This window comes from Pseudomonas sp. PH1b (assembly GCF_000633395.1).
Classification (GTDB): domain Bacteria; phylum Pseudomonadota; class Gammaproteobacteria; order Pseudomonadales; family Pseudomonadaceae; genus Aquipseudomonas.
In genome coordinates this window covers 283,719-338,945 of sequence record NZ_AYMU01000009.1, presented here as the reverse complement: position 1 = coordinate 338,945, position 55,227 = coordinate 283,719, and the positions used below count along the sequence as shown (strand labels likewise).

Genomic DNA, 55,227 nt, shown 5'->3' with positions numbered 1-55,227 from the left:
GCGCCTCGCGCATGCGTAACCGCTGCCGCCTGACTGGTCGTCCGCACGGCGTTTACCGCAAGTTCGGCCTTGGCCGTAACAAGCTGCGTGAAGCTGCCATGCGTGGTGACGTACCAGGTCTGGTTAAAGCCAGCTGGTAATAGCTATCAAAGTCGCGGTTGTCGGGTTCGCAAGAAGCCGATAACCGGTGGCCTTGAACGTGAATCAAGCCCCTTTTGGGGCTTGATTCATTTCTGGGGTGTGTCTAGAATGACCGGCTCGCCTGAGCCCGTGTTTTTTGCCCGGAATTTCTCGGCGACAGTTGTAGCCGCAAGGCTAATTCTTTTTGTATCAGGAGCATCTAGCCCATGAGTATGCAGGACCCGTTAGCGGACATGCTAACTCGAATCCGTAATGCCCAGATGGCTGAAAAGTCCGTCGTAAGCATGCCGTCTTCCACGTTGAAGGTGGCTGTAGCAAAAGTCCTGAAGGACGAAGGTTACATCGCGGGTTATCAGATCAGCAGCGAAATCAAACCTCTGCTGTCCATCGAGCTGAAGTACTTCGAAGGCCGTCCGGTCATCGAAGAAGTGAAGCGCGTTAGCCGTCCAGGCCTGCGTCAGTACAAGTCCGTTGAAGAACTGCCGAAAGTACGTGGCGGTCTTGGCGTGTCTATCGTCTCCACCAACAAAGGTGTGATGACTGATCGTGCTGCGCGCGCTGCCGGTGTCGGCGGCGAAGTTCTTTGCACTGTGTTCTAAGGGGGGATAAGCATGTCTCGCGTCGCTAAGAACCCCGTTAAGCTGCCAGCTGGTGTCGAAGTTAAATTCGCCGGCCAACAGCTTTCGGTGAAGGGTGCCAAGGGCACTCTCGAACTGAACGTTCACTCGTCCGTTGAAATCGTTGAGGAAGCTGGTGAGCTGCGTTTTGCTGCTCGCAATGGCGACCAACAAACGCGTGCAATGGCCGGTACCACTCGTGCTCTGGTAAACAACATGGTCCAAGGCGTAAGCCAAGGCTTCGAGCGCAAGCTCCAGCTGGTCGGTGTTGGTTACAAGGCACAAGCAAAAGGCACAGTGCTGAACCTGGCCCTCGGCTTCTCGCATCCAGTGGATTACGAACTGCCGGAAGGCATCACCGCTGAGACTCCTAGCCAGACCGATATCCTGATCAAGGGCATCGATAAGCAGCTGGTAGGTCAAGTGGCCGCTGAGATCCGCGACTTCCGTCCACCAGAGCCTTACAAAGGTAAAGGTGTGCGCTACGCGGACGAAGTCGTCCGTCGTAAAGAAGCCAAGAAGAAGTAGGGCATAGCAAATGACCGACAAAAAAGTTACTCGACTGCGTCGCGCTCGCAAAGCACGCCTGAAAATGCACGAACTCGAAGTCGTGCGTCTCTGCGTGTTCCGCTCTTCGCAGCACATCTACGCCCAGGTCATTTCGGCCGACGGCAACAAAGTCCTGGCAAGTGCCTCGACTTTGGATAAAGAACTGCGTGATGGCGCCACTGGCAACATCGACGCGGCCACTAAGGTTGGCCAGCTGGTCGCTACGCGTGCTAAAGCCGCTGGCGTCTCGCAGGTGGCTTTCGACCGCTCTGGCTTCAAGTACCACGGCCGCGTCAAGGCGCTGGCTGATGCTGCTCGTGAAGCTGGGCTGGAGTTCTAAGTTATGTCAAATAACGACCAAAAGCGCGACGAAGGCTACATTGAGAAGCTGGTTCAAGTTAACCGCGTAGCCAAAACCGTTAAAGGCGGCCGTATCTTCACTTTCACCGCGTTGACCGTGGTTGGTGATGGTAAGGGCCGTGTTGGCTTCGGCCGTGGCAAGTCGCGTGAAGTGCCTGCTGCGATCCAGAAGGCAATGGAAGCTGCTCGTCGCAACATGATCCAAGTTGATCTGAACGGCACCACTCTGCAGTACGCCATGAAGTCCGCCCACGGCGCTTCCAAGGTTTACATGCAGCCTGCTTCTGAAGGTACCGGTATCATCGCTGGCGGCGCTATGCGTGCTGTCCTCGAAGTTGCTGGCGTTCAGAACGTTCTGGCCAAGTGCTACGGCTCGACTAACCCAGTAAACGTGGTTCACGCCACTTTCAAGGGTTTGAAGGCAATGCAGTCCCCTGAATCCATTGCCGCCAAGCGTGGCAAAAGCGTCCAGGAGATTATCTGATCATGGCTACCGTTAAAGTAACGCTGATCAAAAGCATGACCGGCCGCATCCCTAACCACAAACTGTGCGTTAAGGGTCTGGGTCTGCGTCGCATCGGTCACACTGTAGAAGTCCAGGATACTCCCGAGAATCGCGGGATGATCAACAAGGCTTACTACATGCTGCGTGTCGAGGGTTAATCGATGAAACTCAATGATCTGAGTCCAGCGCCGGGTTCCCGTCGCGAAAAGCATCGTCCGGGCCGTGGTATCGGTAGTGGTTTGGGTAAGACTGGTGGCCGTGGTCACAAAGGTCAGACTTCCCGCTCCGGTGGCACCATTGCTCCAGGCTTTGAAGGCGGTCAACAGCCGCTGCATCGTCGTCTGCCGAAGTTCGGTTTCGTTTCCCTGAAAGCCATGGACCGCGCAGAAGTGCGTCTGTCCGAGCTGGCTAAAGTGGAAGGCGACATCGTTACCGTGCAGTCCCTGAAAGATGCCAACGTGATCAACGTCAACGTTCAGCGTGTGAAAATCATGCTGTCCGGCGAAGTTACTCGCGCTGTGACCATCAAGGGTATCGCCGCCACCAAAGGTGCGCGTGCGGCTATCGAAGCAGCTGGCGGCAAGTTCGAGGAATAAATGGCTAAGCAAGGTGCTCTCTCTGCGCTCGGCAAAGGCGGTATGTCTGAACTCTGGGCTCGTCTGCGTTTTCTGTTCCTGGCGATTATCGTCTACCGAATAGGCGCACACATCCCGGTTCCAGGTATCAACCCGGACCGACTCGCAGACCTGTTTCGACAGAATGAGGGGACCATTCTTAGCTTGTTCAACATGTTTTCCGGCGGCGCGCTGGAGCGGATGAGCATTTTTGCACTGGGGATCATGCCGTACATTTCGGCATCGATCATCATGCAGCTGATGACCGCCGTCAGCCCGCAGCTGGAGCAGTTGAAGAAGGAAGGTGAAGCTGGCCGTCGCAAGATCAGCCAGTACACCCGCTACGGCACTGTCGTCCTCGCTCTGGTTCAGGCTATCGGCATGTCCGTTGGTCTGGCCGGGCAGGGCGTTGCGTTCACTGGTGACTTTGGCTTCCATTTCGTCGCGGTATCCACTTTTGTGGCTGGTGCGATGTTCATGATGTGGCTGGGTGAGCAGATTACTGAGCGTGGTGTTGGCAACGGTATCTCGATGTTGATTTTCGCAGGTATCGTCGCCGGTCTTCCGAGAGCGATCGGGCAGTCTTTCGAGTCTGCACGTCAGGGTGATATCAATATTTTCGCCTTGGTTGCGATCGGTTTGCTGGCAGTAGCGATTATCGGTTTTGTGGTGTTCATTGAGCGTGGTCAGCGTCGTATTGCTGTTCACTACGCCAAGCGTCAGCAGGGCCGTAAGGTGTTTGCTGCGCAGACCAGCCACTTGCCGCTGAAAGTGAATATGGCCGGTGTTATTCCTGCTATTTTCGCGAGCAGCATTTTGCTGTTTCCGGCTTCGTTGGGTGCCTGGTTCGGTCAGTCTGAAGGTATGGGCTGGTTGCAGGACATCTCGCAGTCGATCGCTCCTGGTCAGCCGTTGAATATTCTGCTGTTTAGTGCAGGGATTATTTTCTTCTGCTTCTTCTATACGGCGTTGATGTTCAATCCGAAAGACGTAGCGGAAAACCTGAAGAAGTCCGGTGCCTTTATTCCGGGCATCCGTCCAGGTGAGCAGTCTGCGCGCTACATTGATGGCGTTCTGACCCGCTTGACCATGTTCGGTGCTCTATATATGACGGCCGTCTGTCTGTTGCCCCAGTTCCTGGTGGTTGCTGCAAACGTTCCGTTCTACCTTGGCGGGACCTCGTTGCTGATCGTGGTCGTGGTTGTTATGGACTTCATGTCCCAAGTACAATCGCACCTCGTTTCCCACCAGTACGAATCCCTGATGAAGAAAGCCAACCTGAAGGGTTACGGCAGCGGCATGCTGCGCTAATCCATAAGGTTCGAGGAGTTGGTGATGAAAGTTCGTGCATCGGTGAAAAAGCTGTGCCGTAACTGCAAGATTATTCGCCGCGAAGGTGTTGTTCGAGTAATTTGCAGCGCGGAACCGCGTCACAAACAGCGCCAAGGCTGAGTGTGATTGTGCTTCAAGCCCGGCAGCTAGTGCGCTGCCGGGTTGATTATTTGTTATTACAGCGATATTATCTCGCGCCCTATTTCTTGGCTTCCGGGGCGTAGGTAGCTGTCAATTGGAGTCCCACTGAATGGCCCGTATTGCAGGCGTTAACATTCCAGATAACAAGCATACTGTTATCTCGCTGACCTACATCTATGGTGTTGGTCGCACTACTGCGCAGAAAATCTGCGCGGTGACTGGGGTCAACCCAGCTGCGAAGATCAAGGATCTGAGCGACGAGCAAATTGAACAGCTGCGTGGCGAAGTGGCGAAGTTCACCACTGAAGGTGACCTGCGTCGCGAAATCAACATGAAAATCAAACGCTTGATGGATCTGGGCTGCTACCGCGGTCTGCGCCATCGTCGTGGTCTTCCAGTGCGCGGTCAGCGTACCAAGACCAACGCGCGTACTCGCAAAGGTCCGCGTAAGCCGATCCGCAAGTAATCGCACCAGCGAATCGACAGGAATTTAGTCATGGCAAAACCTGCTGCTCGTCCTCGTAAAAAGATTAAAAAGACAGTGGTTGATGGCATCGCCCACATCCACGCGTCTTTCAACAACACCATCGTGACCATCACCGACCGTCAAGGTAACGCTCTTTCCTGGGCAACCTCCGGTGGTTCGGGTTTCCGCGGTTCTCGCAAGTCCACCCCGTTCGCTGCTCAAGTAGCTGCTGAGCGTGCTGGTCAAGCTGCGCTGGAATATGGCCTGAAAAACCTCGACGTTAACGTCAAGGGCCCAGGTCCAGGTCGTGAATCCGCAGTCCGCGCTTTGAACGGCTGTGGCTACAAGATCGCCAGCATCACCGACGTGACGCCAATCCCGCACAACGGGTGCCGTCCGCCGAAGAAGCGCCGCGTGTAATCCAGGAGATTGTAAAGAATGGCTCGTTACATTGGTCCAAAATGCAAACTGGCTCGTCGCGAAGGCACCGATCTCTTCCTGAAGAGCGGCGTGCGCGCTATCGAATCCAAGTGCAACATCGAAGCAGCTCCTGGCATCCATGGCCAGCGTCGTGGTCGTCAATCCGACTACGGTACCCAGCTGCGTGAAAAGCAAAAAGTTCGTCGTATCTACGGCGTACTCGAGCGTCAATTCAGCGGTTACTACAAACAAGCAGCTGGCAAGAAGGGCGCAACCGGTGAAAACCTGCTGCAACTGCTCGAATGCCGTCTGGACAACGTTGTATACCGCATGGGCTTCGGTTCGACTCGTGCCGAATCCCGTCAGCTGGTATCGCACAAGTCGATCAGCGTAAACGGTCAGACCGTTAACGTTCCGTCCTTCCAGGTTCGTGCTGGTGACGTGGTTGCTGTTCGCGAGAAAGCAAAAAACCAACTTCGCATTGTCCAAGCTCTCGATCTGTGTGCTCAACGTGGCCGCGTAGAATGGGTAGAAGTAGACACTGAGAAGAAGTCGGGCGTTTTCAAGAACGTTCCAGCTCGCAGTGATCTGTCCGCCGACATCAACGAAAGCCTGATTGTCGAGCTCTACTCCAAGTAAGGGCTAGAAAATAGGTGCATCCATGCAGATTTCGGTAAATGAGTTCCTGACACCCCGCCATATTGATGTGCAGGTTGTCAGTCCAACCCGCGCCAAGATCACCCTCGAGCCTCTCGAGCGTGGTTTTGGCCACACCCTGGGCAACGCGCTGCGCCGCATCCTGTTGTCCTCAATGCCCGGCTGTGCAGTAGTCGAGGCCGAGATTGACGGTGTGCTCCACGAGTACAGCGCCATCGAAGGTGTACAGGAAGACGTAATTGAAATCCTGTTGAACCTTAAAGGTCTGGCTATCAAGCTGCACGGCCGTGACGAAGTTACGCTGACCTTGTCGAAGAAGGGTTCGGGGGTGGTTACCGCTGCCGATATTCAGCTGGATCATGATGTCGAGATCGTTAACCCCGATCACGTAATCGCTAACCTGGCGTCTAACGGCGCCCTGAACATGAAGCTCGTAGTAGCTCGTGGTCGTGGTTATGAACCGGCCGACTCGCGTCAGAGCGATGAAGACGAAAGCCGCAGCATTGGTCGCTTGCAGCTTGACTCTTCGTTCAGCCCGGTTCGCCGTATCGCATACGTGGTGGAAAACGCCCGTGTCGAGCAGCGTACTAACCTGGACAAGCTGGTTATTGATCTGGAAACCAACGGTACCCTGGATCCTGAAGAGGCTATCCGCCGTGCTGCAACCATCCTGCAACAGCAGTTGGCTGCGTTCGTCGACCTCAAAGGTGACAGTGAGCCAGTGGTAGTCGAGCAAGAAGACGAGATCGATCCGATCCTGCTTCGCCCGGTTGACGATCTGGAACTGACTGTACGTTCGGCTAACTGCCTTAAGGCGGAAAACATTTACTACATCGGCGACCTGATTCAGCGTACCGAAGTAGAACTGTTGAAGACTCCGAACCTGGGCAAGAAATCCTTGACTGAAATCAAGGACGTTCTGGCCTCCCGCGGTCTGTCCCTCGGCATGCGCCTCGACAACTGGCCGCCTGCAAGTCTTAAGAAGGACGACAAGGCGACTGCCTGATCGTCGTAATCACCGAACGTTGTGTTTGGTAAGGAATGAACCATGCGTCATCGTAAAAGTGGGCGTCACCTGAGCCGCACCAGCTCGCACCGCAAGGCCATGTTCCAAAACATGGCGGTGTCGCTGTTCGAGCACGAGCTGATCAAAACTACACTGCCGAAAGCTAAAGAACTGCGCCGCGTTGCCGAGCCGCTGATCACTTTGGCCAAGACAGACAGCCTGGCTAACCGCCGTCTGGCTTTCGACCGTACTCGTTCGAAAGCCATCGTTGGTAAGCTCTTCAACGACCTGGGCAAGCGTTACGCTACCCGTGAGGGTGGCTACCTGCGCATCCTCAAGTGCGGTTTCCGCGCTGGCGACAACGCTCCTATGGCGTACGTTGAACTGGTTGATCGTGCTGTCGGCGGTGAAGCTGTATCCGCTGAGTAAGACGTCAGTCTGAAACAAGAAACCGGGCCTAGTGCCCGGTTTTTTGTTGCTGTATGTATTAGATATTTCTATCGTTAGCGAATATGTAATGCATTGGATCTTGTAACACTGTTGGTCAATACTCTTCCTCGGCCGATTAGCCGGCAGTTTCACGGACTGACAGAGGAAGATTGAGCATGAGCCAAACCAAAACTCTTACTACCGCTAGTGGCGCTCCTGTCGCTGATAACCAGAACTCCCGTTCTGCCGGCCCTCGGGGCCCTTTGCTTCTCGAAGATTTTCACCTGATCGAAAAGCTTGCCCATTTCAACCGCGAGAATATTCCTGAGCGCCGTGTACACGCCAAGGGATCGGGCGCCTACGGCACCTTCACTGTTTCTCGCGATATTTCTCAATACACCAGCGCGAAGCTGTTTGAATCAGTCGGCAAGCAGACGCCGACCTTCCTGCGCTTCTCCACAGTGGGCGGTGAGCGTGGCTCGGCAGATACCGAGCGCGACCCACGGGGTTTCGCCCTCAAGTTCTACACCGAAGAAGGCAACTGGGACATCGTTGGCAACAACACCCCGGTGTTCTTCATCCGCGATCCGTTGAAGTTTCCCGATTTCATCCACACCCAGAAGCGTCTGCCCCAGAGCAACCTGAAAAGTGCGCAGATGATGTGGGATTTCTGGTCGCATTCGCCCGAGGCGCTGCACCAGGTAACCATTCTCTTCTCTGATCGGGGGATTCCGGATGGCTATCGTCATATGCACGGCTTTGGCAGTCACACGTACAGCCTGATCAACGCCAAGGGTGAGCGGCACTGGGTCAAGTGGCACTACAAAACCAAGCAGGGGATCAAAAACCTGGCTCCGGCAGACGCTGCCCGTCTGGCAGGTACTGATCCGGATTACGCCCAGCGCGACCTGTTCGATGCAATCGAGCGCGGCGAGTTTCCGAAGTGGCGTGTCTGCATCCAGATCATGACCGAAGCTCAAGCAGCGGCTCATTACGAGAACCCCTTCGACGTGACCAAGACCTGGTCGCAGAAAGAGTTCCCGCTGATCGAAGTGGGTGAGTTGGAGCTCAATCGCAACCCGCAGAATTACTTTGCTGAAGTCGAGCAGGCCGCCTTTGGTCCAAGCAACATGGTGCCGGGTGTAGGTCTGTCACCGGACCGCATGCTTCAGGGCCGGGTATTCGCTTACGCAGATGCTCACCGCTATCGCGTGGGGACCAACCACCAGCAACTGCCGGTGAACGCTCCTTTGAGCCCGGTGAACAGCTATCAGCGCGATGGCTCAATGGCGTTCGGTCCTAACGGCGGCGCTGCCCCGAACTACGAGCCCAACAGCTACGCTGATGCACCAAAACAGGCTCCACGCTATGCCGAGCCGGCTCTGGCTCTCAGCGGCGCAGCAGATCGCTACGACCACCGTGAGGACACGGACTACTACAGCCATGCGGGTGCTCTTTTCCGCCTCATGAACGATGAGCAGAAGGCCTTGCTGATCAGCAATATCTCCGGAGCAATGGCCGGTGTGAGTGGGGATGTTGTTGAGCGTCAGTTGCAACACTTCTTCAAGGCCGACCCAGCCTTTGGGGAAGGTATCGCCAAGGCATTGGGCGTATCGCTCAAGTAAGTCTAAATAAGAAGCAGAACCGCCCTCATTTGGGCGGTTTTTGCGTTATTTATACTGCTTTTCTCGGATATTCTTCACTTTTTCAGTTATTTCTAAGTGACCTGCAAGTCAGCTTGGTTCAAACTATCCACTTTCAAGCAGGGAGATGTAGGGCGATGCAAGGTCACCCGGACGTAATCGATTATCTCAACACGTTGCTGACGGGCGAACTGGCAGCACGTGACCAATATTTCATCCACTCACGTATGTACGAAGACTGGGGCTTCACCAAGCTCTACGAGCGTATCAATCATGAAATGGAAGAAGAGGCGCAACACGCTGATGCCCTGATGCGTCGCATCCTGATGCTCGAAGGCACGCCGCGCATGCGTCCCGACGATCTCGACACCGGTACCACCGTGCCGGATATGCTGGCCAGCGATCTGCGGCTGGAATACAAGGTCCGCGCGGCGTTGTGCAAAGGCATCGAACTGTGTGAGCTGCACAAGGACTACGTCAGCCGCGATATCCTGCGCATTCAATTGGCGGATACCGAAGAAGATCACACCTACTGGCTGGAAAAGCAGTTGGGCCTGATCAAGTCCATCGGCCTGGAGAACTACCTGCAGTCGCAATTCTGACGGCTGCCGGCGTTGCCGCCGGATAACGAGATGTCTCGTTCCTAGAGATGGCGCGAATATTCTTAGATGTTAAAAAGCCCCTGTCACCGAAAGGTGACAGGGGCTTTTTTCATGGGCCTCAGGCGCGATCGCGGGTCAGCAGCGGCTTGAGGTAGTGCCCGGTGTGGGACTGGGGCATCTCTGCCACCTGCTCCGGAGTGCCGACAGCGATGATTTGCCCGCCTTTGGAGCCACCCTCTGGCCCCAGATCCACCATCCAGTCAGCCGTCTTGATCACGTCCAGGTTGTGCTCGATCACCACCACAGTGTTGCCGTGGTCGCGCAGGCGGTGCAGAACGTCCAGCAGCTGCTGGATATCCGCGAAATGCAGGCCTGTGGTTGGCTCATCGAGGATATACAGGGTCTTTCCGGTGTCACGCTTGGACAGCTCGCGGGACAGCTTGACCCGTTGGGCCTCGCCGCCAGACAGGGTGGTGGCCGATTGGCCGAGCTTGATGTAGGACAGGCCTACGTCCATCAGCGTCTGCAGTTTGCGCGCAAGTGCCGGTACCGGATCGAAGAACTCACGAGCTTCTTCGATGGTCATTTCCAGGACTTCGTGGATGTTCTTGCCCTTGTACTTGATCTCAAGGGTTTCGCGGTTGTAGCGCTTGCTCTTGCACACATCGCAGGGCACGTAGATGTCTGGCAGGAAGTGCATCTCTACCTTGATCAGGCCATCGCCCTGGCAGGCTTCGCAGCGCCCGCCCTTGACGTTGAAGGAGAAGCGCCCAGGTCCATAACCCCGTGAGCGGGACTCCGGAACGCCGGAGAACAGTTCGCGGATTGGCGTGAACAGCCCGGTGTAGGTTGCCGGATTGGAGCGCGGCGTACGACCGATGGGGCTCTGGTCGATGTCCACTACCTTGTCCAGGTGCTGCAGGCCATTGATGCTGTCGTGAGGCGCTGCTTCGAGGGTTGTTGCACCATTCAGAGCGGTAGCGCTGAGAGGAAACAGGGTGTTGTTGATCAAAGTCGATTTGCCTGAGCCGGAGACGCCGGTCACGCAGGTCAACAGGCCAATGGGGATCTCCAGGTCAACGTTGCGCAGGTTGTTGCCGCGAGCACCCTTGAGGGTCAGGGAAAGCTTTTTGTTGCGCGGGGTACGTTTGGCCGGCACCACAATTTTCACCCGGCCAGACAAATATTTGCCGGTCAGGGAGTCGGGGTGCGCCATGACCTCCGCCGCAGTGCCTTCGGCGACGATCCGCCCGCCGTGCACGCCGGCTCCCGGCCCGATATCCACCACATAGTCGGCTAGGCGGATGGCATCTTCATCGTGCTCGACCACGATCACCGTATTGCCGATGTCCCGCAGGTGCTTCAAGGTCCCCAGCAGGCGATCGTTGTCTCGCTGGTGCAGGCCAATGGACGGCTCGTCGAGAATGTACATCACGCCGACCAAGCCGGCGCCGATCTGGCTGGCCAGGCGAATACGCTGGGCCTCGCCACCAGACAAGGTATCGGCGCTGCGGTCCAGGGTCAGGTAGTCGAGCCCGACATTGACCAGAAACTGCAGGCGTTCACGGATTTCCTTGAGGATCTTGTCGGCGATCTCTCCACGGCGACCGGTGAGGGTCAAGGTAGCGAAATAATCCGTGGCATCGCCGATGGGCAGGCTGGTGACCGCCGGCAGGGTTTTCTCGCCTACCCAGACGTGCCGTGCCTCGCGGCGCAGACGGGTGCCCCGGCAATCCGGGCAGGGCTGGGTGCTGAGGAACTTGGCCAACTCCTCGCGCACGGTGGCCGATTCGGTTTCCCGGTAGCGGCGCTCCAGATTCGGCACTATCCCTTCGAACGGGTGGGAGCGCTTGACGATGTCGCCCCGGTCGTTGAGGTACTTGAAGTCGACATTCTGGGTGCCGCTGCCGTGCAGGATGACCTTCTGCTGATCCGCCGGAAGTTGGTTGAACGGTACTTCGAGGCTGAAGCCGTAGTGGGCGGCCAGCGAGCCGAGCATCTGGAAGTAATAGACGTTGCGCCGGTCCCAACCGCGTATGGCACCTTCGGCCAGGGTCAGCTCGCCATTGACCAGGCGCTTGATGTCGAAGAATTGCTTGACCCCCAGGCCGTCGCAGGTCGGGCAAGCGCCGGCCGGGTTGTTGAAGGAGAACAGCTTGGGTTCCAGCTCGCTGATGGCGTGGCCACAGATCGGGCAGGCAAAGCGCGCCGAGAAGATCATCTCTTCGCCCGGCTCGTCATCCATTGGGGCCACCAGGGCAATACCGTCCGCCAGCTTCAAGGCGGTTTCAAAGGATTCCGCGAGGCGCTGCTGCAGGTCGCTGCGGACTTTGAAGCGGTCGACCACTACATCGATCGAATGCTTTTTCTGTTTGTCCAGTTTCGGCAGCTCGTCAAGCTCGAACAGCTTGCCGTTGACCCGCGCGCGAACGAAGCCCTGGGCCCGCAGTTCTTCGAAGACCGAGAGGTGCTCGCCCTTGCGCTCGCGAATCACCGGCGCCAGCAACATCAGCTTGCTACCTTCGGGCTGGGCCAGCACCAGGTCGACCATCTGGCTGACGGTCTGGGCTTCCAGCGGGATGTCGTGATCCGGGCAGCGTGGGGTGCCGACGCGAGCGTAGAGCAGGCGCAGGTAGTCGTAGATCTCGGTGATGGTGCCGACGGTGGAACGCGGGTTGTGCGAAGTGGATTTCTGCTCGATGGAAATCGCCGGCGACAGCCCTTCGATGGTGTCGACATCGGGCTTTTCCATCATCGACAGAAATTGTCGGGCATAGGCCGACAGCGACTCGACATAACGACGCTGGCCTTCGGCATAAAGCGTGTCGAACGCCAGGGACGACTTGCCGGACCCAGACAGCCCGGTGATGACGATCAACTTGTCCCGTGGCAGGGTCAGGTCGATGTTCTTCAGGTTGTGGGTACGGGCCCCACGAATCAGAATCTTGTCCAAAAGTGGCCTCGATCGGCGGGCGTAAAGGCAGGAGTATAAAACTAAACACTGGATGGATGCACACTATCCAGCGGTGCTTTTTCGAACGCTGGCGAGGGCTGCGCGGCAAAGCGTCGCCATATACCCCCTCAATCGATCGGACTGGTAGAATCGCCGCCGGTTCACATGAGGTTTATCCATGCACGATCCCCACAGCGAACGCATGAGTGGCAGCGAGACCCGCGCGGCAAGCGGTCTGGCCCTGGTGTTCGCCTTCCGTATGCTTGGCATGTTTATGGTACTGCCGGTCCTGGCGACCTATGGAATGGATCTGGCGGGGGCGACCCCGGCCCTGATCGGGTTGGCGATTGGTGCCTATGGCCTGACCCAGGCGGTTTTTCAGATTCCCTTCGGCATCATTTCCGACCGCATCGGTCGCCGTCCAGTGATTTATCTGGGGCTGATCGTATTTGCTCTGGGCAGCGTGCTGGCCGCCAATGCCGACTCGATCTGGGGCGTGATCGCCGGGCGTATCCTGCAGGGCGCCGGGGCGATTTCCGCCGCAGTGATGGCGCTCTTGTCGGACCTGACCCGCGAGCAGCACCGGACCAAGGCCATGGCCATGATCGGCATGACCATCGGCCTGTCGTTCGCAGTGGCCATGGTGGTGGGGCCGCTGCTGACTCGTAGCTTCGGGCTCTCCGGGTTGTTCCTGGCAACCGGGGCGATGGCCCTGGTAGGCATTCTTATCGTCGCCTTCATGGTGCCGCGCTCCACCGGACCGCTGCAGCACCGTGAGTCCGGGGTGGCGCGCCAGGCATTGCTCCCGACCCTCAAGCATCCCGATCTGCTGCGCCTGGATCTGGGCATCTTCGTGTTGCATGCGATGCTGATGTCGAGCTTCGTCGCCTTGCCCCTGGCTCTGGTGGAAAAAGCCGGCCTGCCCAAGGAGCAGCATTGGTGGGTGTACCTCACCGCGTTGCTGATTTCCTTCTTCGCCATGATCCCGTTCATCATCTATGGCGAGAAAAAACGCAAGATGAAACGAGTTCTGCTCGGCGCGGTCAGTACGCTGCTGCTCACCGAGCTATTCTTCTGGAAGTTCGGCGACAGCTTGCGTGCGCTGGTGATCGGCACCGTGGTGTTCTTCACCGCCTTCAACCTGCTGGAGGCGTCCTTGCCGTCGCTGATCAGCAAGGTTTCACCGGCAGGAGGCAAGGGCACGGCGATGGGGGTGTATTCCACCAGCCAGTTCCTTGGTTCGGCACTGGGTGGCATTCTCGGCGGCTGGTTGTTCCAGCATGGCGGTTTGTCGGTTGTGTTCCTGGGATGCGCAGGTCTGGCTGCACTCTGGCTGGCCTTTGCTGTTACCATGCGCGAGCCTCCATATGTGACGAGCCTGCGCTTGCCGTTATCGCCCGAAGCGATCCGCGAAGCCGGTCTGGTCGAGCGCCTGAAAGCCGTCGCTGGAGTAACAGATGCCGTGGTGGTGGCCGAAGAGGCTGCCATTTACATCAAATTGGACACCGAATTATTGGATCGCGCGACGCTCGAGCAGTTGGTCAACTCAGCGCCGTCGCCGCGCGAAGCCTAGGAGAACGTTATGGCCCGTGGGGTTAACAAAGTCATATTGGTCGGTACTTGCGGCCAGGATCCCGAAGTTCGCTACCTGCCTAACGGTAACGCCGTGACCAACCTGAGTCTGGCCACCAGTGAGCAGTGGACCGACAAGCAGACCGGTCAGAAGGTCGAGCGCACCGAGTGGCACCGTGTGTCGATGTTCGGCAAGGTCGCGGAGATTGCTGGCGAGTACCTGCGCAAGGGTTCGCAGGTCTACATCGAGGGCAAACTGCAGACCCGCGAGTGGGAAAAAGACGGTATCAAGCGTTACACCACCGAAATCATCGTCGACATGCAGGGCACCATGCAGCTGCTGGGTGGCCGTCCACAGGGCGACCAGCAAGGCCAGGGCGGCATGTCCAACTCGGCACCACGCCCTCAGCAGTCCCGTCCTGCTCCGCAGCCACAGCGTGAGTCGCGTCCAGCGCCACAGCAGGCCGCTCCGCAGCCGGCCCCGGACTTCGACAGCTTTGATGACGATATTCCGTTCTGATCGCATACCTTCGCGTTCAGCATCGATAAAAACGGGGCCATGCCAATGGCCCCGTTTTTTTATGCCGCTTTTTACTGGCCGCTGCCAAAGCCTTCGCCGTCCAGGCTGGGCCAACCCTGGGGCGGACTGTGGCGTGTCGGGGTCTGTTGCTGGTGGTAGTGGGGACCATGGGCCTCGGAGCTCATGGTGGGGCGATCGGCGAGGATGGTTTCGGTCTGCAGGCTGTGTTCGCCGTCGGTGAACCAGCAGGCCAGTGCCGAATTGCGGTTGCCGTGCAAGTCCACGACCCTGGGAGGGCCTGCGCTTTGCGAGGCGCTTTTCTCGGGCATGCGCTGCGGTGGCAGCACCAGGGCATCTCCCGGCTTCAGCCACAAGTCTGCCATGTGGATCTGGCTCCTATCAGGCAGCCAGCGGGCAACGCTGATGACCAGCGGCAAGCGCCCATGGCGAGCCAGGAACACGTGGGCGAAATCGTGGAATTCCAGGTCCGTGGGATTGTAGGTCAGCAGTTCGCGCTGGCGTGCCGGGCCAAGGTAGGGGGACTGGTGACCCGCCCACTTGCCATAGGTGAACTGGCCCAGGACCAGGTTTTGATATTCAAAGCCAATGCTCTCGCCACTTTGCAGCAGGGTCATGCCAAAGGCCCGCGCCGTTTCGGCCGTGGCCCAGAGGGGCTGGTACACAACTTCTTCGGGGTGGCTGCCAAACACCAACTCGGTGATGGCATAGGACCCGGTGTGGGTCGCAATCTTTTTGGCATGGCTGCTGACGTTGTCGTATCGGGTGCCCAGTAGCTGGTGCGGGTCTTTTTCCACCAGGCTGATGCAACGTCCTCGTGGATTTGAGTAAAAGCGCGCCAGCCCGTGGTCGTTGTAGAGAAAAGGTGTTGAGCCTGGATCCAGGGGGCGCTCCTGGCCCTCTTCGATAAAGGCAACAGCATCGAACGATTGCATCATGTGATTGCGTCTCCAAAAGGGCTTGGCTCGTCGTCATGCCGGGGCAGCAGGTTGACCGGACCTGATGTTTCAAAGGGTTACCCGGCGCAGACGTCCGCTCAACGCAACCACTTGATGATCCGCTGCAGGAATCAGTCGCCCACTCAGCCCCATCCCTTCACTCACCAACACCGCCCCTTCGATGCAACACAGGTTGGAGGGCGTATCCAGGCCTGTGGCAAGCACCTGCACATTGCGCTGCTGCAGGTCGCAGCGCAGCAGCCGTCCGCTGAAACGGGCGAATCCGCCGTGCAGGGGCTCGCCTGCCCACTCGGGAGGCAAAGGCTGCAGCAGCCGGTCGCACAGCTCCAGCACCAGGATCTGGCCCTGCGCAGTAAGTGCCAGCCCGGTGGGCAGTTGCAGGCCGCGAATCAACACCTCGATCCTGCCGCTGGCAGGCCACACCCGGATCACCTGGCCGGCCTTGTCAGCGAAATCGATACCCAGGCGCGCCGGGTCGCGGCGCAGCTCGCCAGAGAACAGGCTGATCAGCACTGCATCGGTCTGCAGCTCGTGTACCAGGGTCACCGGGACCGCTTCCTGGCCCTGGTCCAGGTCGGGCAACTGGGCCAGGACCTGCTCGCCGTCCTGGGTGAACTCCACCAGCTGGTTGCTATCGGGCTTGACCGCCATCCAGCTTTGGCGTGAGGGGTGATAGCACAGCGAGTTGAGGTTGCCGCGGCTGTGGAACAGTGGCTCGGGCGGGCTGTATTGCAGGTCCAGAAGCTTCGAGCCGGCCACGTAGTCGGTCTGGCTGGCCAGGTAGCGCCCGGCACCGAAGGCGATGTCCGACAGCCCCATGATCTCGTCGCGCAGCATGCGCGCCTGCATGTTCATCGAACGAAAGCCCTGGGCCAGGATCTGCGGCGGCAGATAGGCACCCGGCTGCTCCGGGTCCGGGCACAGGCGACTGATGCGCCCGCTGAACGGCTGGTCTGCAAGGCCCGAGCCGGCTTCCGCCAGCAGCAGGCTGCCATCGGCTTGCAGGCAGAGGCCACGGGGATTCAGCAGCCCCTCGGCGATGACCTTGTTGGGACGCAGGTCTTCCTGCGGTTGGCCGGGGATAAAGAATGCAATTGGCATAGGGGTTTTTCCTCGCAATTGGAACGGTCCCGTCACTGCAGTGGCTGCCAGGGTTCACTGGTGAGCCAGCACTTGAGCAGAGCTCGCTGGCTGGCGGACATCGAGCGCACCACCGGCATGTACAAGGTCGTGCCGAGGTACTGCGGTGAGGTGCGTGCGAGGATCATCCGGCCTGCTCCCCAGACGGCATCCTGCTGATTGAGCGCGATGTAGCGGGACATGGCGGGGAAGGCCAGGTAGTGAAAACGCAGCACGTGCTTGTACACCTGGTCCCAGGTGACGGCGCTGCCCGGTGCAATGCCGAAATCGGTGATGGCGGATTTGCGCAGGTTGATGAAAAAACCGTTGTCCTTACTGTTTTCGACCGCGCAGGTCAGGGTGACAAACCCGGCCTGAGCTGCGGAGCCGGGCTTGAGGCTGACCTTGAAACTCACGCTGGACTGGCCAGCCTTGACCGTTTGCTTGGGCTCGAACAGCAGAAAGTCCCAGAACTCAGGGGCTATGTAGGGGGCATCCGAACCGCTGTTTGAGGGGCCGGGGCTGATTGTGATCACGGTGTCCTTGGTCACGGGTTGGCCCCGTTGGCTCAGGTTCAAGGTGATCTCGAGTCCCTTGGGGTAATCCTCAAGATACAGATTGCGTTGGTTGGAACTCAGGCGATAGGTCTGCTCAAGGGCGTTGACACGGATCTCCCGCGGCTTGGGTTGGGAGGGAAAGTTGTGCGTCAGTGGTGCCTTGATGGCAATCGCCTCTTGGCTGGCCAACTGGCGTTGTTCAGGCGTCAGCGGCAAGTCAACAATGCCGCCATACAGGTAGTAGTCAGACAGCGGAGTTTGCAACGGGTCCAGGGTTGTGAGCGTTTTGGTGCCGAGGTTGATTGAGACAATACCGAAGTTCGCATTGGGGCCAATGGGCGAGGTGTTATCGGTTCGAACACTGCGAAATGCCTGCTTGGGGATGATGTTGAGCATGTCGATGCTCAACAGGTTGTTTTCGAGCACGCTCGCGTAGCCTGCACTACCTGTGGTTGGATTGATCAGCTGGCGCCCGGCAGTGACGATCAGGGGTTCGTTGGCAAAGGCGGGAGCCAGGGTGCCGACCACGCGGCCAATGCTCGGGTTGGAGGTGTACTGGTGAGCGGCGTAGTCGGCGTCCAGTTGCGCCGTGGTCATTCGCGGGCACATCTCGAACATGACGAAGCGCACGACGATACCGGTGGCGCCGGGGGCCTCGATGATGGCGCGCAAGAGCGGGTTGTCCTGGTTGTAACTGACGATCTGCTCGCGAGAGAAAGTGACCTGGAAGCTGCCGCTGATACGGTTGGAGCCCGGTGCATCCGGTTCCGGGTCGAGAATCCGGATTGCCACGTCATAGCTGCTGCACACCGTATTGCCCTTGATCAGCAATTGCGGGGGCGTGCTGTTGCCGATCTGCAGGCCGCCGAGGAAAATCTGCGAACTGATGGTGCCGGTCGGGTCCAGGTCGACCATCATCGGGCCGGTCACCGGTGCCGCGCCGGTGACTGGGTCCACCGACCCCAGCAGGTAGAACGGTTCGCCGACAAGATCCCCCTGGGTGCTGATGTTGCCCGGCGTTCCCTGGGAGCTGATGGCAACCTTGTCCAGGGTGACGACATGCTGGCCATAGTGGTTCCATCCCCCTGCGGTGTAGTAAACGCCGGTCGGCGCATTGATCATCTGGGTCAACTCGTCATCGCTGTACACCTCTGCCTGGGGGTACAGGGTCGAGGTGGTCAAGTCGAAGAGTGAAAGTGTCTCCTCGCTGTCGGGATTGCTGGGATCGCTGGGAATGGTGGGCGAGTTGTTGGGCAGGCTGACGTTGGCCTCGATCCCGCCCCAGAAATTCAGCCGTGGGCCGTTGAGAATACTCATGATTCACTCCTTGCTCTGGGTGCTGGGGCTATTGGGCGACTTGGCGAACTTGAACAGGTAGGAAAAGTCGGCCTTTTGCAGGCTGTCGACCGGTGTCGCCATGGAATGGCAGTTGGTGCAGCTGCTGTTGGGCTGGATGTAGCTTTCCATGGTCACGTTGGCCGAGAGTTCAGGTGTCGTCTGGCCTGTGGGCGCGCCTGGATTGGGCGTGGTACTCCACTGGGTGGTGATCAGCTGGTAGTACTTGAAGACCGACGCCTGGACCTGTGGCTGCGACTGGTACTGGCTGTTGAGCCTGGTCGTGGCCTCGGTCAAGGGGGTGAAGCGGTCCAGGGGATTGGGGGTGGTGAAACTCATTCCCGGCTTCGGCGTGCAGGTCATGTGGCCATTTTGCAGGGTCCAGTTGCAGGGCGTCTGGTTGAGCTGGTCGGCGGGCGCCTTGGCATCGAAATAGGAGTATGCAATCCCTTGCTGTGGCTGATTGACCCACTGGTTCCCCTGCTTGACCTTGGGCGGCACATTGTCGACCTGCTCGAAGGTCGACCAGATCCACTGTGGAAAACCCTCGACCTTGTTGATGATATGCAACCCCACCAGGCCCAGCGTCGCTGAAGCCGTACCGTTGGCCACGCCTTGCGCGTCGAACGTGGTGATCTGGGCCTGCATGTGCAGGTAGCGGTTGAGGTCATCCTTTGAGGTGAGTATCCGCCAGCTGGACTTGACCTCGTTGGTCGCATTGGGGAACTGAATGTTGCGGGCCTTGGCCACGACATCGGCGTTGTAGAACTGGTGGTTGACGATGTAGTCGTAGGACACCTGGTTGGCGGCAATCTGGTAGTAGGTGGGATTGCCGCTCTGGTCGATAAGCCAACCGCCAACGGCCTGGTTGTCGTTGGCCGTTGCGGTGTTCTTGCGCCCGGCGATATTGATCAGCTTGAGGACCTTGGCCATCGGTGCCGAATTCCAGGGGCCGGGGTCCTGCCCTTGTGGCAGGAAGATCTCATTCACGCCCTTGTAGCTCTGCCACACGGTATCGCCCGGGCTGCCCAGGGGTTTGCTGCAATCGGCGACCCCGCGTTCCCCGACCTTGGCCGGCCAGTTCAGGTTGATGAACACCTGCCAGCTGTACTGATCGAAAGCCTGCTGCGATGCATCGGCAGCAGGCACCACGGCATTGGGCGGACAAGTGGTCTGCGGCCCCGGCGCGCTGGGCTGCAAGGCGCTGGCCTGCTGGCAGCCCAGGCCAAGTAACAGCAGGGCGGTGAAACGGCTCCAAGAATTCATGAGGCGGCTCCTGTCACTGTGCGGGGGGCGAGAGTTGGTTCCACTGCGGCCGCGCACCGTTCTTCAACGACGGCGGTGGGGTGAAGAGCTGGCAGTCCGGCGGGTTGGTCGGGCACATCTTCGCCACCTGGTCCCAGGTCTTTGCCGGGTCCGGCTTGGCGTTGCTCCAGTTGCGATAGTTCTGGCTGACGATGGGCGCGTCAGCGACGCTGGCATCGCCGGAGAAGTAGAACGACTGCGGATGCTGATAGGCCGGCTGGCCCGGGCCGTCGCTGCTGGCCTTCTTGTAGAAGGCATAGCCAAACAGGATCGGGCTCGGCTTGACCGGGATCTCCAGCGCATAGGCTTGCACACTGCCGTCCAGGTGCTGGCTGCGGGCGGCGCTATAGGGCAGGTGCTTGATGAAGTCCTGGCGGGGTGGGTGATTCATCGGCGAGAACAGGCAGCAGGCCGGCATGTCCTTGGGCCGGTCCTCGGGGTAGGTGAGGAAGTAGGCCTTGTTGCCCAGGGAGACGAAGGAGCAGGTGTAGTTGTTGTCCTTGATCGGGAAGATCGGCAGGCAGTACTTCTCGTAGTGCTCCATCATCGCCCCGGTGCCGTCCTTGTCGGCGGGTACATAGTCGTTGTCGTAGTAGCTGGTGCCTTGGGACACGGTGTAGTCGGAAGGCTTCAGGGTGCTGGGCGGGCTGCTGTAGGGCGGTGGGTTCTTCGCGTAGTTGGCGGTGACCCGATACATGGTCCAGTCACTGACCCAGGTCGCAGGAAACTGAGGATCGGCCGGCTCGCCAGGCTGGCGCTTGATGACGCAGTTGTTGTTCTTGGCGTCGCAGCCCTTGGTGTTGTGCACGCCCATGTTGAAGTAGACGTTGTCGGGATAGTCCTGGGCCCACAGCACCTGGCTGCTGCACAGCAGGAAGGCGGCCAGCAGCAGGCGCCTGAAGGTACGGATATTCATCTGACTCTCCTTTGCAAAGCCGGGCGCCACGGGGCGCCCGGGGTTCCATTGCCTGGCGGTTGCGGCTCAGCCGTTCTGGTAGTTGCCCAGGTTCAGCGGACGCGGTGGATAACCCGTGCTCACCAGGTCCTTGGCCCAGATCTCCAGCACCTGCCGACGGCTCTGGGGCAGGTCCCGGGTGATGGGCATGGCCAGGGTGCTGGCCTCCTGATACTCCTTGCTGATCAGTCTGATGAACTGCTCGATCGCGCCCTCGATGCGTTGCAGGGAGTTGAGGGGCATGAACTTGTTCATGATCGGGTAGAGGTAATAGAAGGGCTGGAGGATTCGCGGGTAGATGAACTCGTTCCAGATCCGCACGTTGGCGTTGTCGGCCGTGCACATCCGGTTCCAGCTGTCGATGAAGTCCTTGAGCATCTGCGGCTCTTGCGGCAGCACCCGCAGCGGCGACAGGAAGTCGGTGAAGGCGTCGGTGTAGGAGAAGCTGAACGGAATACCCGTCGGATCGTCCTGGATGAAAAAGCGCAGGGTGGGGAACCCCGGCGCCTTGGCATGCACCGTCACCTGGGCAATGCCGTCGGCATTGGTCTGGATGCGGGCCAGGCTGTAGTCCACGGTGGCGCCCAGGCCGACGGTGTCATCCAGTTTCCCACTCATTGATTGTGGTTGGTCGAATTTCAGGCACGGTCCCAGATCGACAGCGGCCGGGGTCTTCAGATAGTCCTGATAGTTGATGGGGGTGCTTGGCGGGTCTTCGTCCTTGGCTGTCCTGATGAGCATGGCGCTCAGGCGCCTGCCGCTGCCCTCCCTGGGCAGGCTGGGATGCTGCGAGGCATCGGCGAACTGGGGCATTCCCGGCTTATTGTTTTTTCGATCTTCCGGAAAGTCGTTGATCAGCACGAAATCCGCCGGGTTGCTGAACGCCAGGTAGTAGTTGCTGGTGGTCAGCATGAAGGCGTTGTTGTATTCGGCGACCCACAAGGTGGTTCCGGGCGGTGCGGGCTTGCCGTTGTACTGCACCATGATGTTCAGCGTGCGGCAGTCACCGACGTCGATGAAGCTGCCGCTCTCGATGACTTCCGCGGTCCACATCTGCTGTTGGGCGGCGATGGTGTCGGTGCCCTTGAGCCGCAACGCCAGGTTGCCGTTTTTCAGCAGGGCCTGGGCACTGGCGTCGAGGGGCAGGTCCAACAGGCCGGAGCGCTTGTCAAAGGCCGATTGCTGATACTGGTCGAAGCCGATGCTGGTCAGGGGTTCGAAGTTGTTGCCCTGCTGGACCCCCAGCTCATAGTCGCCGACGTGGAACTTGGCGGCGACCGGAATCCCGTTGTTGCGGCCATCGAGATTGGGGGCGGCCGGGCCGGTATGGACGGCTGGGTAGAGTGGGAAGGTATTGCCCAGATCCAGCGACAGCGTGGAGTCGTGGAGCTCGGCGCTGAGCACGCCGAGGTTGACCACTTGTTTCTTGGCATGGATCTGCGCATCTCCCGGCACCGTCTTGTAGAAAGGCACCGGGTCCTTGGGCGCCAGGCGCTGGCCGGCGGGGGCGGTGGGGAACTCATTGTTGAGCCACAGGCCCAGGGTGCCGGCGGTGCGGCTGTAGGCCGGGTTGAAGAAGAGTTCGGTCGGGTTGTCCAGGCCTATCTGATAGAGCATCTGCACCCTGGACATGTCCCAGGGGGCCTGGGAGTGGGTGTTGACGATCTTGAAGTCGTTGAACAGGCCGTTCTTGTCATAGACGGTCAGGTAGGTGGTGAACCTGAGCATCAGGCCCTGGGCGTCACTGTTGCGCTCCATTTCGTCCTTCAGGTTCTGCAGCAGTTGCGAACCGCCGATGACCCAGTCCACCTGATCCTTGGTAAAGCAGGTCTGCCAGGTGCAGGTCACGTAGACCAGGCCGCCGAACGCCCCCCAGTTGAAATCGAGGAAGCGGTTGAGCATGCGGCAGCCCTTGTTCAGGGTCACCCCGCAGGTGGTGTCGCCCAGCATTATCTTTTCGAAGTACAGCGCGGTGAAGGTGTTCTGCCAGGGGCTGACGTCGACAAAGCGTGCCGCGGTGGGGGTCGGGTTGCCGAACGAGTTGCCCAGCAGTTGGTACGACTTGTTGATCAGCGGGTCGTTGTCGATGTAGCTGTCGACCTTGGATTCCCCACCGATGATCACCGAGCGCAATTGCTGGTAGTCCACGGTGCCGCAGGCGTTGTCACCGAACAGGTCCCACTCGGCGGGAATCATCGGGTAGTTGTCGGCATCGCCATTGGTGGGCACCTGCAACACGTAGTCCGGTACGTTGTTGTAGGGCAGCGGGGCGATGGCCCAGGGCATCAGCGTTTGTGGCGCATTCTTGTCGTTGATCTCGTACTTGTTCAGGAAGCGCCAGTTCATCTGCATCTTCACCGCGTCGTACAGCGGTAGCACATCGTTGTTGTTGAAGGTCGGCGGGTTCCAGAACATGAAACCGTTGAGGTAGATCCGGGGAAAATTCAAGACGCTCATGAGCTGCTCTCCTTAGCGTTTCCACTGGGCGCGTTTGAGCGACCAGACATAGTCCAGTTTTTGATAACCGATGAAGTCTTTGTCCGGCAGCACGCTGGTGGGGTAGAGGATTCCGCCGCTGTTATCGAGGTTGAACGAGAAGAAGTTGTTCTTCTGCGTCGAATAGGCCGCGGTGCTGTGGCAGGCCAGGCACGAAGAGGTGCCCTGGAAGGCCGATTCCAGCTGGGAGTTGGCCAGCAGTTTGGGATCGGGCAGGGTGTGGTCGTACTGCACGCCGATCAATTCGTACTGGGCCAGTTCCGGGTACTGCTGCTGGTAGCTGCTGTTCACCGGCTTGGCCGCCTCGGTGGGGCCGGTGGTGTTGGTCATGGCCTTGGGTGGCGAGTCGTTGGTGACGGTGTACTTGGGGTTGTTGCGGTTTTCGAAGGTGGTCCAGACCCAGTCCGGGGTCAGCTTGTTGATCACGTGCATGCCGCTCAGGGCGGCATAGCCCACCTGATACTGGCCGGTGCTGTTCACGTAATAGGCTTGGGAGATGTAATACCCGTCCTTGGCCAGTTGGGACTTGAAGCCCTGATTGGTGCCGATCCAGAACCAGGAGGTCTTCAGTTCCCAGGCGGTGGCCGGAAAGTCCAGGTTGCTGGTCAGTTTGGCCAGGCCATCGCGGTTGTAGATCTTGTTTGTGACGATGTAGTTGAAGGTGTCCTCGCCCATCATCAAGTGAAAGCGCACCAGTTGTTCCTTGTCCGAGGGCGGAACCGGCGGGTTGGGGTTCATCTTCAAGGCCAGGCCATCGACCTGCTGGATACCGTTCTGTGGGCTGCCGGGGGTGTCATTGCCCAGAAACTGGAACAGCCCCTGGGGATCCATGCCCTGCTGTTGCGCCAGTTGTGTCACCTGGCTCGGCAAGTTCTCCCGAGAGCTGTAGGGCAGTGGTTCGGCGCCTTTCAACAGGTAGACCTGATCGTCTGGCTTGAAGGTCTCCCAGACCCGATAGCTGCCTTGCCTGGCATCCTGCCGGTTGAGGCAGACGAACCAGTTCCAGGCCATGGCCTCCGGGTTCTGCTTGAAGGTGGCCAGGGTGCCGCTGGGGTCGTTCGCGAAGCTGAGGAAATTGTTGCACTCAACGTTGTTCGAGCCCTGTGCCTGAGCAAGTCCGCTCAACACACTCAGCACGACTATAGGGATGGTTCGCCGCATGGAATCTCCTTGGCCTGAGCCGTATCGTCATAGGGGCGCCCTAGGAAATGCTCTAGGAGCAGGTGCTTTACCGCCGTGACCGGCAGGGTGGCCGGCAGTGGTAAATCGCAATCGGTGATCAGCAGGGGGCCGACCTGCTCGTTGCTCGGCAAGCGTCCATGGCTGCCGCGAATCAGTCGGGTGTCCAGGGGGATCAGGTCCATGTAGTAGCGAAAGCCGAGCTTCTTCTGCAGCAGGCGGCGGGCGACCCGCAGCTTGGGAAAACGGATCGCCGGGTCGATGAACAACTCCAGCGGGTCGTAGCCTGGCTTGCGATGGATATCCACGGTGCGGGCGAAGTCCGGGGCCAGTCGGTCGTCGAACCAGTAGTAGTAATCGAACCAGAAGCCCGCGGCCGCCACGGCCACCAGCTCGCCGCTGCGCGGGTGATCGAGCTGCCAGGCGCGCTGTTCGCTCTTGTCCAGTACCTGCTCGATGCCGGGCTGGCGCTGCAACAGCGCCTTGACCTGGGCAATGTCCTCGGGGCGGCGCACGTAGATGTGGGCGATCTGGTGGTCGGCCACGGCAAAGGCCGCGCCGGCACCGGGGTCGAGCAATTCCCAGCTCAGGGAGCGGCGTACCTGCAGCAGGCCTTGCTCGCGCAGCAAGCGGTTGATGGAGATCGATTGCTGCACGGCTTCGATGCCGTATTCGGAGACCAGCATCACCGCCGCGCCTTGCTGTTGGGCAAAGTCCAGCAGGCGCCCGACCTGGTGATCGATGGCCCGCACTTCGTCGCTGATGGACGGGTGCTCAGGCCCCAGGCGCTGCAGGCTGTAGTCCAGGTGCGGGAGGTAGATCAATTGCAGGTCGGGCCGGTTGATCTGGAACTCGGCGATGGCGCAGTCGACGATCCAGCGGCTGGAGGCAATACCTGCCGCCGGTCCCCAGAAACTCGGAAAGGGGAATTCGCCGATCTGTTGCTCGATGCGCTGGTGCAGGTCCTTCGGGGACGAGTACAGGCCGAACATCTTGCGCCCATCGGCCGGGTAGTGAGGCCGGGGGGTAATGGCCGCCTGCACCTCGGCGTACATGTTGAACCACCAGAACAGCTGGCTGCAGCGCAGGCCGGGGATTTCCCGCTGCAAGGTCTGCCAGACCTTTTCCCCCTGGATCAGGGCATTGGGCTGCAGCCAGAAGCGCACTTCGGCCTGATCGCGAAAATACCAGCCGTTGCCGACGACGCCGTGCCCCGAAGGCGGCAGGCCGGTGAGGATCGAGGCCTGCACCGTCGAGGTCACGGCGGGAAATACCGGGCGCAGACTGGCCATGCGGGCGCGCTGCAGCAGGGCGTTGATCCGTGGCGTGGCCGGCCCCAGCAGGCTTGGGGTCAGCCCGACCACATTGATCAGCAGCAAGGGTTGGCGCAGGGGCTCAGAGAGCATGGGCGGACGCCTCCAGGGAGGAGTGCAGGGTGCGCAGCAGATGCCGCTGGTGCAGTTGCGCCTCGACCCATTGCAACTCGGCCGCGATGCCGCGCAGCAGCGCCTGTTCGGTGTCCGGGCGCAGGGCGCCGGGCAGTACGTTCCAGCTGTAGGTCTCCACCTCCAGCACCGGCTGGAAGTGCGGGTGTCGGGCCAGAAAGTCGAAGGTGCGCAGCAGGGCCTGCTGGCTGCCGCTGAGCTCGGCCAGCAGGAACTGCTCACTGAACAACGGCACATGGAAGTGAATCCGCAGTTCGGGGCATTGTCCCTGTGCCGGCTCGATCGCCTGCAGCGCGGCGGGCAGGTCGGCCCAGGCCAGCAGTTGTCCGCGGGTATCCCGGGCTTTCACCTGATGCAGGTAGGTGGCCTCGGCAAACTTGCCCAGGGCCTGCAGCACCTGTTCGCGGCGCTGGCGGTCGGCAAGGGGCAACTGGCAGATCAGGGCGTTGGACAGCTGGATCTTGCCCACCGGCACCCGCGCTTCCAGCAGCCGTTGCAGGGACTGATAGCAGTCCTCGAAAACCACCGCCTGGTGGCAGACATCGAAACACAGCGCCAGGTAGGCGTGATGGGGATCACTGGCCTGCCAGCGCTTGAAAAAGGCGAGGGCCTGGTCGGTGTTTTCCAGTACGCAGTCAGGCTCCATTTCCAGGCACAGGAGGATCTTCTTGCCGCTGTGCCGGTGCAGGCTGGCAAGCTCGGCGGTCAGTTGCCGCAACTGCTCTTCGGCCCTTTGCTGCTGGGCCTCGTCCCAGGTCGCGGCATAGCCCAAAGGCACGCTGGAGATCACCCCTTGCTGGCAGTCCAGGGGCAGCGCGAGGGCCAGAAAGTGCGCCAGCTGCAAGCTGTACTCCAGGCGCTGCGGCTCGGCCCAGGTCGGCTGGTAGACCTCGGCCTTCACCGCGCCCTGGTGGAACTGGCCATAGGGAAAACCGTTGAGGGAGGTCAGGCGCACTCCGCAGTCGTGCAGCGTCCCGAGGAGGGCTTCGCGCACTTGCGGTTGCTGCAGTTCGGCAGCCGCCTGGGCGCTGATCCACAACCCACTGTCCTGGACCGCCAGCCCACGCTGGCGCCGTACGCCCTGGAAGTGTTCCTGGATCGATGCCTGCAGGCCGGCCACGTCACGGGCCGGGTGCACGTTGCTGCAATAGCCGATCTGCGCGGCGCTCCAACCGCCCCGGGCACTCATTTGATCACCGGTTCCTGGCCCCGCAGGGCAGAGTTGTCCTGCCACTGGCGGCGCTGGTCGATGGGCAGCGGGGAGCTTACCAACTGCTTGTCCAACTGCCCGCTCTGGGCGAAGAAGTCCACCGGATTGTGGAACAGCACCTGTTCCACCTGGGCCTCGCTGAAGCCGGCGGCGAGCATCGCCTGGCCGGTCTTGGGCACCTTCAATGGATCGCTGATGCCCCAGTCGGCGGCGCTGTTGACCACCATCTTCTCGGTGCCGTACTCCTGGAGCAGGGCCACCATGCGTTGCTCGGACATCTTGGTGTTGGGGTAGATGGAGTGGCCGCGCCAGCAGTCGCTGTCGAGTACCAGCGGCAAGGTCAGTTCGTTGAGGTGGTCGATGATCACCAGGTGCTCGGCGATGCCCACCTCGCGAATCACTGCCAGGGTGCGTTTGGTGCCGCCGATCTTGTCCCGGTGCGGGGTGTGCACCAGCACCGGCAGGTTGAACTGCCTGGCCAGCTCCAGTTGCGCGGCGAGAAAGCGATCTTCCTCCGGGGTGATGTCGTCGTAGCCAATCTCGCCCACGGCGACGACACCGTCCTTGATCAGGTAGCGCGGCAGGATCTCCAGCACCTCGTTGGCCACCGACAGGTCGTTGGCTTCCTTGGGGTTCAGGCCGATGGTGCAGAAATGGTGGATGCCGAACATGCTGGCGCGAAAGCGTTCCCAGCCCAGCAGGGTATCGAAGTAGTCGATGAAGCTGCCGACGCTGGTACGCGCCTGGCCTTGCCAGAATGCCGGCTCGATCACCCCGGTGATGCCGGCGGCGGCCATGTTCTGATAGTCGTCGGTGGTGCGGCTGACCATATGAATGTGCGGGTCGAAGTACTTCAGCATGATGAGTTCCTGATGGGGTAGTGGATACGACTGGGCCCGGCCCGGGGTTTTTCAGGCCTCGGGCGGGAAGTGTTGGAGCCAGTGCGACGCCAGGCGCTGCTGCTGGCACAGGCCGCGCAGGCGCTGGCGCTGGGCCTGGCTCAGTAGCTCGAAGGCAATGACCCGGGGCAGGCTGTCGCTGACGCTGCGGTCCGCCGCCAATTGCTCCTCCATGTGTTCCAGGGCCAGTTGGTTGAGGTCGACGCTCCGGCGCTGGGCCAGACCGCTGATGCGCCTGCTGTCCAGGCCCATGCCCAGGGTCTTGAGCACCAGTTGGTGGAAGGCCCGGTCCTGGTAGTGGCGAGCGGGGAAGGGGTTGTCCAGGGCGATGGCGGCGAACACCTCGCGGTTGTTGGTGCGCCCTGCCTGGAGTGCCAGGTCGAGGCTGGCCCCTTGTGTGTCCAGGTCGTCCAGGACCTTGAGCAGGACGCTTTTTTCCTGGTCGTCGCCCCAGAGAAACAACTGCCGCAGCAGGGGCAGTTGTTCGGCGCCGGCCTGTTGTTCGAGCAGCCCTGCCAGCAACAGCGCCCGCGCCAGCTGGGTGCGGTTCCACCCCTGGGCCTCGGCCAGCGGCGTGTCACCGAGGCGGCGCTTGCACTGGCTGCTGAGCAGCATCAGGGTGTTGGCGCTAGGCTGCTGGGCCAGTTGTTCGAGGCGCTCTTGCCACCAGCGGCGAGTGTCGTCGTCCAACTGCCGGTCGAGCAGGCGCTGGCGCTCGACAAAGGCCTGGTGGCGCAGGGTCAGTGAAGGCGCGGCGGTAGAGGCGAGGTCCATGCTCATGTCGGCTTGATCCAGCGTTGAAGGTGGGGAAGCAGGAAGAACACCAGCACGCACAGCAGGCTGCCCAGGGGCTGGTGGGCCAGGGCCAGCACCAGGGCGTCGAACAGTGGCAGGGCGGCCAGTCCGGCGCCGATGAAGGCGCGGATCTGTCGCTGCTGCGGGTTGGCCAGGTGGCGCCAGTAATGCCAGCCGAGCCAGCCCAGCCACAGCAGCAGTACCAGCCAGAACACGCTGTTGTCGGCATAGGCGGCCAGGAGCAGGGGGCTGAGCATCAGCAGCAGCGGCAGGCGGCTGAGCAACTGGTTGCGGTGTTCCAGGCGGGCCAGATAGGTCAGGCCGGCGATGTACACGCCCAGCAGTGCGGCGCACAGCCACAAGGGCTGTGGCGGCATGGCCAGGCTGGCGGCGGCGGTCAGGTACAGGGCCGAGCGACAGCCGCCCATGAGCCAGACGCTGTGGGGATATTTCTTGTGCAGCAGGTTGTAGGCCAGGATGAACAGCAGCAGTAACCCGGCACTGGCCAGCAGCCAGTGTGGCTGGGCGATCAGGTGGCTGAGGCCCAGCACCGAGAGCGTCGCCAACAGCAGCAGAGCGGCGGTGGCCAGGCTCACCTGAGTGCGGCTGACCAGCCCCAGGACAATGGGCCGCGGGTTGTGATGTTGCTGGTCCCAGTCGGCATCCAGCAGGTCGTTGAGCAGCATGCCTGCCAGGTACAACGCCGAGAGCGCCAGCAGTAGCAAGGTCCAGACCAGCGGCGAGGGCGGAGCCAGGGTGGTGGCGCTGCTGGCCAGCAGGGCGGCCGCCAGGGCGTTGGTCCAGACCGTCGGCAGGTTGGAGACCCGACCCAGGGTCAGCCAGGTGTTCAGGGCAGAGGGGCTCATTGTGTGCAGCCCTCGCCCCAGACGAAGTCCGGTCCGCCAAAGCTGGCCAGTCGCAGCAATGCCTGCTCCATCATCGGCGTGTCGATGTGGTGCACATCGATGGACTGGCCCAGGCGATTGAGCATCGGGATCGACAGCTGGCCTCCCAGGTGCTGGCGAAACTCTTCCAGCCCGAGCAGAAGCAGGGAGCGGCCCTGGCTGTCCTTGAGCGCCAGTTCCGGCGGGCACAGGTTGAAGCCGAGCTTGTCCAGCAGTTGCAGCAGGCGCTGGGTCTGTGCGTTGCACAGCAAGCCGGTGGCGTTGGCGTAGAGCGCATCCAGGGCCATGCCCACCGCCACGGCCTCGCCATGGCGCAAGCGGTGCTGGCTGAGGTTTTCCAGTTTGTGCGCGGCCCAGTGGCCGTAGTCCAGGGGCCGGCCATTGCCGCGCTCGAAGGGGTCGCCGGCGCCGGTGATATGGCCCAGGTGCAGCTCGGCGCAACGGCGGATGGCGTAGCGGCTGGCGTTGTGTTCGAACGACGCCAGGGCCTCGGCCTGCTGTTCCATCCACTGGAAGAACGCACCGTCCTTGATCACGGCGACCTTCACCGCCTCGGCCAGGCCGGCGATCTGGTCCCGGGGGGACAGGCTGAGCAGCAACTGGAAGTCATTGATCACTGCCGTGGCCGGATAGAAGGCCCCCAGCAGGTTTTTCTGGGCGAAGGCGTTGATGCCGTTCTTCACGCCGATGCCGGCATCGTTCTGGGCCAGTACCGTGGTCGGGATGCGGACCAGGCGCATCCCCCGGTGGAAGGTCGCGCAGGCGTAGCCCACGGCGTCCAGCACCGCGCCGCCGCCCAGGGCCAGGACGTAGCAGTGTCGATCCAGGCCGTGTTCCAGCATGTGGGCGTACAGCTGCTGGAGCACATCCGGAGTCTTGCTCAGCTCCCCCGCCGGTACCGGGATCGGTGCGGCTTGCAGGTGCAGGTCGCTGGCATGGGCGCTGAAGTAGGCGCTTATCTGGTGCGGCAAACCTGGGGAGCACAGCAGCAGTTGTTCATCGGCAAACACCAGCACGGTGGTGCGCCCCGGGTGCTGCTGGGTGAGTTGCTGGTGCAGGCAGGGGTTGGCCACCTGGAACAGGTGATCGGTGAACAGCACCGGGTAGTGGTAGCTCACCTCGAAGCGGCCCTCCAGAGGGCGGGCGTGATCAAGCTCGGGCTGCACGATGCGAGGTTTGAACAGGCTCCGGGCCCCCAGCAGCAGGCCCGGCAGGACCATGCTGGCGAGCAGGGTCGCCAGCAGGGCGTTCTGTTCCACCAGGAGGCTGCCGATGGCGGCGTAGGCCAGGGCCAGCCCGGCGTTGGCCAGGGTGGTGACCAGCAGGAACTGGCGCAGTGGATAGCGTTGCATGCCGGCCGCCAGCACCGAGGTCTCCGCCAGTACCGGAACGCCGCGCAGGCAGATCAGCGACAAGGTACTGAGGCGGTAGGCCAGTTGCCCGGGTTGCCAGGTCCTGAGCCCCAGCCAGCTGGAGAGCAGGCGGAAGTAGCCGGCCCCGAGCCAGTAGCCCAGGCAGGCGCCGAGGCACAGGCCGATAAAGATCACCAGGTAGCCGCCCAGGGCTCCGAGGGCCGCGACGGCCAGCAGTGCCACCAGGCTGGAGGGCACTGGCAGCAGTACGTCCAGCGCCAGCAAGGCCAGCAGCAGCAGGGCCAGGCTCAGGCGCTGCACGGGGTCGGTCGGGAGGAAGCTGCCCAGTTGATTCAGCAGTGCCTGGATCTGCTGTTCAAACAGCAGGAAACTGGCGACCACCAGGACCGAGAACAGCAATAACGAAAGCCAGTAGTTTTCGGCTGTACCCTTTAGCGAGAAGGCACGAGGCAACAAGCTGCGCTTCATCAAGCGTCCCTCTTGATTGATATGACTCATTCCATGTCTGTGTCAGCTGGGTGGGGCTGGGAGGGCGTTCGGTTATTGAGTTCCTCGACGATATTATTGGTTTTCTGGCAGCTGAAGAGCACTTCAGTGGCGAGTAGCTATCAACTTAGTCAAGGCCGGAGCTTTTGCAAGTAAGCCTTGTGGAAGTGGCTTGCAAGGCGGTTTTGTGGCGCGTTGGGAAAGTATGGCTTGACGGTGTTGCTGCGCTTGGGAGGACCGGGGGAAGTTGCCGGGCTGGCTTTGCCGTGTGGCTTTTCCGCCAATGAATACGGGGTGGTTGTCGATGAGTCAGGGAGCTTTTTAAATTTTGCTATAAATAATATTAGCTTTGGCTATATGGTTTTTTTGAATATTAAGAACTAATGGGCGGGGTTTATAAGAGGCGATGTTATGAGGCCTGGTCCGGGACCTTGTAAACGTCAAAGTAGAAATTGAAATAATAAGGTGGTCGACAATATCTATTAGTCAGCTATTGAATAGCTGGCTTGCCAGTAGTGCTATTTATGGGGCGTGATTATTTGTCGGCTCGTTGGGTTTGTGTTGGCTTTATTCTGTTTAAATAATAAGAATCATTCGTGTTTTATTCAGGGTAAAAGTTGCTCCGCTAATACTGGATGAAGTTGCACCTCATGCGTGCCTGGATATTCATCCGCCGCGAACGATGCCAGCTGATGCCAAGGCTGCGGTGGGCCGCTCCCACCGCAGTGTTCAGGTTTCTGCGACTCTTCAGGCAGCCAGGAACGCCTCGGTGGAGAGGACGCTGGCGTAGGCGAAGGCCAGGGCTGACATCACCGCGCCTTGAACCTGTGCAGCCGCTACCTGTTGGCCGTTGAACTCCAGGTCGAGGGTGGCGCAGGCGTCGTGGATCACCGTCACCGGGTAGCCGAGATCGGCGGCGGCCCGGGCGGTGCCTTCCACGCACATGTGACTCATGTTGCCAACGATGACCAGTGCGTCGATGCCCTGTTCCTGAAGGATCGATTGCAAGGAGGTTTCGCGGAACGAATTGACGAAATGCTTGAGCACCACCGGCTCGTCCGGACGGTTCAGTACCTTGGCGTGCAGGCGTGCCCCTTCGGAGCCTGGGGTGAAGAACGGCGCGCTGTCGGAGGTGAATTCGTGGCGGATGTGCACCACCGCTTGCCCTTGCTGACGAAAGGCCTGGATCAGCCTTGCGGCGTTGTCTGCGGCGGCGTCGACGCCGACCAGCGGCCACTTGCCGCCGGCGAAGTAGTCGTTCTGGATATCGATTACGATGAGCGCCTGTTTGGCCATGGGTGGTGCCTCCAAGTGAGTGGGTAACGTGGGGGCCAGTATCGATGCCAGCCACTCCCGGGAGGATTGGCTGCACCGACATTAACGAGGGGAAAACTGACAGTGGGCATTCAAGGCACGATCGCTGAACTGGGCGTACTGCTTTATCCAGGGGTGCAGATGGCCGCGGTGCACGGTCTGACCGATCTGTTCGAGGTGGCCAATCGGATGGCCAGCGAGCAGCCCCAGGCGCAACTGCCGCAGTTGCGGGTCAGCCATTGGCAGGCGGCTGGCGAACAGGCTCCGAGGCGAATCTACGACAGCCGGGCGGGAGTGCCCGGGAGCCTGCTGGCGGTGGTGATTCCACCGTCACTGGAAGGTTTTTCCGCCAGCCAGTCATCTGCCGCCGTGGTGACCTGGCTGCGTCAGCAGCATGCGGCTGGCGCCACCTTGGGCGGGGTCTGTGTCGGCTCGATCCTGCTGGCCGAAAGCGGCCTGCTCGATGGGCGCGGCGCCACCACTCACTGGACTTCGGCGCAGGCCTTTGCCGCCCGTTATCCACAGGTGCGGCTCGAGGCCGACAAACCCATAGTCGATGACGGCGACCTGATCACCACGGCCGGCCTGATGGCCTGGGCCGAGTTGGGGCTGCGCCTGGTGGACCGCTTGCTGGGCCCGGGCATTGCCAGTGCCACTGCGCGCTTTTTGGTGATGGAGCACAGTGACAGCGCCAGCCAATGCGGCAGCAACTTCGCCCCCATCCTCAATCACGGCGACGCGGCAATCCTCAAGTTGCAGCACTGGCTGCAAGCCAATGGCGCGGTGGACGTATCGCTACCGGTGATGGCGCAACAGGCGGGGCTTGAAGAGCGCACCCTGTTGCGCCGGTTCCGCGCCGCCACCGGCCTCAAGCCGACGCAGTACTGCCAGCACCTGCGAGTGGGCAAGGCCCGGGAACTGCTCGAGTTCACCAACGGCACCATCGACCACATCGCCTGGACCGTGGGTTACCAGGACCCGGCAACCTTTCGCAGCCTGTTCCGGAAAATCACCGGCCTGGCCCCCAGTGAATACCGCAACCGCTTTGGTGTCGCCCCTGCTGCGCCAAGCCGAGGGGCAATAAGCCCCTAGGCCCGCTTCTGCAGTCTGGCCGGTGCCGGCCTTTGGGGCCGGTCACGCGGTGCAGTGCCGGTGGCTGCAGATAAGAAAGGCTGTAATCAGTGCCCGGGCACTACACGGGGGTTGCCGGCGGCAGGTTCGGCGAACACCGGGCCGAGGCGATCCAGGCGCCCACTCCAGGCGGTCAGTGCCAGGGCCACCAGCACCACCAGGGCACCAATCCAGGCGGTGTGGATCAGCCCCAGGTGGGTGACGATCAATCCCCCCAGCCAGGCGCCCCCCGCGATCCCCAGGTTGAAGGCCGCGATGTTCAGTCCCGAGGCCACGTCCACCGCCTGGGGCGTGTAATGCTCGGCCTGGCGCACCACATAGACCTGCAGGCCCGGCACGTTGCCGAAGGCCACGGCGCCCCACAGCAGCACGGTGAGCAGCGCCAGCCAAGGATTGCTGGCGGTGAAGCTGAGCATCAGCAGCACGGCGGCCAGCAGGGCGAAGATCAGCTTCAGCGCGCCGATCGGACCGCGGCGGTCCGCCAGCTTGCCGCCCCAGATATTGCCCAGCGCCACCGAGACGCCGTACACCAGCAACACCAGGCTGACAGTGCTGGCGCCAAAGCCGGAGATGTCCTGGAGAATCGGCGCGAGGAAGGTGAAGGCGATGAACGAGCCGCCATAGCCAACGGCGGTCATGGCGTACACCAGCAGCAGGCGTGGCTGCTTGAGCACCTGCAGTTGCTCAAGCAGCGAGGCCGGCGGGCTATGGGCGATGGTCTTCGGCACATAGAGCAGGCTGCCCATGAAGGCGATCACCCCCAGGGCGGACACGGCGAGGAAGGTTTCCCGCCAGCCGAAATGCTGGCCGATCAAGGTCCCCAGGGGCACTCCGGTGACCAGGGCCACGGTCAGCCCGGTGAACATGATGGCAATCGCACTGGCGGCCTTGTCCTTGGGCACCAGGCTGGTGGCGATGGTCGAGCCGATGGAGAAGAACACCCCGTGGGCGAGGCCGGTGACAATCCGCGCCAGTACCAGGGATTCGTAGCCCGGTGCCTTCCAGGCCAGCAGGTTGCCGAGGGTGAACAGGACCATCAGCGACAGCAGCAACAGCTTGCGTGGAACCTTGCCGGTGAGGGCAGTAAGCAACGGTGCACCGATGGCGACTCCCAGGGCGTAGAGGCTGACCAGCAGGCCGGCGGACGGCAGGCTGACCCCAAGGTCGCTGCCGATGGTGGGTAACAGGCCGACGATGACGAACTCGGTCGTCCCGATGGCAAAAGCGCTGAGGGTCAGCGCGAGCAAGGCAATGGGCATCACTGCGACTCCGGTGAGGGGAAGGTTGGCGCGCAGTGTCGGCTGTTGGCTTTTGCGGAAAAATAGGCCTGTCGACACAAGATATTTGCCTGCAGGTCAAAGATAGCCCTGGGCCAGACGGCAGCATCCTGCAGGCAAAGCGAACTTGCCCGGCATTTGCTGATCAGTTCCTTACAGACCCTGCTGAAGGAGCTCCGCGTTGTGTTGAATTTCAAGACCGCGATCTTGCTTGGGGTGCTGCTCTGTCTGGGCAGCAGCGAGCTGGACGCCGCGACCGCACCAACCACCGCCGCGCCGGCGGAAAAACCCGAGTTGCTGGTCGAGGGCGGACTGCTCGGCGCCATCAGTTCGAGCATCGATGAAGTCCAGGAAAAGCTCGACCTCAATCAGAGCCTGATCGATGCCTGGCGCCTGCGGGCCGACCGCGCGGCAGATGAGGTGGGGCGGCTGGTCAATCAGCCTTCGCAGCGTTCGGGCTGGAGCATCGCCGCAGATTTCCTGACCCTGTCCGGCACCTGGCTCGGCGGTTTTGCCCTGCTCACGGTGCTGGGTGGGTTGGGCGCGCGCTACCTGAGCCGGCAACGCTGGCTGAACGCTCGCCCACGGGCCCAGGGATTGCTGGAGTACCTGTTGCCGTACACGGTACCGGCGCTGATCTGCCTGCCGTTGACCCTTTACGTCAGCCATTCCCTGCAAGCGTCGGTGGGCCGGGCGCTGGCGCTGTGCCTGGCCTATGCCACCAGCAGCGGGATTGTCTCGACCTCGGTGCTGCTGTGCCTGATCGTGATGTTCAACCTCGGGCACAAGCGCCGGGCGGTGCAGATCATCCGCGACTACTGCCCAAAGCCGCTGTTTCTCATCGGCTTTCTTGCGGCCCTCAGCGATGCCCTGACCAGCCCACAGATCGCGCGTCAGTTGGGGGGTAACATCACCAGTAGCGTGGCGGTATTCACCGGCCTGCTGGCCTCGGTGATCTTCGCCGTGCTGGTGATTCGCCTGCGTCGACCGGTGGCACAGTTGATCCGCAATCGGTCCTTGTCCCAGCGCCTCAGGCAACCGGCGTTGCAGGAGTCCTTGCGGATCTTTTCCGGGCTCTGGTACTGGCCGATCCTGCTGATGGTGCTGGTCTCGGCAATCAACCTGATCGGTGCCGGCGAAGACAGCCAGAAAGCCTTGCGCTGCGCCTTGCTGACCACCGTGCTGCTGATTGCCACGGTGTTCCTCAGTACGCTGCTGCAGCATCTGTTCAAGTCCCGCAGCGCCCAGTCGATCCAGCGCAGCAGTGCCTACAAGGAACGCTTCCTGAGCCTGTTGCATGCGGTGCTGCGGATTGTCATGGCCATCGCCTTCATCGAGATCCTCGGGCGTATCTGGGGGCTTTCACTGTTCGAGTTTGCCCAGCGCAATACCGTGGGCCGGGCCATCAGCGACTCCCTGAGCCGCATCGGCCTGATCTTCCTGGTCACCTGGCTGTTGTGGGTGGTGCTGGACACGGCGATCCAGGAGGCCCTGAAACCGCCGGTCAACAAGCGCTCCGCGCGCCAGCCCAGCACTCGGGTCAAGACCATCCTGCCGCTGCTGCGCAATGCGATCAAAATCATCCTGGTGGTGATCTGCGCCATCACCACCATGGCCAACCTGGGGATCAACGTCGCCCCTCTGCTGGCGGGGGCCGGGGTGGTCGGCCTGGCCATAGGCTTCGGTTCCCAGCAGTTGGTGCAGGATGTGATCACCGGGCTGTTCATCATCATCGAGGACACGCTCTCCATCGGCGACTGGGTGGTACTGGACTCCGGCCATGCCGGCACGGTCGAGGGCCTGACCATCCGCACCTTGCGCCTGCGGGACGGCAAGGGCTTCGTGCATTCGGTGCCGTTCGGCCAGATCAAGGCGGTCACCAACCAGTCGCGGCAGTTTGCCTATGCCTTCTTCTCGGTGCAGTTCACCTACGACACCGACATCGACCAGGCCATCGAGCTGATTCGCGAGGCCGGGCGCTCCATCAGCGAAGACGCCTTTCTCAAGTACAACCTGCAAGGCGGCCTGGACGTGTTCGGGGTGGACAAGATGGACCTCAACGGCGTGGTCCTGACGGCGCAGTTCCGCACCGTTTCCGGAGGTCAGTACGCGGTGAATCGGGCGTTCAACCAGCGCTTGAAGAAGCTTGTGGATAACTCGCCCTGGGTGCATTTCGCCCAGACTTATCCACAGCAGGTGGTGTTACCGGCGCGGCCGGTGCATGAAGACGAACCGGAACAGGACGACTCGGCGCTGCTGCTCCCCGAATCCCCACGCCCGCAATGATTGCGCAACGACGGCCAGCGTAAGGGCCGCTGGATCTGGTGCACAGCTCATGGACCTCTTCGCCGGCAAGCCGGCTCCTACGAGGGTGGGCGTGGATTGTCTGGAAGGGCGTCTGCTGCCTGTGTAGGAGCTGGCTTGCCAGCGAAGAGGCCGCTGGATGTGGCGCAGGGCTTCGGGCCCTTTCGCCGGCAAGCCGGCTCCTACGGGGGGAGGTCAGTGCCGGATGAGCTTGTTGCGCAGGGCCTGGGCGGCCTGGGGTTCCAGCTCCAGCCACAGGTGCTGGGTGCCGCCGATGTCGGCAGCCGCCGGCAGGCCATCGCGATACACCAGGCGATTGCCGCTCAGTGCCGGCACCTTGGGCCCGGGCAGCAGGGTGCCGGCCAGGTTCAGCGGGTCGACGCCGCAGACCGCGACCAGGCTGCCGTCACAAGGACGGCGCCGCACTTCGCGCAACAGCGGGATGGCTTCCGGCAGGGCGAATTGCTCTCCCGCCAGGCCGCTGACAAAGCGTCCGCCACGAATCTCGCCACGGGCCTCCAGCCGATGGAAGGTGCGCAGCAGTTCGCGCCAGCTGGGCAGCCAGTCCGCCTCACGCTCCAGCAGGCGCCAGAACACCACGCCGTAACGTCGTAGCAGGGTCATGGCGACCTGCTCCAGGGTGGCCGCAGGATCCGGGTGCGCAGCGCGCCGCAGCAGGGCCCAGCGTCCGGCATCGTCCATGCCGCCGACAAAGGCCCCGCGCCCGCGCCGGCTGCTGCGATTCTGGCGCTTGCTCGCCGGCGTGATCAGGGCCCGCAGCCCGGCGAAGCTGTCGGCATTCACCAGCCCGGCCCCCACCAGCTCCTGCAGCACCGTTTCCAGTTCGCTGCGCAGCAGATGGGCTTCATGCAGCAGCTCATCGAAAAACAGCGCGCCCTGCTGGCTCAGCACAGCGTGGACTTTCTGTGCCTTGGGTGACAGTTCGCTGTGGGGGGCGGAGGAGGTCAGGCTGTTCCAGAGGGCGGCCTGGGCCCGTGGCAGCAGCACGATCGGCGTGCTGCGCAAGGCATTGCCGGCGCTCTTGCCGTTGCTGATCCGGCTCCAGACGACTTTGCCGCTACGGCACAACTCGTCCAGCCAGGCGGGTGAGTAGTCCTTGATACGGGCTGGCAGCAAGTCGCTGTCCCAGGCCGAGGCTGCGGCCGGGTAGCCTTCGAACTGATTGACCAGCTGCGCCAGCATGGCGCTGCCTTGACCCTGGGTGCTCGCTGACAGGTGCTGCCAGTCGAACAGAAAACGCATGAAGTCCTGCAGCGCCACTGGCTCGATCTCCCGCCGCAGGCGTTTCACCGTGTAGCGATGAATGCGCGCCAGCAGGTGTCGCTCGCACCATTGCTCTTCCTGGCCGCCGGGGTGGAAGCGGCCCCGCAGCACATAGCCTTCGGTTTCGAGCTGGATCAGGGCCTGGCTGATCTGCTCAGGGGGCAAGGCCAGGGGGGCGGCGATCTGGGCCAGGGTCAGGGGCGCGAAGCCGCTGAGCCGGGCGCGGATCACTTCCACCAGCGCGGGTTGCGCTTCCCAGGCCTGATCAAAACCGGGCACCGCCTGCAGGGCGGGCTGCAGCGGCGCCTCGGGATACAGCGCCCGCAGGCAGTTGAGACGCTCCAGGGCCAGCCACAATCCGTGCTCGGGCGCTGCCTGCAAGAGGCCGGCGCGGCCTTGGCTGGCCAGGGTTGCCAGCCATTCGAGCCACTGCGGGTTGGCCTCGGCTTCGGCCTGGCTGATAACCGCCAGGCTCATCAGCGCTTCGTGCATTTCATCGGCATGGGTCGGGTTCGGCCAGGCCTCTGCGGCTACTGCCGCGATGGCTTCGGCGTCCAGGGCACCGAGGTCGTCGGTGGCGGTGGGATCGCTCCAGCGCCGGGCAAGCACCGCTTGGGTACGGCGCTCTTCCAGGGGCGCATCGTCGAGAAAGGTGTAGGGCTTGGCGCTGAGAATCTCCGCGGCCAATGGCGAAGGCGCGGGCAAGTCGCGGCTGAGCAGGCGCACCTGGCCCTGCTCCATGCGCCGCAGCAGGTTCAGCCAGCCCTCGCTGTCCATGGCCTCGTGCAGGCAGTCGTCGAGGGTCTGCTCCACCAGGGGGTGATCGGGAATCTCGCGCTCGCCGGCAAGGTTTTCCAGGCAGGCGATCTGATCGGGAAACACGCTGGCGATCAGGTCTTCGCTCTTCATCCGCTGGATTTGCGGTGGCACTTTGCGCCCGCCGCTGTAGCGCGGCAGCGCCAGGGCCACGCCGGCGTTCCAGCGCCAGCGCACACCGAACAGCGGTGCATCCAGCAGGGCCTGGATCAGGATGTGCTCGGCGCTGTTGCTGTGCAGGTAGCGCCAGACGTCGTCCAGGGCAAAGCTGTGGCTGGTGGACAGTGACAGGACAATGGCGTCCTCGCTGGCGGCGGCCTGCAGTTCGAAATTGAAGGTACGGCAGAAACGCTTGCGCAGGGCCAGGCCCCAGGCGCGATTGATACGGCTGCCCAAAGGGCTGTGGATCACCAGTTGGGTGCCGCCGGACTCGTCGAAGAAACGCTCCATGATCAGCGTGTCCTGGGACGGCAGGGCGCCCAGGGCCAGGCGGGCCGGGGCCAGGTAGTCCACCATTTGCTCGGCGCTGGCGAGGTTCAGCCCCAGTGTTTGTTGCAACCAATGGATGGCGGCTTGCAGATCGCCCGGCGTGGCGCCGAGCAGCGCATCCAGTTGAGCCAGCAAACGTGCCACGGCGCTGGACAGCTCGGCGCTGCGGCCCGGGGCTTCACCCAGCCAGAAAGGAATATTCGGAGGTTGGCCCTGGGCGTCCTCGACCCGCACCTTGCCGGTCTCGATCCGCAGGATGCGATAGGAGGTGTTGCCCAGCTGGAATACGTCACCGGCAATGCTCTCCACGGCAAAGTCTTCGTTGACGCTGCCGATGTTCAGGCCCTGGGGTTCCAGCAGCACGCTGTAGTCGGCGTTGTCGGGAATGGTCCCGCCGCTGGTGACTGCCGTCAGCTTGGCGCCCCGCCGCCCACGCAAGGTGTGGCTCAGTGCATCGCGGTGCAGGTAGGCGCTGCGCAATCCCTGGCGGCCGTTGAAACCTTCGGCAAGCATCTGCAGCAGCGCCTGGTAATGGGCTGGGTCCAGCTCGGCGTAGGGCGAGGCCCGGCGCAGCATGTCCAGCAGATCCGCCTCCGACCATTCCTGGCAACTGACTTCGGCGACGATCTGCTGGGCCAGCACATCCAGCGGCGCACGGGGGATCAACAAGCTGTCCAGCTCACCCCGGCGCACGCAATCGAGCAGGGCGGCGCATTCGATCAAGTCGTCCCGGGTCAGGGCGAACAGGCGGCCCTTCGGCGTGCCACCGACCTGGTGGCCGGAGCGGCCGACCCGCTGCAGGAACGCCGAAATCGAGCGCGGGGAGCCGATCTGGCACACCAGCTCGACATCGCCGATATCGATCCCCAACTCCAGCGACGCGGTGGCGATCAGGACTTGCAGGTCCCCGGCCTTGAGCCGTTGTTCGGCTTCCAGCCGCTGTTCCTTGGCCAGGCTGCCGTGGTGCGCGGCCACCGCCTGCTTGCCCAGGCGCTCGCTCAGGTGCCGGGCCAGGCGCTCGGCCAGGCGCCGGGTGTTGACGAACACCAGCGTGGTGCGATGTTCCCGGGCCAGGCTGGCGAGGCGCTCGTAGAGCAATTCCCAGACATCATTGGCCATCACCGCCGACAAGGGCACGGGCGGCACTTCAATATCCAGGTCTCGGGGCCGGGCATGGCCGATATCGACGATTTCGCAGGGGCGTCCCTGGCCCACCAGGAAGCGTGAAACGGCCTCGATCGGCTTTTGCGTGGCGGACAGGCCGATGCGCAACAGCGGCTCGGCGCACAGGGCCTGCAGGCGCTCCAGGCTCAGGGCCAGGTGGCTGCCGCGCTTGCTGCCGGCCAGGGCATGGATTTCGTCGACGATCACGCTGCGGGTGCTGGCCAGCATCTTTCGCCCAGAGTCCGAGCCCAGCAGCACATAGAGGGATTCCGGGGTGGTGACGAGAATCTGCGGCGCACGCTTGCGCATGGCGTTGCGGTCTTTCTGCGCAGTGTCGCCGGTGCGTACCGCCGTGCGGATCGACAGCTGTGGCAGGCCCATCAGGCGCAATTGCTCGGTGATACCGGCCAGCGGCTCCTGCAGATTGATCTGGATATCGTTGCTCAAGGCCTTGAGCGGCGAGACATACACCACCAGGGTCGCGTCCGGCAGGCCGCCTTCGGCCAGCCCCTGGCGCACCAGGTCGTCGATCACCGCGAGAAAGGCGGTGAGGGTCTTGCCCGAGCCCGTGGGGGCGGCGATCAGGGTCGAGCGGCGTCGGGCGATCAGCGGCCAGGCACGGGCCTGGGCAGCGGTCACTGCGGTAAAGGTGCGCTTGAACCAGGCGCTGACGGCGGGATGGAAACCGTCCAGCTCCGGGTTCGCGGATTGGGCAAGGTTCATGGGCAAATTAATGCGGCCGCCCGGGGCAACTTGCAAGCACTGCGCTTAATATCGCTGCAAGACCGGGTCGCGTTCGGGAGAGGCAGGCAGGGCAATGAATGCCAAGCTTTCGCCACGGGGGCCGGCGGGTGAGGCCTGGACAGGGATGACGTCAGGTCACGCTGATAGTTTCTCAGTGACGGTTGCGCCACAAACCCGCAAAATGCAACGATTCTGACAATTATTGACGGCCAATCCCCGGGATTGGCCAATCCAAACCATCGTTCTGAACAGATTGGGCCTGCTGACTCTATGCGAATGCGCCTTATGTTACTGGGCGGCGGAAATGCCCTTGGGCAGGCGCTGATTCGCCTGGGTGCGGAGGAAGACATCGGTTTCCTCGCCCCCCGTCCGCCGCAAGACGGCTGGGACGCCGCGAGCCTGACGCAACTGCTCGACGACACCCGTCCGGATGCCTTGATCAACCTGGCTTACTACTTCGACTGGTTTCAGGCGGAGACGGTGAGCGAAGCGCGCCTGAGCGGTCAGGAGCGGGCGGTAGAGCGGCTGGCGGAGCTTTGTCAGCATCACAACATCATTCTTGTGCAGCCTTCGAGCTACCGGGTGTTCGACGGCTCGCGGGCCACGGCCTACAGCGAGAAAGACGAACCAGTGCCCCTGGGGCTGCGCGGCCAGGCGCTGTGGCGGATCGAGCAGAGCGTTCGCGCGACCTGCCCGCAACACGTGCTGCTGCGTTTTGGCTGGCTGCTCGATGACAGCGCCGAGGGCATTCTCGGGCGCTTCCTGGCCCGTGCCGAATCCTCGGAAGAACTGCTCATGGCGGATGACCGCCGGGGCAATCCGACCCCGGTGGACGATGCGGCGCGGGTGATCATCTCGGTGCTCAAGCAGCTTGATTGCGCGGCGCCCCTGTGGGGCACCTATCACTACGCCGGGCAGGAAGCGACCACGCCCCTGGCCCTGGGGCAGGCGATACTGACCGAGGCGCGACAGCTGCATCCGCTGGCCATCGAGGCACCCACTGCCCAGGCTCACGCGGCCAGTGCCGATGCCGCCGAAGAGCCGCAGCACGCGGTGCTGGCCTGCAAGAAAATCCTTCACACCTTCGGGATCAAGCCGCGTGCCTGGCGCGCCGCACTCCCGGCATTACTGGATAGGTTCTACCGTCATGGTTGATGGCCCTGTATTGATCACCGGCGGTGCCGGTTTTATTGGTTCGCACCTCACCGATGCGTTGCTGGCCAAAGGGTACGCGGTGCGCGTCCTGGATGACTTGTCCACCGGCAAACCCAGCAACCTGCCACTGGACAACCCACGATTGGAGTTGATCGAGGGCAACGTCGCCGATGCGGCCCTGGTGAGCCGGGCGATGCGCGGCTGCGGCGCCGTGGCGCACCTGGCGGCGGTAGCCTCGGTGCAGGCCTCGGTGGACGACCCGGTCCAGACCCACCAGAGCAATTTCATCGGCACCCTGAATGTCTGCGAGGCCATGCGCGAGCACGGCGTCAAGCGGGTGCTGTTCGCTTCCAGCGCGGCGGTCTATGGCAACAATGGCGAAGGCCAGTCGATTGACGAAGACACCGCCAAGGCTCCGCTGACGCCTTACGCGTCGGACAAGCTGGCCAGTGAATACTACTTCGACTTCTACCGGCGCCAGCATGCTCTGGAGCCGGCGATCTTTCGCTTCTTCAACATCTTCGGCCCGCGCCAGGATCCGTCTTCGCCGTATTCCGGGGTGATCAGCATTTTCACCGAGCGGGCTCAGCAAGGCCTGCCGATCACCGTGTTCGGTGATGGCGAGCAGACCCGGGACTTCCTCTATGTTGGCGACCTGGTGCAGGTGCTGGTGCAGGCCATCGAAGCAGTGCAACTGGAAGTGGGGGCGGTCAACGTCGGCTTGAACCAGGCCACCACCCTCAAGCAGATGCTTGCGGCCCTGGCCGAGGTGGTCGGCGACCTGCCCCCCATCAGCTACGGTCCGGCTCGGGCCGGTGATATTCGTCATTCGCGGGCCAACAACCAGCGGCTGCTGCAGCGCTTCAACTTCCCCGAGCCCACGCCGATGAGTGTCGGCCTGGCCCGGCTGATGGGACGCTGAGGTTTATCGCGGACATGAAAAAGGCGCCTGAGAGGCGCCTTTCTTGTAACTGGCGGGCTTAGAACTTGTAGCCCAGGCCAACCATGTAGACCCAAGGATCGACGTCGACATTGACCTTGGCCCGAGTGCCGGCGGCCAGCGCGTTGTTGTCCACGTAGGCGCGGGTATCGATATCGATGTAGCGTGCCTGGGCGTTGATCATGATGTTGTCGGTCAGCATGTAGTCGGCACCGATCTGCCAGGCCAGGCCCCAGGAGTTCTTGGCGCGGAAGTTGTCGAAACCTTCGGATTGGGCGCGGCTGCCAACGTGCTCGTCGTAGATCCAGGTGTAGTTGATACCGGCACCGACGTAGGGTTGGAACACCGACTTGTGGTCCAGTGGGTAGTACACCACGCTCAGGGTTGGCGGCAGGTGCTTGAGGGTACCGAGCTTGCCGTTGGCTGGAGCCAGGGAGGTGTTGCGGATCTTCACGTCGTGTTCGAACGGGGTCGCGGCCAGCAGTTCGATACCGATGTTGTTGGTCAGCATGTAGGCGAAGTTCAGGCCCAGCTGCGTGTCGCTGCTCATGGTTGCCTTGCCGCCCAGGTTGGCACCGGCCAGGGGGCCGCTGTCGACTTTGACGTCGGAGCTGTTGGCCTTGGGTTTGACGGTAATCGCACCGGCACGAACGATGATGTCACCAGCTTCGTGAGCGTTGGCAAGGGGGGCGGCGAGTGCGAGCGCGATCAGGGAAGCGCTAAGCAGGGACTTGTGCATGGGAGCTCCAAAGGACGATTCAGATTGGCTATGTCCAATGGTAAGGATCGTCAAGTTGACCACCTTGACTCAGCTCAATGAAATGGCAGACCCCGGCTTCGACGCTGAACTATTCTTTTGCCCCGCGTTCTTTTGGTGTTCGCCTTCTGCGCCGGCAAGCCGGCTTCTACCAGGGCATTTACTCCGGCAGTTCGTAGATGTAGATCTTCTGCGCCGCCATCTGGTAGCCGGCATCCGCCAGCTCGCTGCTGGAAGGCTTGACCTGCATGTCGCCCTCGATCCAGTAAGGTTGATACAGCTCATCGAGCTTGACCCCGACCTCGCTGGTGACATGGACGATCTGGTTCGATGGCGGTGGCGGCACGTGGATGCAGGCTCCGAAGTAGGGCACCAGCAGGAAGTCCGTGGTGCGCCCTTCTTCATTCACCTCAAGTGGCACGATGTAGCCGGGCAGGCGAACCGACTGGCCGTCGAGGCTCTTGACCACCGGTGCATTGGGCAGGTCCTGCTTGGCCGCGGGAGCCGACTCCGCAGCCAGCGCATCGCTCATTTGCGACAGGTCGTGCAGGGGCTTCATGTTCGGCACTTCCGCTGGCGCGTCCGCCGGGATCATTTCCGACCAGGTCAGGTCTTTTGTTGCCGTGGCCGCCCACAGGGGAGTGGCGACCAGCAGCGACAGGGCAAGCAGGTGACGCAGCAGATCAGCTCTCATAAACCGGTGCTCATAAACGAATCGACAGGCCATCGGCCAGGGATTGCCGGTAGGCACGCCAGGCCGGCACGCTGCCCATCAGCAGCGCGGCAATCAGGATACCGCCCAGCAGCGTCCACTCATACTGGCTCGGCCAGGCCAGGGGCAGGTACAGGCCGTAGGTCGACTGCACGTAGCCCTGGGCCAGGGCGATGCCCAGGTACAGCAGGCCGAGCCCGGCCAGCACGCCGAACAGCGCCAGGGCGAACGCCTCCAGTACCAGCAGGGTCGCGATGTGCCAGGGACGGGCGCCCACCGAACGCAGAATGGCCATCTCCCGGCGACGTTCATTGAGGCTGGTGAGAATGGCCGTGAGCATGCCGATCAGGCCGGTCAGGACCACGAACAGCGAGACCACGAACAAGGCCTTTTCGGCGGTGCCCATCAGGCTCCAGAGCTCCTGCAGGGCGACCCCGGGAAGGATCGCCAGCATGGGCTCGCCGCGAAATTCGTTGATCTCCCGTTGCAGGGCGAAGGTCGAGATCTTGCTGTTGAGGCCGAGCATGAAGGCCGTGATGGCCTGGGGCGTCAGGTCCATGTTGCGGGCCTGGTCGGCGCTGATGCGGCCGTCGCCACGGGCGGGCACGCCGTTGTGCCAGTCGATGTGGATCGCCTCCATGCCGCCCAGGCTGATATGCAGGGTGCGGTCCACCGGAGTGCCGGTGCGCTTGAGGATGCCGACCACGGTGAAGGGCTTGTCGTCGTGCTTGACCAGGCTGATGGCTGCCACGCCGTGGGCCAGCACCAGTTGGTCCCCCAGCTTGTAGTGCAGGGCGTCGGCCACTTCGGCCCCGAGTACCACCTCGAAGGGATCCGTGGCGAAGGCCCGGCCCACGGCCAGTTGCAGGTTCTGCTGGCGGCCGTACTGGTAGTGCTGGAAGTAGGCGTCGGTGGTGCCCATCACCCGGTAGCCGCGATGGGAGTCGCCCAGGGAAATCGGGATCGCCCATTTCACCTTCGGGTTGTTGGCAAAGTGTTCGAAGCTGTCCCAGCGAATGTTGTTGGTGGCGTTGCCGATGCGAAACACCGAATACAGCAGCAGGTTCACCGAGCCGGAGCGGGCGCCGACGATCAGGTCGGTACCGCTGATGGTGCTGGCGAAGCTGGCTCGGGCTTCGGTGCGCACCCGCTCCACCGCCAGCAGCAGGCAGACCGAGAGGGCAATGGCGAAGGCCGTGAGGATCGCCGTGAAGCGGCGGTTAGCTAGGCTGGCCATGGCTAGACGGAACAGATACATCTCAGACCTCTGCAGGCTTGGCGGCGCGATTGAGTTCGGCCAGCGACAGGTTGCGATCGAACAATGGCGCCAGGCTCTGGTCATGGCTGACGAACAGCAGGCTGGCCCCAGCCTCGCGGCACTCGGCGAAGAGCAACTGAAGGAAGGCCCCCCGAGCGTCATGATCGAGGGCCGAGGTCGGCTCGTCGGCGATCACCAGCTCCGGTTGGCCGATCAGCGCCCGGGCCGCGGCGACCCGCTGTTGCTGACCGATGGACAGCGAGTCGGCGCGGCGCTTGAGCAGCTCGGGGTCCTTCAGGCCCAGGTGAGCCAGCAGGGTGGCCGCAGCCCGGTCGACGCTGCCGTGGCGCTCGGCGGCGCGGCTGGCCCGCAGCCTGGAGAAGTGGCAGGGCAGTTCGACGTTCTCGCGCACCGAGAGAAACGGCAGCAGGTTGAACTGTTGGAAGATGTAGCCGGTGTGATTCACGCGAAAACGATCGCGGGCCCCGGCAGACAGCTCGGTCAGTTCCTGGCCCAGCAGGCGGATGCTGCCCTGGCTGGGCTTCTGTACACCCCCCAGCAGCCCCAGGAGAGTGGTCTTGCCACTGCCGCTGGGGCCTTTGAGAAACAGCGTCTCACCGGCTTCCAGGCGAAAGGCCGGGATATCCAGCAACTGTGGGTGACCGGGCCAGTTGAAGCTCAGGTCGGACAGTTCGATAAGTGCTTGGGTCATGTCGAGCCGATCATGGAGTGGGTTTTGCAGCCGCTGCCGGAGGCTGCGGCTACAGGGGACGGCGCTCAGAATTTCAGGCTGGCGGCCTTGGCGGTGGCTTCGACACCTTGCTGGCCACTGGGCGAAATGAGTTGTACCTGAATTTTCTGGGTGGCGGGGAAGGTCTTGAAGATTGTCCCCAGGTCGAGGTTGCTCAAGGCGTCCGGTTTGGCGCAGGTGAACTGGTAGTGGGCGTGAATTTCGCTGTGTTCGTGGTGATGCTCATGGCCATCGGCGCCCTTGGCATCTTCGTCGTGGTCGTCATGGTCATGCTCGTCGGCCTCGGGCTTGTCGCCGAACAGCGGGCTTTCCAGCTCCTGTTTGCTCACGACGCAAGCGGCGGCCTTGGGCAGGCTGAACAGCACCAGGGGCTGTTCCAGCTGGGCGCGGGCGGCAGCGACCTTGGCCTTGTCGGCGTCGGTACTGGGGGCGTGCTCGAAACCGACCAGGTTCATCGCCGGGCTTTCCAACTCCAGCTCCAGGGCCTGGCCGTCGAGTACGGCGTTGAGTCGGGCAACGCCATGTTCGTGGGCGCCGAGGCTGCCGTGTTCATGTTCATGCTCATGGGCTAGCGCCGTCTGGGCAGCGGCCAGCGGCAGCAGGGCGAACGGCAGGGCGAATAGCAGACGACGCATGGCAAGTCTCCGGGTGAAGATGAAATAAATGTTATGTGATCTTATAACAATGCTCGGCGGAGTTTGACTGCCCGCTTGGCGTTGCGCAAGACGGGTGGGAGCATGCTCGTCAGAAAAATCGGGAGCACTCTCATGTTGCGGATTCGTGGAAGCATCGGCGATTGGCCGGTGGATTTGACCCTGGAGCTGGACGAGGGCGACTGGGCACAACTGGCGGCGCAGTTGCAGGCGGCCAAACCTGAAGCGGCGGCGCCGACGGCCAGGCCGGCCAGCCAGGACGATGCCCTGTGGCAGACCGCCAAGGATCTGTTGCGCAAGGCGGGCCAGATCAGCGGGCCGCAGTTGCTGGAACAGTTGGAGGGGCTGACCGGTAGCGCGGCGGCGGGCAAGCGATTGCTGGTGCGCTTGCGCCACTGCGCCGAGGTCAAGGTGGTCAGCGGCGCCGATACGCCGCTCTACAGCTGGGTACAGTAATCCTGTAGGAGCCAACTTGCTGGCGAAAGGGCTCTGTCTGTCAGAGCGCATTCGCTGGCAAGCCAGCTCCTACACAAGCCAGCACCTACACCAGCGCTGGCGCATCAGGCTCAGTACAGCGCGGCGAACAGTTTGCGGCGGTAGGCGGTCACCAGCGGGTGATCATTGCCCAGCAGGTCGAATACCTGCAGCAGGGTCTTGTGGGCTATGCCTTCGTTGTAGCTGCGGTTGCGCATGAAGAGTTTCAGCAGGGCTTCCAGCGCTGCTTCGTATTGCTGGCGCGCCAGTTGCTGGATTGACAGCTGGTACAGCGCCTCATCGTCCAGCGGGTCCTTGGCCAGGCGCGCCTTGAGCTCTGCGGCATCCGGCAGGTCCGCCGCCTGCTTGAGAAAGGTGATCTGCGCCTTGGCGCCAGCCAGGGCGGCCTTGTGCTCATCGCTCTTGACCGCGTCGAGCACGGTCTGGGCTTCACTCAGTTCGCCGCGTTCGGCCAGGCAGCGGGCATACAGGATCAGTGCCTTGGCATTGCTGTTGTCTTCACCCAGCAGCACTTTGAGGAGGGCTTCGGCATCACCGATACGCCCTTCAGCGAACAGCGCTTCGGCCTGTTCCAGTGGATCGGCGGCGGGTGGTGGCGGCATTTGCACATGGGGTTCGAGCATGGCTCGCACCGCCGATTCAGGCTGCGCGCCGGCGAAGCCGTCCACCGGCTGGCCGTCCTTGAACAGCACCACGGTGGGCAGGCTGCGGATGCCGAAGCGGGCGACGATGTCCTGTTCGATATCGCAGTTGACCTTGGCCAGCAGCAACTCGCCCTGATAGCTCTCGGCGATCTGTTGCAGCATCGGCATCAGCGCTTTGCAGGGGGCACACCACTCGGCCCAGAAGTCCACCAGGACCGGTTTGTGGAAGGAGTTCTCGATCACCGACTGGTCGAAATCAGCGGTGTGGGCGTCGAAGATGTACGGCGTTTCCTGACTCATGGGGTATCTCGAGTAAGCGGCAATGGAGCCACTATAAAGGCTGGTCGGGGTGGATCGCCATCGCCGCTACGGCAGGCGCTACGGCAGCGTTTGATCGCTGGGCGTGATACAGGCTCACGTTGCGAAATTCCCAGGGCTCTGCCAGGTCCGGCAGGGTCAGGGCATTGAGCACTTGCAGGCGCTGGTACAGCGGGTGCTGGAAGTCCCTGACCCGGGAGTCCGCCACCAGGGCTTCGCGGCCACGGCTGAGGAACTCGTCCAGCAGCGGCAGGTTGGCCCGGTCATACAATACGTCCGCCACCAGGATCAGGTCGAAGCGATCGGCCTCGGCGAAAAAATCCGTGGAATAGCTGAGTTCGACGCCGTTGAGCTGCGCATTGGCCCGGCAGGCGGCAATGGCCAGTGGGTCGAGGTCGCAGGCCACCACTTCCAGGGCACCGGCCTTGGCCGCGGCAATCGCCGCCACGCCGGAGCCGGCCCCGAAATCCAGGACGCGTTTGCCCTGCACCCAGTGCGGATGCTCCGCCAGGTAGCGGGCCATGGCCAGGCCGCTGGCCCAGCAGAAACTCCAGTAGGGCGGCTCGTGGAGGATGCGCCGGGTCTCTTCCGGGGTGAAGGCGCGGTCCATGTTGTCGGCGTCGATCAGCCAGAGTTTCAGCGTGGTCTCGGGTAGCTCACAAGCTACCAGCTGCGCGTCCCCCAGCAATTCGCTGAGGGCGTCTTGCAGGTCGAGCGGTACATTCATGGGGCTTTGACGAATTGCAGTTGTCCCACGGCCTGGGTGGTGGGCTGGGCGATGCGCTGTGCCGGCAGATGCAGGATCAACTGGCCGGACTGGCTGGCACGACCGCGCAGTTCGACCCGGGCGCCGGCCGGGAAGGCTTCGGGAGCGAAGCGCAGGCGAAACGGCAGGGCCTGGTTAGTGCCGGTCAGGTTGCTGCTGGCCAGGAGGCGTTGCGGACGCCCGCGTTCATCGATCACTAACAGCGCCAGCTCGACGTCGGCACCGGCCGGTATGCCGTCGAGGGTACCGCTCAGCTCGCGCTGATAGGCTGGCAACGGGCCGAGGTCGGCGGGTTCCTGGTTTTTTTTCACGCTCTGCTGCGGGGCAGAGGCGGGGGCCGCAGGTTTTGGAGCATCGCTGCTGCAAGCGACCAGCAGGCTGACAAGACTGAGCAAAACAAGCGGTCTGAGCGGCATCTGAAGCTCCAACAAGGCGAATTTCCGTGTGCGAAACATAATAGTCGGTCTGTATACCGTAAAGGCTATGGCTTGTCTTGCCAGTGGGATGCGCTACCATGGCCCTCCCTTTTTTTGTTGCCTGCCACCATGCACTGTCCCTTCTGCGGTGCCAACGACACCAAGGTCATCGACTCGCGTCTGGTCGCCGAGGGCGAACAGGTGCGCCGCCGGCGTGAATGCCTGGCCTGTGGTGAGCGTTTCACCACCTTCGAAACCGCCGAACTGGTGTTGCCGCGCCTGATCAAGACTGACGGCAGCCGTCAGCCCTTCGACGAAGAAAAACTGCGCGCCGGTATGCAGCGCGCCCTGGAAAAACGCCCGGTGAGCGTCGAGCGCCTGGAGGCGGCTCTGGTGCACATCAAGCACAAGCTGCGGGCCACCGGCGAGCGGGAAGTCAAGTCCCTGGTCGTGGGTGAACTGGTGATGACCGAGCTGCAGAAGCTCGATGAAGTCGCCTACATCCGCTTTGCCTCGGTCTACCGGCGCTTCCAGGACCTCAACGAATTTCGCGAAGAGATCGACCGTCTCGCCCGCGAGCCGGTCAAGCAATGAGCCAGCCTGCGGAACAAGCGGTACTCGATGCGCACTACATGGCCCGGGCCCTGGAGCTGGCGCGCCAGGGGCTGTACAGCACCCATCCCAATCCCCGTGTCGGTTGCGTCATCGTGCGCGACGGCCAGGTGGTGGGCGAAGGCTGGCATGTCCGGGCTGGCGAGCCCCATGCCGAAGTGCATGCGCTGCGCGCCGCCGGCGACCTGGCCCGAGGCGCCACCGCCTATGTGACCCTGGAACCCTGCAGCCACCATGGCCGCACCCCGCCGTGCGCCGATGCCCTGGTGAATGCCGGAGTGGCGCGGGTGGTGGCGGCCATGCAGGACCCCAACCCGGAAGTCGCCGGGCGTGGCCTGCAACGCCTGGCCCAGGCCGGCATCGCCACTCACAGCGGAGTGCTGGAGGCTGAGGCCCGCGCGATCAACAAGGGCTTCCTGAAACGCATGGAACAGGGCCTGCCCTATGTGCGGGTCAAGCTGGCCATGAGCCTGGACGGTCGTACCGCCATGGCCAGTGGCGAGAGCCAGTGGATCACCGGGCCTGCCGCACGTTCCGCGGTGCAGCGCCTGCGGGCCGAAGCCAGCGTGGTGCTGACCGGCGCCGATACGGTACTGGCGGATGACGCCCGGTTGACGGTACGTGCTGCCGAGCTGGGGCTGGACGCCGAGCAGACGGCGCTGGCCATGAGCCGTCCACCGCTGCGAGTGCTGATCGATGGCCGCCTGCGGGTGCCCCTCGATGCGCCGTTCTTCAAGGCTGGTCCGGCCTTGGTGGCCACCTGCGCGGCAGTGGAAGAGCAATACGCCAACGGTCCGGAGTGCCTGATCGTGCCCGGCCCCGACGGCCAGGTGGACTTGCGCCGCCTGCTGCTGGAGCTGGCCGCCCGTGGCGTCAACGAAGTGCTGGTGGAAGCCGGCCCGCGACTGGCCGGCGCCTTTGCCCAGCAGGGCCTGGTGGACGAGTACCAGATCTTCATCGCCGGCAAGTTCCTCGGTTCCTCGGCCCGGCCGTTGCTGGACTGGCCGCTGGCGCAGATGAGCGAGGCGCCCTTGCTCAAGATCATTGAAATGCGTGCGGTGGGCGATGACTGGCGAGTCACTGCCATCCCGGCCCCGCCAGCGAGCGTATAATTCCCGACTTTCGCCTACCCGGCGGCCCTGTTCTCGAGGAGGACTCCATGTTCACCGGCATCATCGAATCCATCGGCAGCATTCGCGCATTGACCCCAAAAGGCGGAGATGTACGGGTCTATGTAGAAACCGGCAAGCTTGATCTGGCCGACGTCAAACTGGGCGACAGCATTGCGGTGAACGGCGTCTGCCTGACCGCCGTCGAGCTGCCGGGCGATGGTTTCTGGGCCGATGTCAGCCGCGAGACCCTGGACTGCACCGCGTTCCATCAGTTGAAGGCCGGTAGCCGGGTCAACCTGGAAAAGGCCCTGACCCCGACCACCCGCCTGGGCGGTCACCTGGTCAGCGGCCATGTCGATGGTGTCGGTGAAGTCGTGGCGCGGGAAGAAAATGCCCGGGCCATCCAGTTCCGCATCCGTGCCCCCAAGGAGCTGGCCAAGTACATCGCCCATAAAGGCTCGATCACCGTCGACGGCACCAGCCTGACGGTCAACGCGGTGAACGGTGCCGAGTTCGAGCTGACCATCGTGCCCCACACCCTGGCGGAAACCATCATGGCCGACTACCGGCCGGGTCGGCAGGTCAACCTCGAGGTCGACCTGCTGGCACGCTACCTGGAGCGCCTGCTGCTGGGCGACAAGGCGGCCGAGGCCACGGGCGGCACCATCACCGAAAGTTTTCTGGCCGCTAACGGCTATCTCAAATCCTGACCCAAGGGGGTGCCGAGTGGCGCTCAACAGCATCGAAGAACTGGTTGAAGACATCCGCCAAGGCAAGATGGTCATCCTCATGGATGACGAAGACCGCGAGAACGAAGGCGACCTGATCATGGCCGCCGAGTGCTGCAAGCCCGAGCACATCAACTTCATGGCCAAGCACGCCCGGGGCCTGATCTGCATGCCCATGAGCCGCGAGCGTTGCGAGCTGCTGAAGCTGCCGCTGATGGCGCCGCGCAACGGTTCGGGCTTTGGTACCAAGTTCACCGTGTCCATCGAGGCCACCGAAGGCGTGACCACCGGCATCTCCGCCGCCGACCGGGCGCGCACCGTGCAAGCGGCCGCCGCCAAGGACGCCAAGGCCGAGGACATCGTCAGCCCGGGCCACATCTTCCCGCTGATGGCCCAGCCGGGTGGCACCCTGGCCCGCGCCGGCCACACCGAAGCCGCCTGCGACCTGGCGCGCATGGCCGGGTTCGAGCCGAGCGGGGTGATCTGCGAAGTGATGAACGACGACGGCACCATGTCCCGTCGCGCCGAGCTGGAAACCTTCGCCGCCGAGCACAACATCAAGATCGGCACCATTGCCGACCTGATTCACTACCGGATGATCCACGAACGTACCGTTCAGCGGATTGCCGAGCAGCCCCTGGACAGCGAACTGGGCCAGTTCAACCTGGTGACCTATCGTGATTCGGTGGAAGGCGACGTGCACATGGCCCTGACCCTGGGCGAGATCTGTGCCGAAGAACCGACCCTGGTGCGGGTGCACAACATGGACCCGCTGCGCGACCTGCTGATGGTCAAGCAGCCGGGCCGCTGGAGCCTGCGGGCGGCCATGGCCACCGTGGCCGAGGCGGGCAGCGGCGTGGTGCTGTTGCTCGGTCACCCACTGGATGGTGACGTGCTGCTGGCACATATTCGCGAGACGGCCGACCAGCAGCCGGCGAAGAAACCGACCACCTACAGCATTGTCGGTGCCGGTTCGCAGATCCTCCGCGACCTGGGCGTACGCAAAATGCGCCTGATGAGTGCGCCGATGAAGTTTAATGCGATATCCGGTTTCGACCTGGAAGTTGTAGAATACGTGCCCTCCGAATAAAAGCCGGTCGTTTGTGGCTTGAAATTCGCGGTTCAAATATCACTGAAGAGCGTGTACTAGACACGCTCTGGCTCTTTAAGAGATTTGTCGAATGACCCTGAAGACCATCGAAGGTACCTTCATCGCCCCTAAAGGCCGCTATGCCCTGGTGGTCGGCCGTTTCAACAGCTTTGTCGTCGAAAGCCTGGTCAGCGGCGCGGTTGACGCCCTGGTTCGCCACGGTGTGAGCGAAAGCGATATCACCATCATCCGTGCACCTGGCGCCTTCGAAATTCCGTTGGTTGCGCAGAAAGTTGCACAGAAGGGTGAGTTCGCGGCGATCGTCGCCCTGGGCGCGGTCATTCGTGGCGGTACTCCGCACTTCGAATACGTGGCGGGCGAGTGCACCAAGGGCCTGGCCCAGGTGTCCATGGAGTTCGGCGTGCCAGTGGCCTTCGGCGTACTGACCGTGGACTCGATCGAACAAGCCATCGAGCGTTCCGGCACCAAGGCCGGCAACAAAGGGGCTGAAGCTGCCTTGTCCGCCCTGGAAATGGTCAGCCTGCTGGCGCAGTTGGAGGCCAAGTGATTAGCGACGATAGCGATCGTTTCAACCCGCGCGATCCCAAGCCTGCGGATGCCGGCAAGCCATCCAAGAGCGCCAAGCGTCGTGAAGCCCGTCAGCTCGCGACCCAGGCGCTGTACCAATGGCACATGGCCAAGCATTCGCTGAACGAGATCGAAGCGCAGTTCCG

Annotated in this window: 54 protein-coding genes and 1 pseudogene (2 of these 55 running past the window's edge); 30 read left to right on the top strand and 25 right to left on the bottom strand. The window is 62.2% G+C overall.

Translation table 11 applies throughout. The annotated features are described in order from the left end of the window. The 16 genes from rpsN to bfr form a co-directional block, all read left to right on the top strand. Positions 1-140 carry the 3' end of a 30S ribosomal protein S14 gene (gene rpsN / locus U873_RS0117050; RefSeq protein ID WP_003228726.1) on the top strand. 166 nt of this gene lie to the left of the window's left edge, so 140 of the gene's 306 nt are visible here — the last part of the coding sequence; its start codon lies beyond the left edge, outside the window; it ends in the stop codon at positions 138-140. 207 nt (positions 141-347) lie between these two features. Further along, complete coding sequence (gene rpsH / locus U873_RS0117045) at positions 348-740, top strand: 30S ribosomal protein S8 (protein WP_011063773.1); 393 nt, start codon at positions 348-350, stop codon at positions 738-740. A gap of 12 nt (positions 741-752) precedes the next feature. Continuing rightward, positions 753-1,286, top strand: coding sequence for a 50S ribosomal protein L6 (rplF, locus tag U873_RS0117040; RefSeq protein ID WP_025129400.1), 534 nt, complete (start codon positions 753-755; stop codon positions 1,284-1,286). A gap of 10 nt (positions 1,287-1,296) precedes the next feature. Next, the gene (gene rplR / locus U873_RS0117035) at positions 1,297-1,647 is read left to right on the top strand and encodes a 50S ribosomal protein L18 (protein WP_003186037.1); all 351 of its coding nucleotides are present in this window, start codon (positions 1,297-1,299) and stop codon (positions 1,645-1,647) included. 3 nt (positions 1,648-1,650) lie between these two features. Further along, complete coding sequence (rpsE, locus tag U873_RS0117030) at positions 1,651-2,151, top strand: 30S ribosomal protein S5 (protein ID WP_007924184.1); 501 nt, start codon at positions 1,651-1,653, stop codon at positions 2,149-2,151. 2 nt (positions 2,152-2,153) lie between these two features. Then, complete coding sequence (rpmD, locus tag U873_RS0117025) at positions 2,154-2,330, top strand: 50S ribosomal protein L30 (RefSeq protein WP_003176408.1); 177 nt, start codon at positions 2,154-2,156, stop codon at positions 2,328-2,330. Positions 2,331-2,333: 3 nt separating this feature from the next. Beyond that, the gene (gene rplO / locus U873_RS0117020) at positions 2,334-2,768 is read left to right on the top strand and encodes a 50S ribosomal protein L15 (protein WP_025129399.1); all 435 of its coding nucleotides are present in this window, start codon (positions 2,334-2,336) and stop codon (positions 2,766-2,768) included. Further along, positions 2,769-4,097 (top strand): preprotein translocase subunit SecY, encoded by a 1,329-nt coding sequence (secY, locus tag U873_RS0117015; protein ID WP_007924182.1) that lies wholly within the window; start codon positions 2,769-2,771, stop codon positions 4,095-4,097. It begins immediately after the preceding gene. A 24-nt stretch (positions 4,098-4,121) separates the two neighbouring features. Continuing rightward, complete coding sequence (gene rpmJ / locus U873_RS36160) at positions 4,122-4,238, top strand: 50S ribosomal protein L36 (protein ID WP_002555468.1); 117 nt, start codon at positions 4,122-4,124, stop codon at positions 4,236-4,238. Between the two features lie 130 nt (positions 4,239-4,368). Then, positions 4,369-4,725: a 30S ribosomal protein S13 gene (rpsM, locus tag U873_RS0117010; protein WP_003186020.1), complete on the top strand. Its 357-nt coding sequence runs from the start codon at positions 4,369-4,371 to the stop codon at positions 4,723-4,725. Between the two features lie 30 nt (positions 4,726-4,755). After that, entirely contained in the window at positions 4,756-5,145 is a 390-nt protein-coding gene (gene rpsK, locus U873_RS0117005; protein ID WP_007924177.1) for a 30S ribosomal protein S11, read from the top strand. A gap of 18 nt (positions 5,146-5,163) precedes the next feature. Continuing rightward, complete coding sequence (gene rpsD / locus U873_RS0117000; RefSeq protein WP_025129398.1) at positions 5,164-5,784, top strand: 30S ribosomal protein S4; 621 nt, start codon at positions 5,164-5,166, stop codon at positions 5,782-5,784. A 22-nt stretch (positions 5,785-5,806) separates the two neighbouring features. Further along, entirely contained in the window at positions 5,807-6,808 is a 1,002-nt protein-coding gene (gene rpoA, locus U873_RS0116995) for a DNA-directed RNA polymerase subunit alpha (RefSeq protein WP_007970428.1), read from the top strand. A 42-nt stretch (positions 6,809-6,850) separates the two neighbouring features. Continuing rightward, positions 6,851-7,237 (top strand): 50S ribosomal protein L17, encoded by a 387-nt coding sequence (rplQ, locus tag U873_RS0116990; RefSeq protein ID WP_007924175.1) that lies wholly within the window; start codon positions 6,851-6,853, stop codon positions 7,235-7,237. A 176-nt stretch (positions 7,238-7,413) separates the two neighbouring features. Beyond that, on the top strand, positions 7,414-8,862 hold the full coding sequence (locus U873_RS0116985; protein ID WP_025129397.1) for a catalase: 1,449 nt from the start codon (positions 7,414-7,416) through the stop codon (positions 8,860-8,862). Positions 8,863-9,017: 155 nt separating this feature from the next. Continuing rightward, entirely contained in the window at positions 9,018-9,482 is a 465-nt protein-coding gene (gene bfr / locus U873_RS0116980; RefSeq protein ID WP_025129396.1) for a bacterioferritin, read from the top strand. A 118-nt stretch (positions 9,483-9,600) separates the two neighbouring features. Here bfr and uvrA read toward each other — a convergent pair whose 3' ends face one another. Then, complete coding sequence (gene uvrA, locus U873_RS0116975; protein WP_025129395.1) at positions 9,601-12,435, bottom strand: excinuclease ABC subunit UvrA; 2,835 nt, start codon at positions 12,433-12,435, stop codon at positions 9,601-9,603. Positions 12,436-12,613: 178 nt separating this feature from the next. Between uvrA and U873_RS0116970 the strand changes: the two genes are divergently transcribed. Together U873_RS0116970 and U873_RS0116965 are read left to right on the top strand one after the other, a co-directional pair. Further along, complete coding sequence (locus tag U873_RS0116970; RefSeq protein WP_025129394.1) at positions 12,614-14,008, top strand: MFS transporter; 1,395 nt, start codon at positions 12,614-12,616, stop codon at positions 14,006-14,008. 9 nt (positions 14,009-14,017) lie between these two features. Further along, positions 14,018-14,527: a single-stranded DNA-binding protein gene (locus U873_RS0116965; protein ID WP_011063767.1), complete on the top strand. Its 510-nt coding sequence runs from the start codon at positions 14,018-14,020 to the stop codon at positions 14,525-14,527. 71 nt (positions 14,528-14,598) lie between these two features. Here the strand turns inward: U873_RS0116965 and U873_RS0116960 are convergent, their stop codons facing one another. The 13 genes from U873_RS0116960 to U873_RS0116900 all read right to left on the bottom strand — a co-directional run bounded on the left by U873_RS0116960 (position 14,599) and on the right by U873_RS0116900 (position 31,545). Next, positions 14,599-15,483, bottom strand: coding sequence for a hypothetical protein (locus tag U873_RS0116960; protein ID WP_029978466.1), 885 nt, complete (start codon positions 15,481-15,483; stop codon positions 14,599-14,601). Between the two features lie 69 nt (positions 15,484-15,552). Then, complete coding sequence (locus U873_RS0116955) at positions 15,553-16,605, bottom strand: hypothetical protein (RefSeq protein WP_025129392.1); 1,053 nt, start codon at positions 16,603-16,605, stop codon at positions 15,553-15,555. Positions 16,606-16,637: 32 nt separating this feature from the next. Next, positions 16,638-18,497 carry a hypothetical protein gene (locus U873_RS0116950; RefSeq protein WP_025129391.1) on the bottom strand — a complete coding sequence of 620 codons (1,860 nt, stop codon included), beginning with the start codon at positions 18,495-18,497 and terminating at the stop codon, positions 16,638-16,640. A 3-nt stretch (positions 18,498-18,500) separates the two neighbouring features. Next, positions 18,501-19,781, bottom strand: a complete 1,281-nt coding sequence (locus U873_RS0116945) for a hypothetical protein (RefSeq protein WP_025129390.1) — start codon at positions 19,779-19,781, stop codon at positions 18,501-18,503. A 13-nt stretch (positions 19,782-19,794) separates the two neighbouring features. Next, positions 19,795-20,736, bottom strand: a complete 942-nt coding sequence (locus U873_RS0116940; protein WP_025129389.1) for a hypothetical protein — start codon at positions 20,734-20,736, stop codon at positions 19,795-19,797. A 66-nt stretch (positions 20,737-20,802) separates the two neighbouring features. Then, the gene (locus U873_RS0116935; protein ID WP_025129388.1) at positions 20,803-23,232 is read right to left on the bottom strand and encodes a hypothetical protein; all 2,430 of its coding nucleotides are present in this window, start codon (positions 23,230-23,232) and stop codon (positions 20,803-20,805) included. A 12-nt stretch (positions 23,233-23,244) separates the two neighbouring features. Then, positions 23,245-24,432, bottom strand: a complete 1,188-nt coding sequence (locus U873_RS0116930) for a hypothetical protein (RefSeq protein WP_025129387.1) — start codon at positions 24,430-24,432, stop codon at positions 23,245-23,247. Continuing rightward, complete coding sequence (locus tag U873_RS0116925; protein ID WP_025129386.1) at positions 24,411-25,856, bottom strand: alkaline phosphatase family protein; 1,446 nt, start codon at positions 25,854-25,856, stop codon at positions 24,411-24,413. The genes U873_RS0116930 and U873_RS0116925 overlap by 22 nt, the downstream gene beginning before the upstream one ends. Next, positions 25,846-27,084, bottom strand: a complete 1,239-nt coding sequence (gene eboE, locus U873_RS0116920) for a metabolite traffic protein EboE (RefSeq protein WP_025129385.1) — start codon at positions 27,082-27,084, stop codon at positions 25,846-25,848. Before eboE ends, U873_RS0116925 begins: the two co-directional genes overlap by 11 nt. Then, positions 27,081-27,965: a TatD family hydrolase gene (locus tag U873_RS0116915; protein ID WP_025129384.1), complete on the bottom strand. Its 885-nt coding sequence runs from the start codon at positions 27,963-27,965 to the stop codon at positions 27,081-27,083. The genes eboE and U873_RS0116915 overlap by 4 nt, the downstream gene beginning before the upstream one ends. A gap of 51 nt (positions 27,966-28,016) precedes the next feature. Continuing rightward, positions 28,017-28,784, bottom strand: coding sequence for an EboA domain-containing protein (locus tag U873_RS0116910; protein WP_025129383.1), 768 nt, complete (start codon positions 28,782-28,784; stop codon positions 28,017-28,019). Next, complete coding sequence (locus tag U873_RS0116905) at positions 28,781-29,665, bottom strand: UbiA family prenyltransferase (protein WP_029978464.1); 885 nt, start codon at positions 29,663-29,665, stop codon at positions 28,781-28,783. Before U873_RS0116905 ends, U873_RS0116910 begins: the two co-directional genes overlap by 4 nt. Next, the gene (locus tag U873_RS0116900) at positions 29,662-31,545 is read right to left on the bottom strand and encodes a 3-dehydroquinate synthase (RefSeq protein ID WP_025129382.1); all 1,884 of its coding nucleotides are present in this window, start codon (positions 31,543-31,545) and stop codon (positions 29,662-29,664) included. The genes U873_RS0116905 and U873_RS0116900 overlap by 4 nt, the downstream gene beginning before the upstream one ends. A 228-nt stretch (positions 31,546-31,773) precedes the next feature. Here U873_RS0116900 and U873_RS36700 point away from each other — a divergent pair, with 228 nt between their 5' ends. Then, the gene (locus U873_RS36700) at positions 31,774-31,947 is read left to right on the top strand and encodes a hypothetical protein (protein WP_157838097.1); all 174 of its coding nucleotides are present in this window, start codon (positions 31,774-31,776) and stop codon (positions 31,945-31,947) included. 363 nt (positions 31,948-32,310) lie between these two features. Here U873_RS36700 and U873_RS0116895 read toward each other — a convergent pair whose 3' ends face one another. Beyond that, a complete protein-coding gene (locus U873_RS0116895; RefSeq protein WP_025129381.1) occupies positions 32,311-32,859 on the bottom strand; it encodes a cysteine hydrolase family protein in 549 nt (182 codons plus the stop codon). A 159-nt stretch (positions 32,860-33,018) separates the two neighbouring features. Here U873_RS0116895 and U873_RS0116890 point away from each other — a divergent pair, with 159 nt between their 5' ends. Further along, entirely contained in the window at positions 33,019-33,969 is a 951-nt protein-coding gene (locus tag U873_RS0116890; protein WP_371261314.1) for a GlxA family transcriptional regulator, read from the top strand. An 86-nt stretch (positions 33,970-34,055) separates the two neighbouring features. On the opposite strand, the gene U873_RS0116885 is transcribed toward U873_RS0116890, so the two are convergent. Beyond that, positions 34,056-35,267: an MFS transporter gene (locus tag U873_RS0116885; RefSeq protein WP_025129379.1), complete on the bottom strand. Its 1,212-nt coding sequence runs from the start codon at positions 35,265-35,267 to the stop codon at positions 34,056-34,058. Between the two features lie 201 nt (positions 35,268-35,468). Between U873_RS0116885 and U873_RS0116880 the strand changes: the two genes are divergently transcribed. Continuing rightward, on the top strand, positions 35,469-37,571 hold the full coding sequence (locus tag U873_RS0116880; protein ID WP_025129378.1) for a mechanosensitive ion channel family protein: 2,103 nt from the start codon (positions 35,469-35,471) through the stop codon (positions 37,569-37,571). A 213-nt stretch (positions 37,572-37,784) separates the two neighbouring features. On the opposite strand, the gene U873_RS0116875 is transcribed toward U873_RS0116880, so the two are convergent. Then, a complete protein-coding gene (locus U873_RS0116875; RefSeq protein ID WP_025129377.1) occupies positions 37,785-42,065 on the bottom strand; it encodes a DEAD/DEAH box helicase in 4,281 nt (1,426 codons plus the stop codon). A gap of 291 nt (positions 42,066-42,356) precedes the next feature. Here U873_RS0116875 and U873_RS0116870 point away from each other — a divergent pair, with 291 nt between their 5' ends. Then, the gene (locus U873_RS0116870) at positions 42,357-43,241 is read left to right on the top strand and encodes a sugar nucleotide-binding protein (RefSeq protein WP_043274583.1); all 885 of its coding nucleotides are present in this window, start codon (positions 42,357-42,359) and stop codon (positions 43,239-43,241) included. After that, positions 43,234-44,163 carry an NAD-dependent epimerase/dehydratase family protein gene (locus U873_RS0116865; RefSeq protein WP_025129375.1) on the top strand — a complete coding sequence of 310 codons (930 nt, stop codon included), beginning with the start codon at positions 43,234-43,236 and terminating at the stop codon, positions 44,161-44,163. The genes U873_RS0116870 and U873_RS0116865 overlap by 8 nt, the downstream gene beginning before the upstream one ends. Before the next feature lie 58 nt (positions 44,164-44,221). Here the strand turns inward: U873_RS0116865 and U873_RS0116860 are convergent, their stop codons facing one another. The 5 genes from U873_RS0116860 to U873_RS0116840 all read right to left on the bottom strand — a co-directional run bounded on the left by U873_RS0116860 (position 44,222) and on the right by U873_RS0116840 (position 48,294). Beyond that, positions 44,222-44,920 carry an OmpW family protein gene (locus U873_RS0116860; protein ID WP_025129374.1) on the bottom strand — a complete coding sequence of 233 codons (699 nt, stop codon included), beginning with the start codon at positions 44,918-44,920 and terminating at the stop codon, positions 44,222-44,224. Positions 44,921-45,098: 178 nt separating this feature from the next. Then, entirely contained in the window at positions 45,099-45,620 is a 522-nt protein-coding gene (locus tag U873_RS0116855) for a DUF3299 domain-containing protein (protein ID WP_025129373.1), read from the bottom strand. Positions 45,621-45,642: 22 nt separating this feature from the next. Further along, a complete protein-coding gene (locus U873_RS0116850) occupies positions 45,643-46,908 on the bottom strand; it encodes an ABC transporter permease (protein WP_025129372.1) in 1,266 nt (421 codons plus the stop codon). Between the two features lies 1 nt (position 46,909). Then, positions 46,910-47,620, bottom strand: a complete 711-nt coding sequence (locus U873_RS0116845) for an ABC transporter ATP-binding protein (protein WP_025129371.1) — start codon at positions 47,618-47,620, stop codon at positions 46,910-46,912. A gap of 65 nt (positions 47,621-47,685) precedes the next feature. After that, positions 47,686-48,294 carry a DUF2796 domain-containing protein gene (locus U873_RS0116840; RefSeq protein ID WP_025129370.1) on the bottom strand — a complete coding sequence of 203 codons (609 nt, stop codon included), beginning with the start codon at positions 48,292-48,294 and terminating at the stop codon, positions 47,686-47,688. Between the two features lie 132 nt (positions 48,295-48,426). Between U873_RS0116840 and U873_RS0116835 the strand changes: the two genes are divergently transcribed. Continuing rightward, positions 48,427-48,768, top strand: coding sequence for a hypothetical protein (locus U873_RS0116835; RefSeq protein WP_025129369.1), 342 nt, complete (start codon positions 48,427-48,429; stop codon positions 48,766-48,768). A gap of 110 nt (positions 48,769-48,878) precedes the next feature. On the opposite strand, the gene trxA is transcribed toward U873_RS0116835, so the two are convergent. The 3 genes and pseudogenes from trxA to U873_RS0116820 form a co-directional block, all read right to left on the bottom strand. After that, positions 48,879-49,751, bottom strand: a complete 873-nt coding sequence (gene trxA, locus U873_RS0116830) for a thioredoxin (RefSeq protein ID WP_025129368.1) — start codon at positions 49,749-49,751, stop codon at positions 48,879-48,881. A gap of 94 nt (positions 49,752-49,845) precedes the next feature. Then, positions 49,846-50,496: pseudogene (locus U873_RS0116825) on the bottom strand (methyltransferase); the annotation flags it as partial. Continuing rightward, positions 50,493-50,951, bottom strand: a complete 459-nt coding sequence (locus U873_RS0116820; RefSeq protein ID WP_025129366.1) for a hypothetical protein — start codon at positions 50,949-50,951, stop codon at positions 50,493-50,495. The pseudogene U873_RS0116825 and the gene U873_RS0116820, both read right to left, overlap by 4 nt. A gap of 129 nt (positions 50,952-51,080) precedes the next feature. On the opposite strand from U873_RS0116820, the gene nrdR reads away from it, so the two are divergent. The 6 genes from nrdR to nusB form a co-directional block, all read left to right on the top strand. Next, positions 51,081-51,545: a transcriptional regulator NrdR gene (gene nrdR, locus U873_RS0116815; protein ID WP_025129365.1), complete on the top strand. Its 465-nt coding sequence runs from the start codon at positions 51,081-51,083 to the stop codon at positions 51,543-51,545. Next, the gene (ribD, locus tag U873_RS0116810; protein ID WP_025129364.1) at positions 51,542-52,675 is read left to right on the top strand and encodes a bifunctional diaminohydroxyphosphoribosylaminopyrimidine deaminase/5-amino-6-(5-phosphoribosylamino)uracil reductase RibD; all 1,134 of its coding nucleotides are present in this window, start codon (positions 51,542-51,544) and stop codon (positions 52,673-52,675) included. Before nrdR ends, ribD begins: the two co-directional genes overlap by 4 nt. A gap of 47 nt (positions 52,676-52,722) precedes the next feature. Further along, the gene (locus tag U873_RS0116805; RefSeq protein WP_011063737.1) at positions 52,723-53,385 is read left to right on the top strand and encodes a riboflavin synthase; all 663 of its coding nucleotides are present in this window, start codon (positions 52,723-52,725) and stop codon (positions 53,383-53,385) included. Positions 53,386-53,401: 16 nt separating this feature from the next. Next, positions 53,402-54,493, top strand: a complete 1,092-nt coding sequence (ribBA, locus tag U873_RS0116800; protein WP_025129363.1) for a bifunctional 3,4-dihydroxy-2-butanone-4-phosphate synthase/GTP cyclohydrolase II — start codon at positions 53,402-53,404, stop codon at positions 54,491-54,493. A 91-nt stretch (positions 54,494-54,584) separates the two neighbouring features. Next, positions 54,585-55,061 carry a 6,7-dimethyl-8-ribityllumazine synthase gene (gene ribE, locus U873_RS0116795; protein ID WP_011063735.1) on the top strand — a complete coding sequence of 159 codons (477 nt, stop codon included), beginning with the start codon at positions 54,585-54,587 and terminating at the stop codon, positions 55,059-55,061. Beyond that, positions 55,058-55,227: the 5' portion of a transcription antitermination factor NusB gene (gene nusB, locus U873_RS0116790; RefSeq protein WP_025129362.1), read on the top strand. Its footprint extends 331 nt past the window's final position; 170 of the gene's 501 nt are visible here — the first part of the coding sequence; it begins with the start codon at positions 55,058-55,060; its stop codon lies off the right edge, out of view. The genes ribE and nusB overlap by 4 nt, the downstream gene beginning before the upstream one ends.

Coding starts and splice junctions, on each gene's coding strand:
- rpsH (WP_011063773.1), top strand. CDS start 348: ATGAGTATGCAGGACCCGTTAGCGGACATGCTAACTCGAATCCGTAAT.
- rplF (WP_025129400.1), top strand. CDS start 753: ATGTCTCGCGTCGCTAAGAACCCCGTTAAGCTGCCAGCTGGTGTCGAA.
- rplR (WP_003186037.1), top strand. CDS start 1,297: ATGACCGACAAAAAAGTTACTCGACTGCGTCGCGCTCGCAAAGCACGC.
- rpsE (WP_007924184.1), top strand. CDS start 1,651: ATGTCAAATAACGACCAAAAGCGCGACGAAGGCTACATTGAGAAGCTG.
- rpmD (WP_003176408.1), top strand. CDS start 2,154: ATGGCTACCGTTAAAGTAACGCTGATCAAAAGCATGACCGGCCGCATC.
- rplO (WP_025129399.1), top strand. CDS start 2,334: ATGAAACTCAATGATCTGAGTCCAGCGCCGGGTTCCCGTCGCGAAAAG.
- secY (WP_007924182.1), top strand. CDS start 2,769: ATGGCTAAGCAAGGTGCTCTCTCTGCGCTCGGCAAAGGCGGTATGTCT.
- rpmJ (WP_002555468.1), top strand. CDS start 4,122: ATGAAAGTTCGTGCATCGGTGAAAAAGCTGTGCCGTAACTGCAAGATT.
- rpsM (WP_003186020.1), top strand. CDS start 4,369: ATGGCCCGTATTGCAGGCGTTAACATTCCAGATAACAAGCATACTGTT.
- rpsK (WP_007924177.1), top strand. CDS start 4,756: ATGGCAAAACCTGCTGCTCGTCCTCGTAAAAAGATTAAAAAGACAGTG.
- rpsD (WP_025129398.1), top strand. CDS start 5,164: ATGGCTCGTTACATTGGTCCAAAATGCAAACTGGCTCGTCGCGAAGGC.
- rpoA (WP_007970428.1), top strand. CDS start 5,807: ATGCAGATTTCGGTAAATGAGTTCCTGACACCCCGCCATATTGATGTG.
- rplQ (WP_007924175.1), top strand. CDS start 6,851: ATGCGTCATCGTAAAAGTGGGCGTCACCTGAGCCGCACCAGCTCGCAC.
- U873_RS0116985 (WP_025129397.1), top strand. CDS start 7,414: ATGAGCCAAACCAAAACTCTTACTACCGCTAGTGGCGCTCCTGTCGCT.
- bfr (WP_025129396.1), top strand. CDS start 9,018: ATGCAAGGTCACCCGGACGTAATCGATTATCTCAACACGTTGCTGACG.
- U873_RS0116970 (WP_025129394.1), top strand. CDS start 12,614: ATGCACGATCCCCACAGCGAACGCATGAGTGGCAGCGAGACCCGCGCG.
- U873_RS0116965 (WP_011063767.1), top strand. CDS start 14,018: ATGGCCCGTGGGGTTAACAAAGTCATATTGGTCGGTACTTGCGGCCAG.
- U873_RS0116960 (WP_029978466.1), bottom strand. CDS start 15,483: ATGATGCAATCGTTCGATGCTGTTGCCTTTATCGAAGAGGGCCAGGAG.
- U873_RS0116955 (WP_025129392.1), bottom strand. CDS start 16,605: ATGCCAATTGCATTCTTTATCCCCGGCCAACCGCAGGAAGACCTGCGT.
- U873_RS0116950 (WP_025129391.1), bottom strand. CDS start 18,497: ATGAGTATTCTCAACGGCCCACGGCTGAATTTCTGGGGCGGGATCGAG.
- U873_RS0116945 (WP_025129390.1), bottom strand. CDS start 19,781: ATGAATTCTTGGAGCCGTTTCACCGCCCTGCTGTTACTTGGCCTGGGC.
- U873_RS0116940 (WP_025129389.1), bottom strand. CDS start 20,736: ATGAATATCCGTACCTTCAGGCGCCTGCTGCTGGCCGCCTTCCTGCTG.
- U873_RS0116935 (WP_025129388.1), bottom strand. CDS start 23,232: ATGAGCGTCTTGAATTTTCCCCGGATCTACCTCAACGGTTTCATGTTC.
- U873_RS0116930 (WP_025129387.1), bottom strand. CDS start 24,432: ATGCGGCGAACCATCCCTATAGTCGTGCTGAGTGTGTTGAGCGGACTT.
- U873_RS0116925 (WP_025129386.1), bottom strand. CDS start 25,856: ATGCTCTCTGAGCCCCTGCGCCAACCCTTGCTGCTGATCAATGTGGTC.
- eboE (WP_025129385.1), bottom strand. CDS start 27,084: ATGAGTGCCCGGGGCGGTTGGAGCGCCGCGCAGATCGGCTATTGCAGC.
- U873_RS0116915 (WP_025129384.1), bottom strand. CDS start 27,965: ATGCTGAAGTACTTCGACCCGCACATTCATATGGTCAGCCGCACCACC.
- U873_RS0116910 (WP_025129383.1), bottom strand. CDS start 28,784: ATGAGCATGGACCTCGCCTCTACCGCCGCGCCTTCACTGACCCTGCGC.
- U873_RS0116905 (WP_029978464.1), bottom strand. CDS start 29,665: ATGAGCCCCTCTGCCCTGAACACCTGGCTGACCCTGGGTCGGGTCTCC.
- U873_RS0116900 (WP_025129382.1), bottom strand. CDS start 31,545: ATGAAGCGCAGCTTGTTGCCTCGTGCCTTCTCGCTAAAGGGTACAGCC.
- U873_RS0116895 (WP_025129381.1), bottom strand. CDS start 32,859: ATGGCCAAACAGGCGCTCATCGTAATCGATATCCAGAACGACTACTTC.
- U873_RS0116890 (WP_371261314.1), top strand. CDS start 33,019: ATGGCCGCGGTGCACGGTCTGACCGATCTGTTCGAGGTGGCCAATCGG.
- U873_RS0116885 (WP_025129379.1), bottom strand. CDS start 35,267: ATGCCCATTGCCTTGCTCGCGCTGACCCTCAGCGCTTTTGCCATCGGG.
- U873_RS0116875 (WP_025129377.1), bottom strand. CDS start 42,065: ATGAACCTTGCCCAATCCGCGAACCCGGAGCTGGACGGTTTCCATCCC.
- U873_RS0116870 (WP_043274583.1), top strand. CDS start 42,357: ATGCGAATGCGCCTTATGTTACTGGGCGGCGGAAATGCCCTTGGGCAG.
- U873_RS0116865 (WP_025129375.1), top strand. CDS start 43,234: ATGGTTGATGGCCCTGTATTGATCACCGGCGGTGCCGGTTTTATTGGT.
- U873_RS0116860 (WP_025129374.1), bottom strand. CDS start 44,920: ATGCACAAGTCCCTGCTTAGCGCTTCCCTGATCGCGCTCGCACTCGCC.
- U873_RS0116850 (WP_025129372.1), bottom strand. CDS start 46,908: ATGTATCTGTTCCGTCTAGCCATGGCCAGCCTAGCTAACCGCCGCTTC.
- U873_RS0116845 (WP_025129371.1), bottom strand. CDS start 47,620: ATGACCCAAGCACTTATCGAACTGTCCGACCTGAGCTTCAACTGGCCC.
- U873_RS0116840 (WP_025129370.1), bottom strand. CDS start 48,294: ATGCGTCGTCTGCTATTCGCCCTGCCGTTCGCCCTGCTGCCGCTGGCC.
- U873_RS0116835 (WP_025129369.1), top strand. CDS start 48,427: ATGTTGCGGATTCGTGGAAGCATCGGCGATTGGCCGGTGGATTTGACC.
- trxA (WP_025129368.1), bottom strand. CDS start 49,751: ATGAGTCAGGAAACGCCGTACATCTTCGACGCCCACACCGCTGATTTC.
- U873_RS0116820 (WP_025129366.1), bottom strand. CDS start 50,951: ATGCCGCTCAGACCGCTTGTTTTGCTCAGTCTTGTCAGCCTGCTGGTC.
- nrdR (WP_025129365.1), top strand. CDS start 51,081: ATGCACTGTCCCTTCTGCGGTGCCAACGACACCAAGGTCATCGACTCG.
- ribD (WP_025129364.1), top strand. CDS start 51,542: ATGAGCCAGCCTGCGGAACAAGCGGTACTCGATGCGCACTACATGGCC.
- U873_RS0116805 (WP_011063737.1), top strand. CDS start 52,723: ATGTTCACCGGCATCATCGAATCCATCGGCAGCATTCGCGCATTGACC.
- ribE (WP_011063735.1), top strand. CDS start 54,585: ATGACCCTGAAGACCATCGAAGGTACCTTCATCGCCCCTAAAGGCCGC.